46 protein-coding genes and 2 pseudogenes (1 of these 48 cut by a window edge) are annotated in these 57,671 nt (G+C 67.9%); 23 read left to right on the plus strand and 25 right to left on the minus strand.

Going from position 1 to position 57,671, the window contains the following annotated elements:
- Window positions 1-210: 210 nt before the first annotated feature.
- Complete coding sequence (locus NBG84_RS01955; RefSeq protein WP_250917721.1) at window positions 211-996, plus strand: DUF3152 domain-containing protein; 786 nt, start codon at window positions 211-213, stop codon at window positions 994-996.
- 234 nt (window positions 997-1,230) lie between these two features.
- On the opposite strand, the gene acnA is transcribed toward NBG84_RS01955, so the two are convergent.
- Window positions 1,231-3,945, minus strand: a complete 2,715-nt coding sequence (acnA, locus tag NBG84_RS01960; RefSeq protein WP_308311991.1) for an aconitate hydratase AcnA — start codon at window positions 3,943-3,945, stop codon at window positions 1,231-1,233.
- 754 nt (window positions 3,946-4,699) lie between these two features.
- Between acnA and NBG84_RS01965 the strand changes: the two genes are divergently transcribed.
- Window positions 4,700-6,229, plus strand: a complete 1,530-nt coding sequence (locus tag NBG84_RS01965; RefSeq protein WP_250917448.1) for a helix-turn-helix domain-containing protein — start codon at window positions 4,700-4,702, stop codon at window positions 6,227-6,229.
- A 122-nt stretch (window positions 6,230-6,351) separates the two neighbouring features.
- On the opposite strand, the gene NBG84_RS01970 is transcribed toward NBG84_RS01965, so the two are convergent.
- From NBG84_RS01970 to NBG84_RS01980, 3 genes and pseudogenes are all read right to left on the minus strand, one after another.
- Complete coding sequence (locus NBG84_RS01970) at window positions 6,352-6,594, minus strand: site-specific integrase (RefSeq protein ID WP_250917449.1); 243 nt, start codon at window positions 6,592-6,594, stop codon at window positions 6,352-6,354.
- An 11-nt stretch (window positions 6,595-6,605) separates the two neighbouring features.
- A complete protein-coding gene (locus tag NBG84_RS01975; RefSeq protein ID WP_250917450.1) occupies window positions 6,606-6,923 on the minus strand; it encodes a site-specific integrase in 318 nt (105 codons plus the stop codon).
- Window positions 6,924-7,035: 112 nt separating this feature from the next.
- Window positions 7,036-7,469, minus strand: a pseudogene (locus NBG84_RS01980) (transposase); the annotation flags it as partial.
- Window positions 7,470-7,721: 252 nt separating this feature from the next.
- On the opposite strand from NBG84_RS01980, the gene NBG84_RS01985 reads away from it, so the two are divergent.
- Window positions 7,722-8,153, plus strand: coding sequence for a DUF4145 domain-containing protein (locus NBG84_RS01985; RefSeq protein ID WP_285366248.1), 432 nt, complete (start codon window positions 7,722-7,724; stop codon window positions 8,151-8,153).
- Window positions 8,154-8,222: 69 nt separating this feature from the next.
- On the opposite strand, the gene NBG84_RS01990 is transcribed toward NBG84_RS01985, so the two are convergent.
- The gene (locus tag NBG84_RS01990) at window positions 8,223-10,364 is read right to left on the minus strand and encodes a hypothetical protein (protein WP_250917452.1); all 2,142 of its coding nucleotides are present in this window, start codon (window positions 10,362-10,364) and stop codon (window positions 8,223-8,225) included.
- Between the two features lie 503 nt (window positions 10,365-10,867).
- Between NBG84_RS01990 and NBG84_RS01995 the strand changes: the two genes are divergently transcribed.
- From NBG84_RS01995 to NBG84_RS02005, 3 genes are all read left to right on the plus strand, one after another.
- On the plus strand, window positions 10,868-11,284 hold the full coding sequence (locus tag NBG84_RS01995) for a helix-turn-helix domain-containing protein (RefSeq protein WP_250917453.1): 417 nt from the start codon (window positions 10,868-10,870) through the stop codon (window positions 11,282-11,284).
- On the plus strand, window positions 11,281-11,793 hold the full coding sequence (locus tag NBG84_RS02000) for a transposase (protein WP_250917454.1): 513 nt from the start codon (window positions 11,281-11,283) through the stop codon (window positions 11,791-11,793). Before NBG84_RS01995 ends, NBG84_RS02000 begins: the two co-directional genes overlap by 4 nt.
- Window positions 11,794-11,928: 135 nt before the next feature.
- Window positions 11,929-12,081 carry a hypothetical protein gene (locus tag NBG84_RS02005; protein ID WP_250917455.1) on the plus strand — a complete coding sequence of 51 codons (153 nt, stop codon included), beginning with the start codon at window positions 11,929-11,931 and terminating at the stop codon, window positions 12,079-12,081.
- A 214-nt stretch (window positions 12,082-12,295) separates the two neighbouring features.
- On the opposite strand, the gene NBG84_RS02010 is transcribed toward NBG84_RS02005, so the two are convergent.
- Together NBG84_RS02010 and NBG84_RS02015 are read right to left on the minus strand one after the other, a co-directional pair.
- The gene (locus tag NBG84_RS02010) at window positions 12,296-13,006 is read right to left on the minus strand and encodes a hypothetical protein (RefSeq protein WP_250917456.1); all 711 of its coding nucleotides are present in this window, start codon (window positions 13,004-13,006) and stop codon (window positions 12,296-12,298) included.
- Between the two features lie 361 nt (window positions 13,007-13,367).
- Complete coding sequence (locus tag NBG84_RS02015; RefSeq protein ID WP_250917457.1) at window positions 13,368-14,531, minus strand: agmatine deiminase family protein; 1,164 nt, start codon at window positions 14,529-14,531, stop codon at window positions 13,368-13,370.
- Between the two features lie 273 nt (window positions 14,532-14,804).
- Between NBG84_RS02015 and NBG84_RS02020 the strand changes: the two genes are divergently transcribed.
- On the plus strand, window positions 14,805-15,386 hold the full coding sequence (locus tag NBG84_RS02020) for a TetR/AcrR family transcriptional regulator (protein ID WP_250917458.1): 582 nt from the start codon (window positions 14,805-14,807) through the stop codon (window positions 15,384-15,386).
- 319 nt (window positions 15,387-15,705) lie between these two features.
- Here NBG84_RS02020 and NBG84_RS02025 read toward each other — a convergent pair whose 3' ends face one another.
- Entirely contained in the window at window positions 15,706-17,253 is a 1,548-nt protein-coding gene (locus tag NBG84_RS02025; RefSeq protein ID WP_250917459.1) for an MFS transporter, read from the minus strand.
- Window positions 17,254-17,483: 230 nt separating this feature from the next.
- Between NBG84_RS02025 and NBG84_RS02030 the strand changes: the two genes are divergently transcribed.
- Window positions 17,484-18,290, plus strand: a complete 807-nt coding sequence (locus tag NBG84_RS02030; RefSeq protein WP_250917460.1) for a PaaX family transcriptional regulator — start codon at window positions 17,484-17,486, stop codon at window positions 18,288-18,290.
- A gap of 190 nt (window positions 18,291-18,480) precedes the next feature.
- Here the strand turns inward: NBG84_RS02030 and NBG84_RS02035 are convergent, their stop codons facing one another.
- The 12 genes and pseudogenes from NBG84_RS02035 to NBG84_RS02090 form a co-directional block, all read right to left on the minus strand.
- Complete coding sequence (locus NBG84_RS02035; RefSeq protein ID WP_250917461.1) at window positions 18,481-18,969, minus strand: beta-class carbonic anhydrase; 489 nt, start codon at window positions 18,967-18,969, stop codon at window positions 18,481-18,483.
- A 709-nt stretch (window positions 18,970-19,678) separates the two neighbouring features.
- Window positions 19,679-20,698, minus strand: a complete 1,020-nt coding sequence (argF, locus tag NBG84_RS02040) for an ornithine carbamoyltransferase (RefSeq protein ID WP_250917462.1) — start codon at window positions 20,696-20,698, stop codon at window positions 19,679-19,681.
- Between the two features lie 162 nt (window positions 20,699-20,860).
- Entirely contained in the window at window positions 20,861-22,093 is a 1,233-nt protein-coding gene (locus tag NBG84_RS02045; protein ID WP_250917463.1) for an arginine deiminase, read from the minus strand.
- A gap of 125 nt (window positions 22,094-22,218) precedes the next feature.
- Window positions 22,219-24,801: a polynucleotide kinase-phosphatase gene (locus NBG84_RS02050; protein ID WP_250917464.1), complete on the minus strand. Its 2,583-nt coding sequence runs from the start codon at window positions 24,799-24,801 to the stop codon at window positions 22,219-22,221.
- The gene (locus tag NBG84_RS02055; RefSeq protein WP_250917465.1) at window positions 24,798-26,345 is read right to left on the minus strand and encodes a 3' terminal RNA ribose 2'-O-methyltransferase Hen1; all 1,548 of its coding nucleotides are present in this window, start codon (window positions 26,343-26,345) and stop codon (window positions 24,798-24,800) included. The genes NBG84_RS02050 and NBG84_RS02055 overlap by 4 nt, the downstream gene beginning before the upstream one ends.
- A gap of 408 nt (window positions 26,346-26,753) precedes the next feature.
- On the minus strand, window positions 26,754-27,662 hold the full coding sequence (gene mmuM, locus NBG84_RS02060) for a homocysteine S-methyltransferase (protein WP_250917466.1): 909 nt from the start codon (window positions 27,660-27,662) through the stop codon (window positions 26,754-26,756).
- Between the two features lie 4 nt (window positions 27,663-27,666).
- Window positions 27,667-28,590, minus strand: a complete 924-nt coding sequence (locus NBG84_RS02065; protein ID WP_250917467.1) for an LLM class F420-dependent oxidoreductase — start codon at window positions 28,588-28,590, stop codon at window positions 27,667-27,669.
- Between the two features lie 699 nt (window positions 28,591-29,289).
- Window positions 29,290-29,781, minus strand: a pseudogene (locus NBG84_RS02070) (DUF6099 family protein); the annotation flags it as partial.
- Between the two features lie 199 nt (window positions 29,782-29,980).
- Window positions 29,981-30,340 carry a nucleotide pyrophosphohydrolase gene (locus tag NBG84_RS02075; RefSeq protein WP_250917722.1) on the minus strand — a complete coding sequence of 120 codons (360 nt, stop codon included), beginning with the start codon at window positions 30,338-30,340 and terminating at the stop codon, window positions 29,981-29,983.
- Window positions 30,341-30,366: 26 nt separating this feature from the next.
- Window positions 30,367-31,512: an AAA family ATPase gene (locus NBG84_RS02080; RefSeq protein WP_250917468.1), complete on the minus strand. Its 1,146-nt coding sequence runs from the start codon at window positions 31,510-31,512 to the stop codon at window positions 30,367-30,369.
- A gap of 56 nt (window positions 31,513-31,568) precedes the next feature.
- Window positions 31,569-31,982 carry a cell division protein SepF gene (locus tag NBG84_RS02085; RefSeq protein WP_250917469.1) on the minus strand — a complete coding sequence of 138 codons (414 nt, stop codon included), beginning with the start codon at window positions 31,980-31,982 and terminating at the stop codon, window positions 31,569-31,571.
- A gap of 258 nt (window positions 31,983-32,240) precedes the next feature.
- Window positions 32,241-35,696: an AfsR/SARP family transcriptional regulator gene (locus tag NBG84_RS02090; protein WP_250917470.1), complete on the minus strand. Its 3,456-nt coding sequence runs from the start codon at window positions 35,694-35,696 to the stop codon at window positions 32,241-32,243.
- A 189-nt stretch (window positions 35,697-35,885) separates the two neighbouring features.
- On the opposite strand from NBG84_RS02090, the gene NBG84_RS02095 reads away from it, so the two are divergent.
- Together NBG84_RS02095 and NBG84_RS02100 are read left to right on the plus strand one after the other, a co-directional pair.
- Entirely contained in the window at window positions 35,886-36,770 is an 885-nt protein-coding gene (locus NBG84_RS02095) for a ParB/RepB/Spo0J family partition protein (RefSeq protein WP_250917471.1), read from the plus strand.
- A 1,014-nt stretch (window positions 36,771-37,784) separates the two neighbouring features.
- Window positions 37,785-38,510: a gamma-glutamyl-gamma-aminobutyrate hydrolase family protein gene (locus NBG84_RS02100; RefSeq protein ID WP_250917472.1), complete on the plus strand. Its 726-nt coding sequence runs from the start codon at window positions 37,785-37,787 to the stop codon at window positions 38,508-38,510.
- A 256-nt stretch (window positions 38,511-38,766) separates the two neighbouring features.
- Here the strand turns inward: NBG84_RS02100 and sepH are convergent, their stop codons facing one another.
- Window positions 38,767-39,822, minus strand: coding sequence for a septation protein SepH (gene sepH, locus NBG84_RS02105; protein ID WP_250917473.1), 1,056 nt, complete (start codon window positions 39,820-39,822; stop codon window positions 38,767-38,769).
- Window positions 39,823-40,306: 484 nt separating this feature from the next.
- Between sepH and NBG84_RS02110 the strand changes: the two genes are divergently transcribed.
- A complete protein-coding gene (locus NBG84_RS02110; RefSeq protein ID WP_250917474.1) occupies window positions 40,307-41,185 on the plus strand; it encodes a hypothetical protein in 879 nt (292 codons plus the stop codon).
- A 43-nt stretch (window positions 41,186-41,228) separates the two neighbouring features.
- Here NBG84_RS02110 and NBG84_RS02115 read toward each other — a convergent pair whose 3' ends face one another.
- Both NBG84_RS02115 and NBG84_RS02120 read right to left on the minus strand, forming a co-directional pair.
- On the minus strand, window positions 41,229-42,551 hold the full coding sequence (locus tag NBG84_RS02115) for a D-arabinono-1,4-lactone oxidase (protein ID WP_250917475.1): 1,323 nt from the start codon (window positions 42,549-42,551) through the stop codon (window positions 41,229-41,231).
- Window positions 42,508-43,758: an MFS transporter gene (locus NBG84_RS02120; RefSeq protein WP_250917476.1), complete on the minus strand. Its 1,251-nt coding sequence runs from the start codon at window positions 43,756-43,758 to the stop codon at window positions 42,508-42,510. Before NBG84_RS02120 ends, NBG84_RS02115 begins: the two co-directional genes overlap by 44 nt.
- Before the next feature lie 358 nt (window positions 43,759-44,116).
- On the opposite strand from NBG84_RS02120, the gene NBG84_RS02125 reads away from it, so the two are divergent.
- Both NBG84_RS02125 and NBG84_RS02130 read left to right on the plus strand, forming a co-directional pair.
- On the plus strand, window positions 44,117-45,244 hold the full coding sequence (locus NBG84_RS02125; protein ID WP_250917477.1) for a ferrochelatase: 1,128 nt from the start codon (window positions 44,117-44,119) through the stop codon (window positions 45,242-45,244).
- Between the two features lie 201 nt (window positions 45,245-45,445).
- Complete coding sequence (locus NBG84_RS02130; RefSeq protein WP_250917478.1) at window positions 45,446-46,291, plus strand: inositol monophosphatase family protein; 846 nt, start codon at window positions 45,446-45,448, stop codon at window positions 46,289-46,291.
- Window positions 46,292-46,496: 205 nt separating this feature from the next.
- On the opposite strand, the gene NBG84_RS02135 is transcribed toward NBG84_RS02130, so the two are convergent.
- Window positions 46,497-46,664, minus strand: a complete 168-nt coding sequence (locus NBG84_RS02135; RefSeq protein ID WP_250917479.1) for a hypothetical protein — start codon at window positions 46,662-46,664, stop codon at window positions 46,497-46,499.
- Window positions 46,665-47,028: 364 nt separating this feature from the next.
- Here NBG84_RS02135 and NBG84_RS02140 point away from each other — a divergent pair, with 364 nt between their 5' ends.
- The 4 genes from NBG84_RS02140 (at window position 47,029) to NBG84_RS02155 (ending at window position 50,577) form a co-directional block, all read left to right on the plus strand.
- Window positions 47,029-47,682, plus strand: a complete 654-nt coding sequence (locus NBG84_RS02140; RefSeq protein WP_250917480.1) for a response regulator transcription factor — start codon at window positions 47,029-47,031, stop codon at window positions 47,680-47,682.
- A gap of 6 nt (window positions 47,683-47,688) precedes the next feature.
- Window positions 47,689-48,927: a sensor histidine kinase gene (locus NBG84_RS02145; RefSeq protein ID WP_250917481.1), complete on the plus strand. Its 1,239-nt coding sequence runs from the start codon at window positions 47,689-47,691 to the stop codon at window positions 48,925-48,927.
- Between the two features lie 395 nt (window positions 48,928-49,322).
- Complete coding sequence (locus NBG84_RS02150; RefSeq protein ID WP_005310959.1) at window positions 49,323-49,619, plus strand: DUF4193 domain-containing protein; 297 nt, start codon at window positions 49,323-49,325, stop codon at window positions 49,617-49,619.
- A 13-nt stretch (window positions 49,620-49,632) separates the two neighbouring features.
- On the plus strand, window positions 49,633-50,577 hold the full coding sequence (locus NBG84_RS02155; protein WP_250917482.1) for a hypothetical protein: 945 nt from the start codon (window positions 49,633-49,635) through the stop codon (window positions 50,575-50,577).
- Between the two features lie 294 nt (window positions 50,578-50,871).
- Here NBG84_RS02155 and NBG84_RS02160 read toward each other — a convergent pair whose 3' ends face one another.
- Entirely contained in the window at window positions 50,872-51,336 is a 465-nt protein-coding gene (locus NBG84_RS02160; RefSeq protein ID WP_250917483.1) for a DUF3093 domain-containing protein, read from the minus strand.
- 58 nt (window positions 51,337-51,394) lie between these two features.
- On the opposite strand from NBG84_RS02160, the gene NBG84_RS02165 reads away from it, so the two are divergent.
- The 6 genes from NBG84_RS02165 to NBG84_RS02190 all read left to right on the plus strand — a co-directional run.
- Window positions 51,395-52,003, plus strand: coding sequence for a PaaI family thioesterase (locus tag NBG84_RS02165; RefSeq protein WP_250917484.1), 609 nt, complete (start codon window positions 51,395-51,397; stop codon window positions 52,001-52,003).
- Window positions 52,003-52,533 (plus strand): dUTP diphosphatase, encoded by a 531-nt coding sequence (gene dut, locus NBG84_RS02170; RefSeq protein WP_250917485.1) that lies wholly within the window; start codon window positions 52,003-52,005, stop codon window positions 52,531-52,533. The genes NBG84_RS02165 and dut overlap by 1 nt, the downstream gene beginning before the upstream one ends.
- A 1-nt stretch (window position 52,534) precedes the next feature.
- On the plus strand, window positions 52,535-53,323 hold the full coding sequence (locus tag NBG84_RS02175; RefSeq protein ID WP_250917486.1) for a DUF3710 domain-containing protein: 789 nt from the start codon (window positions 52,535-52,537) through the stop codon (window positions 53,321-53,323).
- A gap of 116 nt (window positions 53,324-53,439) precedes the next feature.
- Window positions 53,440-54,171: an ABC transporter ATP-binding protein gene (locus NBG84_RS02180; protein ID WP_250917487.1), complete on the plus strand. Its 732-nt coding sequence runs from the start codon at window positions 53,440-53,442 to the stop codon at window positions 54,169-54,171.
- Between the two features lie 485 nt (window positions 54,172-54,656).
- A complete protein-coding gene (locus NBG84_RS02185) occupies window positions 54,657-57,200 on the plus strand; it encodes an ATP-binding protein (RefSeq protein ID WP_250917488.1) in 2,544 nt (847 codons plus the stop codon).
- Window positions 57,201-57,324: 124 nt separating this feature from the next.
- Window positions 57,325-57,671, plus strand: partial view of a response regulator gene (locus tag NBG84_RS02190; protein ID WP_250917489.1) — the 5' portion only. The gene runs 343 nt beyond the window's last position; the window shows 347 of its 690 coding nt (coding positions 1-347); the start codon lies at window positions 57,325-57,327; the stop codon falls past the right edge of the window.

Raw genomic sequence — 57,671 nt, forward strand, 5'->3', positions numbered from 1 at the left:
TCCCTTGAGTGCCGTCATCCGCTCCTTTCCCAAGGCTGGATACCCCCTATGTCACCGACCAGGCTTCCCGCCAAGCCACCCCGGCGGTGCGCCACGCCCGTCAGGCTGACAAGTCGGGTGGATACCGCCGGCACCCGTACCCCCCGTCGCCGGTGGCCGCGCACGCCACTGCGTGGGGGCCACTCGCGCGGCAGGCTGCTCCTGTTGGGTGTGGCGCTGCTGATGGCCGCCGGTGTCATGGTCTGGGTGGTCAACGCCGTGCTACCCGCCTCCCCCACTCCGCCCACGACCGCTTCGGATGGAGCGCACTCCGCGCCCGAAGCAGGCACCGGGCAAGAGCCCCCGACTTCACCCGCCCCCACCGACGCACGGGGCTCCCCTGCTCCCCAGGCCGCTGGTTCTTCGGCTCCGGCTCCCCGCGCCAAGTACGTGGAGAACGGCCCCGGCACCTACCGCTGGGCCGAAGGCACCAGCAGTCGCGCGGGCACGGGTGGACGGCTGGTCCGCTACGGAGTGAAGCTGGAGGACGGCACCGGCCTGAACGTCCATCAGATCGCCACCGAGATCGATGGCATCCTCCGTGACCGGCGCGGCTGGATCAACAGCGGTGAGGCGTCCTTCCAGCGGGTCGACTCACCGCCGTACGACATGGTGGTGCATGTGGTGTCGCCTGGGACCACGGACAAGCTGTGCGGGGCCTGGGGACTGGACACCCGTGGGCAGGTCAACTGCGCCAGCCGACCGGATCTCGTCGTCAATGTGCGGCGCTGGATCGAGTTGAGCGATCAGTACCCCGATCGGCCGGCGGACTACCACGCCCTGATCATCAATCATGAGGTGGGCCATGTCCTCGGCCATGGGCACCGCGGTTGCCCGGGACGCGGAAAGCCCGCGCCCGCGATGATGCAGCAGATCAAGGGACTCAAGGGCTGTTCGGCCAACCCCTGGGTGTACGACGAGGAGGGGCGGCTCATCGACGGCCCGCCGAAACCCTGACCCTCAAAGGCACTCATCGCCCCGGACCTGGAACCTCTGAACCCGTCTGCCCGTCTGCCCGTCTGCCCGTCTGCCCGTCTGCCCGTCTGCCCGTCTGCCCGTCTGCCCGTCTGCCCGTCTGCCCGTCTGCCCGTCTGCCCGTCTGCCCGTCTGCCCGCGAGTGTGTACGCGGACACGGCCGAGGGCCGCAACCCCGCGGGGATGCGGCCCATGGGCGTGGGACCGTACGGTCTGCTAGCCGCGGATCAGGTTCCGCAGGACGTACTGCATGATGCCGCCGTTGCGGTAGTAGTCCGCCTCGCCGGGAGTGTCGATGCGGACGACCGCGTCGAACTCCACTCCGGTGTCGGTGGTGACCTTCACCGTGCGCGGCGTGGTGCCGTTGTTGAGTTCGGTCACACCGGTGAAGGAGAAGGACTCCTCACCGGTGAGGCCGAGCGCCTCGGCGGACGCGCCCTCCGGGTACTGGAGCGGAAGGACGCCCATGCCGATCAGGTTCGAGCGGTGGATGCGCTCGTACGACTCGGCGATGACCGCCTTGACGCCGAGCAGCGCGGTGCCCTTGGCGGCCCAGTCGCGGGACGAACCGGAGCCGTACTCCTTGCCCGCGAGGATCACCAGCGGGATGCCCTGCTCGATGTAGTTGCGAGAGGCGTCGTAGATGAACGACACCGGGGCATCGGTCTGGGTGAAGTCCCGGGTGAAGCCGCCCTCGGTGCCGGGGGCGATCTGGTTGCGCAGCCGGATGTTGGCGAACGTACCGCGGATCATGACCTCGTGGTTGCCTCGGCGTGAGCCGTAGGAGTTGAAGTCACGACGCTCGACCTTGTGCTCGGTGAGGTACTTACCGGCGGGGGTGTCGGCCTTGATGGCACCGGCCGGGGAGATGTGGTCGGTGGTGACCGAGTCGCCCAGCTTGGCCAGGACGCGCGCGTCGGTGATGTCCTGGACCGGGGTGGTCTCCATCTGCATGCCCTCGAAGTACGGGGGCTTACGGACGTAGGTGGACTCGGTGTCCCACTCGAAGGTGTTGCCGGTGGGGATCGACAGCGCCTGCCACTGGGCGTCACCCGCGAAGACGTCCTGGTAGGACTTGTTGAACATGTCCTCGCCGATCGAGTTGGCGACGACGTCGTTGACCTCGGCCTCGGTCGGCCAGATGTCCTGGAGGTAGACCGGCTTGCCCTCGGTGTCGATGCCGAGCGCCTCGCGGGTGATGTCGACCTTCATGGAGCCCGCGAGGGCGTAGGCGACGACCAGCGGCGGGGAGGCCAGGTAGTTCATCTTGACGTCGGGGTTGATCCGGCCCTCGAAGTTACGGTTGCCGGAGAGCACCGAGGTCACGGCCAGGTCGTGCTCGTTGACGGCCTTGGAGACCTCGTCGGGCAGCGGGCCGGAGTTACCGATACAGGTGGTGCAGCCGTAGCCGACGAGGTTGAAGCCGACCTTGTCGAGGTAGGGGGTGAGCCCCGCCTTGTCGAAGTAGTCGGTGACGACCTTCGAGCCGGGCGCCAGGGTCGTCTTCACCCACGGCTTGCGGGTGAGGCCCTTCTCGACCGCCTTCTTGGCCACCAGGGCGGCGGCGACCATGACATAGGGGTTCGAGGTGTTGGTGCAGGAGGTGATCGCGGCGACGGTCACGGCGCCGTGGTCGATCTCGTACGTCGAACCGTCGGGGGCGGTGACGGTGGTCGGACGCGAGGGCACACCGTTGGTGGAGGCCGGGGCGTCGGACGCGGGGAAGGACTCCTTGCCCGCCTCCTCGTCGTCCTCCACGTAGTTGCGTACGTCCAGCGCGAACTGCTGGGCGGCGTTGGCGAGGACGATCCGGTCCTGCGGACGCTTGGGCCCGGCGATGGAGGGGACGACCGTGGCGAGGTCCAACTCAAGCTTCTCGGAGAAGTCGGGCTCGGCGGCCGGGTCGAGCCAGAGGCCCTGCTCCTTGGCGTACGCCTCGACGAGTGCGACCTGCTGCTCGGAGCGGCCGGTCAGCTTGAGGTACTTCAGCGTCTCGCCGTCGATCGGGAAGATGGCGGCGGTGGAACCGAACTCCGGCGACATATTGCCGATGGTGGCGCGGTTGGCCAGCGAGGTGGCGGCGACGCCCTCACCGTAGAACTCGACGAACTTGCCGACGACACCGTGCTTGCGCAGCATCTCGGTGATGGTCAGCACCAGGTCGGTCGCGGTGGTGCCGGGGGTCAGCTCGCCGGTCAGCTTGAAGCCGACGACACGCGGGATCAGCATGGAGACCGGCTGGCCGAGCATCGCGGCCTCGGCCTCGATGCCACCGACGCCCCAGCCGAGCACACCGAGGCCGTTGACCATGGTGGTGTGGGAGTCAGTGCCCACGAGGGTGTCGGGGTACGCCTGGCCGTTGCGGACCATGACCGTACGGGCGAGGTGCTCGATGTTCACCTGGTGGACGATGCCGGTGCCGGGCGGGACGACCTTGAACTCGTCGAACGCGGTCTGGCCCCAGCGCAGGAACTGGTAGCGCTCCCGGTTGCGGCCGTACTCCAGCTCCACGTTCTGCGCGAACGCCTCGTTGGTCCCGAACTTGTCGGCGATGACGGAGTGATCGATGACCAGCTCAGCCGGAGCGAGCGGGTTGATCTTCGCCGGATCGCCGCCCAGCTCCTTCACGGCCTCACGCATGGTCGCGAGGTCCACGACGCAGGGCACACCGGTGAAGTCCTGCATGATCACGCGAGCCGGCGTGAACTGGATCTCCTGGCTGGGCTGCGCCTGGGAGTCCCAGCCACCGAGCGCCCGAATGTGGTCGGCGGTGATGTTCGCGCCGTCCTCGGTGCGGAGCAGGTTCTCCAGCAGCACCTTCAGGCTGTACGGGAGGCGTGCTGAGCCCTCGACCTTGTCCAGCTTGAAGATCTCGTACGACTCGTCGCCCACGCGCAGTGTGCTGCGGGCGTCGAAGCTGTTCGCCGACACGACAGTCTCCTTCATCAATGTGCGCGTACTACGTCCATGCTGCCGCCACGGCTCCTCGCCGATCCGCTAAGGTAGGGCTTAGTTAGGTAACCCTTATCGAGCGGGCGGCCCTGGCACGTCTTCGGCAGATATCTCGATGTCGAGATAACTCTAGTACATGGGTGCGGCTCGGTCATGCCCGGGCGGCGGGTGAGTGTGGTGTGCTCTATCACGCATGCCCCGGCGCAGGCGATCCGCGCCCCCGACGCCAAGCCCGAACCCAGCGGGCGGCACCCGTCCGGAACGCGAGGTCAGGGCAGCCCAGCCGAGCACGTCGGCCCCACGGCGGAGCCCATCATGACCGCCTCCGGCCTCGACGATGAGACGCACCACTCACCACCGGCGGGTCGGGCACCCGTGCGCCCCGACTCCGACCGCGGCGAACACCGCACCAGGGCACCCGCCTCGACCCGGCCTACAGGGCTGACCGTACGACGTACTCGGGCGGCGACCCGGGCGGGTCGGACCGATGGACCATCGAAGAGCGAGCCGCCAGCAAATGGGACCTATCTGGACCAACAACCCGAACTCGCCACCACCCATCGCCCACCGACTTCCGCGCAACACCCTCCCCAACACCCGAACAGACCTTCCCCGCTTGACTCACACCGGGTTCCGACGGACCGTCAAACCACCGGTCGATATCGGCACAAGGCTCACCCGAACGCCAACCCCAGCGCGCGCCTCATCTCATATCTGAGATAACCTCCCCCCTATGGCAGACGACTACCTCGTACGCATCGGCAAGCTCATCCGTGACGCTCGGCAGCATCGCGGCTGGACGCAGACTCAACTAGCGGACGCTCTCGGCACCAGCCAGAGCGCGGTCAACCGTATCGAGCGTGGCAACCAGAACATCAGCCTTGAGATGATCGCCCGCATTGGCGAGGCACTCGACAGCGAAATCGTGTCCCTGGGATATGCCGGCCCCATGCATCTGCGCGTCGTGGGTGGGCGTCGTCTCTCCGGGGCCATCGACGTCAAGACGAGCAAGAACGCCTGTGTGGCGCTGCTCTGCGGCTCACTGCTCAACAAAGGCCGTACGGTGCTGCGCCGGGTGGCGCGCATCGAGGAGGTCTTCCGACTGCTGGAGGTCCTCAACTCCATCGGTGTGCGCACCCGCTGGATCAACGACGGCGTGGACCTGGAAATCGTGCCGCCGGCTCAACTGGACCTGGACGCCATCGACGCGGACGCGGCCCGCCGCACCCGCTCGATCATCATGTTCCTCGGCCCGCTGCTGCATCGCGTGGATTCCTTCCGACTGCCGTACGCGGGCGGTTGCGACCTCGGCACCCGAACGATCGAGCCGCATATGATCGCTTTGCGGCGATTCGGGCTGGACATCACGGCGACCGAGGGCCTCTACCACGCACAGGTCGAGCGGACGACCGTACCGGACCGGCCGATCGTGCTGACCGAACGCGGCGACACGGTGACCGAGAACGCCCTACTGGCGGCTGCCCGCTATGACGGCGTGACGATGATTCGCAACGCGTCCTCCAACTACATGGTCCAGGACCTGTGCTTCTTCCTTGAGGCCCTGGGCGTACGCGTCGAGGGTGTCGGCACGACAACACTGACCGTGCACGGTGTCCCCACGATCGATGTCGATGTCGACTACTCGCCTTCCGAGGACCCGGTCGAGGCGATGAGCCTGCTGGCCGCGGCCGTGGTCACCGAGTCCGAGTTGACGATCCGTCGCGTGCCGATCGAGTTCCTGGAGATCGAACTCGCGGTGTTGGAGGAGATGGGCCTGGACCACGACCGTTCCAGCGAGTACACCGCGGACAACGGCCGTACCCGACTGGTCGATCTGACGGTACGCCCCTCCAAGTTGGAAGCCCCCATCGACAAGATCCACCCCATGCCCTTCCCGGGCCTGAACATCGACAACGTACCGTTCTTCGCCGCCATCGCCGCGGTCGCTCAGGGCCAGACCCTGATCCACGACTGGGTCTATGACAACCGGGCCATCTACCTCACGGACCTCAATCGACTCGGCGGCCGGCTACAGCTACTCGACCCCCATCGTGTGCTGGTGGAGGGACCCACCCGCTGGCGCGCGGCCGAGATGATGTGCCCGCCCGCCCTCCGGCCCGCGGTGGTGGTGCTGCTGGCGATGATGGCGGCCGAGGGCACCTCCGTACTGCGGAACGTGTATGTCATCAACCGGGGGTACGAGGAGCTGGCGGAGCGGCTCAACTCGGTGGGCGCGCAGATCGAGATCTTCCGCGACATCTGACGTACGGACGCCGCCGCACCCCGTCTGACCTGCTGAAACGTAGGTCGAGTGGGGGTGCGGCGGCGTCTGTGGGACTTCTCTGGGACTTTGGGCCCGGGAGCGCTCCCGGGCCGCCCTCTCGGTTAGCCGAACAGGGCGTCGATGGAAGCGGTGCCGCGAGTGCCCGCGCGGGGCAGGAAGTGCGCGTACTTCCTCAGGGTGAACCCCGGGTCGGAGTGTCCCAGCCACTGGGCGAGCGAGACGACCGACTCACCGGCCTCCAGCTGCTCCGAGGCGTAGAAGTGGCGCAGCGCGTGGAAGCCGTGTTCGCGGGAGGGTTCCCAGACGCGCTGTCCGTCGGCGCGCTGCTCCAGGCCGCCGATCACGCCGGCTTTGGTCAGCGCGGGTTTCCAGAGGGCCGGCGGTGCTTGGCCTCCACCGGTGTCTCCGGTGGGCGGGGGTCGTTCCAGGCCATGGTGACCGGCACGGACGGGAACACGTCCGCGTACCGTCGTGCTGCTTCTCCAATGCTGGAGGGCAGGGCCACGTCGCGGACCTTGCGGCCTTTGGGGAGCGCGAAGCACAGGCTCGCCCGCACCATCTTGATCTGGCGGCGGATGTGGACGACGCCCTCGTCGAAGTCGAAGTCGAAGTCCTCCAGGCTGAGCCCGAACGCCTCGCCCTGGCGCAGACCGAGACCGGCGCCAGTCTCCACGAGGATCCGATAGCGGTCCGGGAGGGCGGCGCGGACTGTCAGTACGTGTTCCTGCGGCCACGCCTCCAGCCTGCCCGGAGCAGCGGCCGGACGGTCTTACGTAGACGTCGTTTCAGTTGGTGAGTCTGTGGTCGCAGATGAGGGCTACGGCTATACCGACGAAGGCGAGGAAGTGCTCGGGTTTGCGTTCGTAGCGGCGGTGGAGTCGTCGGCAGCCGGCCAGCCGCGAAACCGTGCGCTCGACCACCCAGCGGTGGCGGCCCAGCCGCTGTGGGGACTCGGCGCCCTTGCGGGCGATGCGGTGGCGGATGCCTCTACCGCTGAGCCATCTGCGCAGGTGGGCGTATTCGCAGCCCTTGTCGCCGGGCGGCGGCGCGGTCCGCGGCAGGAGCGGATGGGCGGGATGCCGCGTACGAGGGGTTGAAGGCCAAGGCTGTCGTGCATGTTCGCGGCCGAGATGCCCAGCGACAGGGGCAATCCGTTCCGGTCGGCGATCAGATCTTCGACCCGCTCTTGCCGCGAACGGTCGGATCCAGATAGGTAACCTCAGCGCAAGCCACTGCATCTAGATGGTCATCGGACTACGCTCAGCGCATGCCATGGAATGATAAACACACCTTCCGTGATTGCCCTTGGTGTGGACTCACGAACACTCGACTAAACGTCGCAGAGTCAAACCAGGAATTCACGACCAGGACTGGATCTAGTCGCTACTGGGCCACGCTCGGGTGCCCAAGTTGCGGGGGCGCAGTCCTATTGGAGCACAGTTCTCCGGCTGGGATCGACGAGTCAGTTTTCATGGTCGTACCGAGGGATTCGGACGGCGGAAACAGGATCAACCACCTTCCGCAAGATGTAAGTCGCTATCATTCGGATGCAATCCGGGTGCTACACGCTGGAGTGCCTGATGCTGCGGCCGTGCAACTGCGGCGAACTCTGGAAGCTGCCGCAGCGCACTTCGGGATCAAAGAAAAAGTTCTCGTTAAAAGCATCGAGAAACTGATCTCCGCTGGGCACGTGACACAGAGCTTCGGTCCGCTCCTGCATCACATTCGGGCGGTAGGTAACGTTGGCGCCCATGCAAGCGACGAGTACGTCGACCAAAAGACGGCGGAAGGGGCTCTACGTTTCACGACACTCTTGCTTCGCAACCTTTTCGAAGTACCTGGAGAACTCGGCTCCTTGGCCGACAAGTCGGTTGATGAGAAATCAGACAATCGACCTGAATGATCAATGACTCCCGGGGTGCCCCCATTGCCGGCACCCCGGGTTTCACCCCCGCTCCAGTCTCCCGTTTTTCTATTTCTTTGAAAACTTCAGAAGATCCACAGAGACCATCATGGCAGAATTCGTCATTTCGAGATCACGCAGCTGCGACCTCGAAATTCCAAGAGCAGCAAATTTCGCGAAATCCAGAAGATACATACTCCTAAAGAGACTCACGCAGCCGATCTCCTGGAGGTAATCAAGCACCTTCCGAGCCCTTTCATTTCCGCCGATCACAAGGTTATCCATGAACGGCTGATAGACAGCCGCCTCGCCATCCTTGGCATCCTTGAAGCGCAATACGATTCGACGCAACTCCAAATAAAGCGCACGCTTCTCTCGGGAATCCGCAGCAAGGCCGCCCAAGTCGATTCGGCGTTGATATTTCGACCACGGAAACGAAAGTTCCTCTTCACATAGAACCATGAATTTTGGCGCATCTGCTTGAATCTTGAGACTATCACTGGTAAGCGTTTTCGCCGTCAGCAGAACAGGCGTTTCTTCACTCCCGACGTAAACTTGGATTTCACTCGAAGAAAAGAGCAGATCGGCGGAGGAGATGTAGACCCCGGGGCCAAACTTGAACGAAGATTGATCTCCGCCAAGAATAACCTCCGGAATCTCCCAGATGTTTGCGTAGCTCAACTCGCGCGGAAACGTAACGCTTGTGGTGCCCTCGTGCGTAAAGAAATGGAGCGGTCCGACACTCTCCTCGTTTCCGCGGTCGATGGAGAACGTAGCGACGAGCCTGCTAGCAACTCGTCCGACTGCAGTAAGCAGCTGATCATCTGTCTCGCAAATCGACTTGAAGGATTCGTAGAGGGCTCCAACGTCCTCCGAATGGCAGGAAGAGCTTCGACCAGATGAATCCTTACCCAAGGCGTGGGAGAAGAAGGCATACATAGGTGAATGCTTCCAGCCAGATGAAAGCAAGTTTCGCCTAATCGTTTTCGCTGCAGTCTCGGAAGTCTGCGGTGCTCGTTGCGCCCGCGCCGTGACATAGTCTCGAAAAATGACGTTGAACCATCCATCGCCTCGCAAGAATGGGTGGTTCGATAGCTGTGTATCTGCAGCCGTCTCGTAGCCTTCTCGGAGGGCGATCGGCAAACCTGCCGGAAGCTCGAGAGGGAGACTCATGTTTTCCACATAGTCGAGCAGTCGGGCACACTGCTCTTCAGGGGAATAGAGAATCGGATGCAGTGACGGGTTTCCGTGTTGTTGAAATATATTCATTAGCATGAACTGGGTGACAAATTTCGACTGTTCTCGCAAAAGCAGCTGATCAATCACCGTCGCGACGAGGCCCCACTGATCGAAGCCCGATCCTTGAGAGAATCCAATGGGGCTCCCGAGGGTGGCGAAGTTGTCAACCGCGAGGTATTCGGCAGCGACGTCGAGGACTGGGGCGTATCCGAGGAAATCGCGTACGTCAGACTCGCTCCAGAAATCATCGACCTTGGAGTCAATCGCTGACGCCAATACTCGAAAAAGAATGTTGCGAGCTTCGGCGAATGGACCCGCATGCCTAAGGTGCAGAAATTCTTTTCCTCTGGTTCGATAGACGTCGCTAACCCGCCGCTCAAGGTACCGCTGCGCCTGCTCTTTCCCGAATGGCCTGATCTCAAAATGGGCGTACTGCAAACGTCTCTCATCGAATACTTCTTGAAGAAGTCGTGAACTTTCGGCACGCGAAAAGATGACGATTGCCGCACGGTCACCAGAAACTTGCGAGGCGGTGTCTGCCAAGCCGCGTACGAATGCCCTGAAGTTCGCCTGCCCCGACCGCACCTCAGCCTCATCCAGAGCGTCGACAATAAGAGTCGCCTGACTTTCCATCAGAGACTCTGAAAACTCGGCGTTCTTCCTAATTCCGAACGACTTCGCGAGCGCACCCTCCAGCGTCCCGTCACCCACTTGGAGAAAAGACAGGTCGAGAATCGGGCATTTGAGAAAGTTACTCATGAAATCTGCTGCAGTGCTCTTCCCTACTGCCGCCGGCGCAGTGATGAGAATCAATGAGGGTGTGAGCGGCTCGCAGGTACGCACTTCGCGCACCTCTGGGACTTCATAGCTTGGATTCTCCTGCTTGGATTCGCGCACCCCGTACTGATCGCTCTGAAGTCCGTACCAGTCAATCGGCCCACGCAGCGAGCGGCAGAGATCTGAGAGCAACACGCATGTCTCCTAAGTAGCAAGGTGGTGAGACATCCGTAGCATGCGAGGCAGGCCCGCCACGCCAAGAATAGTGAAATAGGCGCTTTGAGATTAATTTTCCATTTTGTACAGAATAGGCGGAGTCGGATGTTTTGGAACTTGTCTAGATGCAACGGCTGGACGGGTCCAGCGGAATGCACGCGGAGTCAGAAGCCAGACAGGGCACGGCTTAGGAGGAGTGAAAGCGACACTGGCCTCCTGCATGCGCCCGTTGATCCTGCAAGGGGGACCTAGTAGTGCTTTGTTCCTCAAACGGTGGGTATGTATCCGGGTGGCGGATCGGTGGTTGGGGTGGGGTGTTGGACGATGGTCTTACGTGCACGGCAGGACGGTCGGACAGGTGAGTGGGACTGGTTCTGCGTCTGGCGAGATTGAGGAAGGCTCCGAGGGACCTGGCGATGCGGGCGCGGATGGTCGAGCTGAGCTGGGGCCGGGGAGACCCTGCCGACGATCGCGTTTGAGCTGTGCTGCACCGGTTCAACCAGTCCGGTCTGGAGGGTCTGGAGGACCTCGGTGGCCAGGGCCGGAAGCGGCGGATTGCCGAGAGGGAACGGTCGAAGGTCATCAGGTTGGTGAAATCGCCGCCTCCGGGGCGGCTGATGGTGCGACCGGGCGGGGACCTGGAGGCGGCGGACGAGTCGGGGCTGCCAGAGTGGACGCTTGACGCCCTCGCCGCGGTCGCCCGTCAGGAGGGGATCAAAGTGAGCCGGTCCCAGGTCAGACGGATCCTGCTCGCCGAGGGTGTGCGCTGGCGCCGCACGAGGTCCTGGACCTGTTCGGAGGATCCGGACTTCGAGGGAAAAGGACGCGGATCATCGGCCTCTACACCAGCCCGCCCGAAGATGCGACCGTCGTCTGCGTCGACGAGCTCGGGCCGGTGATCCCGCGTACATTCCCGCCGGCACCGGGCTGGTCACCGGACGGACACTGCATCAAAGCAGAACTCGACTACGGCCACGGACCAGAGAAGACCTGGGTCTACGGCGGCCTCCGCGTCCGAGACGGGCAACAGGTCACCATGATCGCATCCTCCCGCAACAGCGTCTTCTACCAGCAGTTCCTGCAGAAGCTCAAGCAGGCGAACCCGGTCGGCAACATCTACGTAGTCACCGACAACCTGTCCTCGCACAACAGCCTCTCCACCCGGACCTGGATCGAGGACCACCCCCGCATCCTGCACGTCTTCATACCCGTCGGCGCATGCCGGCTCAACCTTCAGGAAGGCTGGTGGCGCATCTTCCGCAAAGCCGCCCTCGCCGGCCAGTCCTTCGCAGGCCCACCAGAAATCAATCAGGCCACCCACCTCGCAACAACCCAGCTCAATGACCGTGCTCAACCCTGGATATGGGGCAGGCCACCACCACCTGCCCGTCGACTACGACGCCGCTAGGTGTACACCGTTTGAGGAACCGAGCACCTAGCGAGGGCTGCGGTGCGTTCGGTGTCGGTGGCCGGTGCGGGGCCGGGTGGAAGTCGGCGACCGCTGCGGTCTCGGTGTCGTAGACGCCCGTGATCTGCACCGGAGATGATCCTCACCGTGGAGGTGGAGATGGCGGCCGTCCTGGTGGGTGCCGACGGCGACGGTGGTGTGTCCGCCGTGGGCGTGCAGGTGTTCTTCGCGGTGTGGCTGTCTCACGGGACAAGAGGCAGCGGCCGTCGACTTCACCGGAGCGGGTGAGCCAGCCAGGACCCCGGCAAAGTTACGTTTTGCCCGTTTCCTCGCGTCAACGAGGCGCTCCTGCGGGGAGGGGGGAACTCCTGCCTGACGGTGACAGTGTAGGCGAAGCCGTCGACGACCACGGCCACTACGCCTTCGCGCCGCGAATAGTATGACCGCCCTTCCCTCACCTCGTACCCACGCCGTACCGCCTCGACAGCCAGAGCCTGCAACATCAGAAGTGACTACGGCGGAGCGCTGACGGAATCACCATTTGCCCTCTATGATTCCTGATCGCAGTAACGGCTCGATGAGGTGAACTCAGCCGCGCAGGGACGGGCACGGCCGCGATGTCCGCCTTCGGCCGCTGGCTCCGCGAATTGAGGTGTGGGCCTTCGGCAAGGAACATCTCCAGCCCACGAGCGCCGAAGCTCAACTTCTCGATGCGCTTGCCCGGCGGTTCCAGGCCGTGCCGTTTCGCGTAATTGACGACACGCCACTGTCTCGCGACCTCGTCGTCATCAGGGGCAACAAAGCGGAAACGCGCCTCGGCAACCAAACGCTCGACCAGTTCTTGCGCCTGCGCCCTCCGAGCCCGGGCTACGGGCCGCTCGCTGTAAGGCGTCGGGCTGCGCTTTCGCTTCGTTGCATGGCGCGGCCCACCGCTGTCCGTCGATGCCGGAGCACCGGCGGACGGCACCTGGAGCACTCCGTCCGCAAACGCCGCGTCGTCGGGATGATGGCCATGGTGAAGGTAGAACCGGCCAGCCTCGGTGACCTCCGTATGCACGTCACCACCAACTCGGCTGATCTTCAGGAGGCCACGGTCGCGCAGGGCATACGCCGAGGGCCATTCACCCGGCGCCCAGGCATGGGGTTCCTCTCCGTCCGCGAGGCTTTCGAGCAGGACACGTTGCCGATCGTTCAGAGCAGACCACCGATGCACACGGACCAGCCCACACCGCACCCCCACCCTCTGCATAGAGCCGAAAGAGTGACGACAGGCAGTGGGATTTCCCTGGGACTTTTCTGGGACTTCCGGGTGCATCAATGGGCACGGCCGTGAAACCGAAAGGCTATTTGCGCAGGTCAGCAGCCTGAAACCGACAAACGCAGCAGGTCACAGACCTGGCTGGTCTCTTCCGCGACATTTGACGTACGGACGCCGCCGTACCCTGTCTGGCCTGCCGGAACGCGGGTCTGACAGGGGCGCGGCGGCCGTGGTGCTTCACCGGGGCCCGGGCTCGCGGATCGCCTCAGGAGCCCGGGGCTCGACCCGGGCGCGGTCTCGCCTCCGGACACCGGCACTACGCGGCGGGTTCGCCGGGCTGGTCATGGGTGGCGCAGTGGATGCCGCCGCCGCCCGAGGCGACCGTGTCGATCTCGATCGGCACGATGTCCCGCTTGGGGAAGTGTTCCTGCAGGATGGCGCGGGCGCGCTTGTCGGCCTTGCGGTCGCCGAACCTGGGCATGAGGACGGCGTCGTTGGCGATGTAGAAGTTGGCGTAGGTCGCCAGGAAGTCAGCTCCTTCGCCGGTGGTCTTCCTCAGGTCGGGCTGGGGCAGGTCGATGACCTCGAAGCGACGTCCACGGGCGTCCGTGGCCTTCGACAGGACGGACTTCGCCTGGTCGGCGGAGCGCGACCAGGAGTCCGGCGGGGTGCCGGGGTACGCGCGGTCCAGCAGGACCACACCGGGCTCGGTGAAGCGCACCAGGCTGTCCACATGGGCGTCGGTGATGTCCTCGCCGCGTACGCCGGCCAACCAGATCACCTTCTCGACGCCCAGGGTCCGCTTCAGCTCCGCCTCGATCGTGTCCCGGCTCTTGCCCGGATTGCGGTTGACGTTGACGATCGAGCTCTCGGTGATCAGCAGGGTGCCCTCGCCGTCGGGCTCGAAGGAACCGCCCTCGGAGATCAGCGGGGCCTGGTCCCGCGGGATCCCGTACCGCTCCAGCACCTCGCGTCCGACCAGGGCGTCGTTCTTGTGCTCCTGCTTGTCACCCCAGCCGTTGAAGTTGAAATCAACACCGACCACCTGGCCGCCCTCCTCGACGAAGACGGGGACGGTGTCGCGTGCCCAGAGGTCGTCCACGGCCAGCGGGATCACCTCGACCTGGGAGCCGCACGCCCGCTGGGCGGCTTTCACCTGGGAGGGCCGGGCCATCATGACGACCGCCTCGTACTCTCCGATGGCGCGGGCGATCCGCGCGATGTCCTCGCGCACATAGGGCAGGTCCTCCTCCCAGACCGAGGTCAGGGCTGGCCAGGACATCAACGTACGGGTGTGGCTCTCCCACTCGGCGCCGAGGCGGCGCTTCGCCCCCGCAGCTGCCGGGCGGGGGGAACCGCTGGTCCCGGCGGCCCGCAGGGCGCCATCGGATCGACCGCAGGCGGCCGCGCCGAAGATGACGGCACCGAACCCGGCAAGGGAGCGGAGGACGGTCCGGCGGGTGGGGGGACGGTTCAACACGGGGAACTCCGATCGTGGGACTGGCGGGGCGGGTGCGTCCGGCCAGGGCGAGCGCGAAAGGCCTGGCGCGAGCGAACGGCCCCGGGCTCCTGCTCCTGCTCCCGCTCCTGGGACAAGGGTGCGCGGCCGACCAAGAAAATGACCGTTATGCCGGAAAGGCCGCATGGCCATATGTCGCCACTCTGACACTGACTGGAATTTCAGTCAACTTTCGGCGAGAAGGGATTCCGTCCGCGCACCAGTCGTTCCGGAAGCCCGGGTAAAGTGCCGGTCATGGCGTCTCGCAGCACCCAGATCCTCGAAGCGGCCGCCCGGGTGATCGCCCGGCGCGGGGTCCGAGGGCTGCGCGTGGAGGAACTAGCGGCCGAGGCCGGCGTCTCCACCGCGCTGATCTACTACCACTTCAAGGACCGCACGGGCGTTCTGCGCCAGACCCTCGCATTCATCAGCGACCGCGCCGAGCGCTACACCACCGACCGGGACCCGGACGACTCACCGCTCACCCCTCGACAGGAGCTGGAGGAGTCCCTCCTACTCGAACTCCAGGACACCGCCCAGGTGCGGGAGAACAGCGCGGCCTGGGGTGAACTGCGGGCGAGCGCCGTCTTCGACGAGGTGCTGCGCGAAGATCTCGCCAGGGCAACCCTCGACTGGATCCAGGAGGTCGCCGCACTGCTGGGCCGGGTCCTGCCGATGACGCCGGCCTCGCTGCTCGCCGCAGCCGCCGAACGGCTCACCGCCCTGCTGGAGGGACTCAGCATGCGCTGGCTCAGCGGCGGTACCGGGATCGGTCACGCTCGGGACCTGATGCGCGGCGCCATCGACGCCGAACTCGCTGGACTGCGACAGAACTGACGCACCACGGCGGCTCCACCGGACCGGCTCCACCGGTCGCATCCTGTGATGACCCCTGGCTGCGCCCGCCGCGTATCCACGGAACGATCTTCTCCCTCCTTCATTACTGACTAAATTTTCAGTCAATTTCCAGAGCGGTGGAAGCACTCAAGGCGCACTACCGACACACCTGCACAGCCCCACCCACTCCTGTAGAAGGCCGAGTGGCTGCGGACCGTGGGAGGGTGCGGAACTTCCCACCGCATCCAAGGGCTGACCGGCCGAACGGCCATATGACCAGGTCAGTAGCCCTGTCCGCAGAGGCGACCGGGCTGATCGCTCACCCGCCAGGTGTCACTCCGCCCTTGAGGCGTTCCAGGTCGGACGCTCTGACCTGGATCACCAACAGGGCGATCACCGCTGCCACCGCCGTAAAGATCGCCGCCATCACAAAGGCGGCGGAGATCCCGGAGGCCAGTACCTGGTTGGCCCATGACTGAGGAAGCTGACCGGATCGTTGGAAGGTCAGCCGTTCGGCCGGGGTCGCCTCCTTCAGGAACTGAGGCACAAGCTCCTCAGTCCTGTTGCGGCTCGCGGTGCCGAACACCGTCACCAAGATGGAGAGCCCCAGCGAACCACCCACCTGCTGCATCGCGTTCAACAGCCCGGACGCTGCGCCCGTCTCCTCCCGGGACACCCCGGAGACGGCCATCAGGGTGAGCGATACGAACTGCATGCCCATGCCCAAGCTGAAGATGAGCATGGGACCGAGGACGCTACCGAGATAGGTGGAGTGGACATCCACCTGCGTCAACCAGCCCAGACCCAGGGCCGCGAGAATCGCGCCGGTCACCATGAAGGGCTTTGGGCCGTACTTCGGCAACAGCTGCGAGGTCACCCCGGCGCCGATCGCGATCACCGCGCTGACGGGGAGAAAGGCAAGGCCGGCCCGGAGCGGGCTGAAGCCCAGTACGTCCTGCACGAAGAGGGTGAGGAAGAAGAACATGCCGAAGATCGCGGCGGCCAGGCTGAGCATGATGCCGTAGGTACCGGCACGGTTGCGGTCGGCGAACATGTGCAGCGGGGTGATCGGTTGCCGGGAGCGTGCCTCCACCATGATGAAGACGGTGAGCAGGACGACGGCGGCAACGAATGACCCAATGGTGAGCCCGTTGCTCCACCCTTCCTGAGCAGCCCGGATGAAGCCGTAGACGAGGGCGACCATACCAAGGGTGGAGGTCAGCGCGCCGGCCACGTCGAAGTGTCCCGCATGGCGCTCGGACTCCCGGATATAGCGAGGGGTCACCGCGAGGATGAGCAGGGCGATCGGTACGTTCACAAAGAACACCCAGCGCCAGTCGAGCCATTCGACGAGCATTCCGCCCGCCAGCAGCCCAATCGCACCGCCTCCGGCGGAAACCGCCGCGAACACGCCGAAAGCTCGGTTCCGTTCCGGTCCTTCGCGGAAGGTGGTGGTGATCAGTGCGAGCGCGGTCGGGGAGGCGACGGCGCCGCCCACTCCTTGCAGAGCGCGGGAGGCCAGCAGTTGCCCGGAGTTCTGGGAGAGTCCGCCGAGCAGAGACGCGATCGCGAACAGCGCCACACCGAACATGAAGACGCGGCGGCGGCCCAGGATGTCGCCCACCCGCCCGCCGAGGAGCAGTAGCCCGCCGAAGGTGAGGGTGTAGGCGTTGACGACCCAGGACAGGCTGGTGGTGGAGAAGTTCAGCGAGTTCTGGATGTGTGGAAGCGCGATGTTCACGATGGTGATGTCGAGGACCACCATCAGCTGGCACGAGGCGATGACGAGAAGCGCAATACCCTGGCCGCCGCCCTTCGCGGGGGCGGTGGCCTTGGCGGTGGTGGGTACCGGTTGGGGGGTCGTCATGGCGCATCGGGCCCTCACGGAAGGGTGAGCGAACGGGGCCGTCCGCCAATCCACCCACTGACCGTAAACCGGGCCCCGGCAGCCCACCAGTCGATCAAGATCTGTTGCTGCGGACAGCGCTATCCGCTGGTGGCAGGCCCGGAACAGTGCTCACCACACGTGTCGACGCGCCCGGGCACCGCGTGTCGACAAGCCCCGGCGACACCGGCGGCCGGCTCTAGAGTGATCATGTGGCCGACCAGCGCACCCCCCGCTCACTGCTCGTCACCCTCTACGCGGCGTATGGACGCGAAGGGCCGAATCCCTTCCCCCTCGCCGAGCTGATCCGGCTACTCGCGGCTCTTGACGTGGATGCGCGGTCGGTGCGCTCCGCCGTGTCCGCACTGGAACAGCGCGGACTGTTGATCCTCGAACCGGATGCGCGGGGCGCCACGGCCTATGCGCTCTCCGCGGACGCTCGCCAGCTCCTCGACGACAGCGACCGACGTATCTATGACCGGCACACCCCGAGGCTGGCGGACGGTTGGGTGCTGGCGGTCTTCTGCGTACCGGACGCGGAGGACCGCAAGCACCAGTTGCTCCGCTCACAGCTCGCACGGCTCGGCTTCGGCACGGCGGCCCCTGAGGTGTGGATCGCTCCGGCGCGACTGTACGAGGAGACCCGCCACACGCTGCGCCGGCTCCAGCTCGACCCCTACGTCGAGCTCTTCCGCGGTGAGCACCTGGGATTCGCCGCCACCGGGGAGGCGGTGGCCAGCTGGTGGGACCTGGGCGCGATCGCCAAACAGCACGAGGCCTTCTTGGACGAGCAGGAGCCGGTTCTACGGGAGCGGTCGCTGGGGCGTGCGACAGTGCCGGAGGGGGCTTTTCGCGACTACCTCCTGGCCCTGGACTCCTGGCGGAGACTGCCGTACGTCGACCCTGAACTGCCGATCGAGTTGCTACCGGACGGCTGGCCCGGAGGTCGCTCGGCGGAGGTGTTCGCGGCACTGCATGAGCTCCTGCGGGACGCGGGAGCGCTCTTTGTCGAGGAGTGAGGACCGGGAGGGACCGCGAATGAGGGCCCGCGGAGACCCCGGAGAGGGGGCACTCCCGCAATCCTTGGCGGGGATGCGACAGGCAGCCGGCGCCGGTGGAATCCGGCACCGGCTTGAGAGCGGCCGCGCTGGCCACCGCCGGCGCACTCCCGCGGAAAAGGGGGCGCCTTCATGGCAGCGCTACTGCGCGCTACTTCACTTCTTTGAGAAGTCCGGTCTTCACATTGAACACAAATCCACGAATCGCTTCGGTGTACGGCACGAAGGGGTCGACTTCAATTCGCCGAATCGACTGCCGGACATCGTCCTCAAGATCCCGAAAAGCTTCCGGCGCCCAGTGGGGGCGGATCCCCTCTTCCTTCTCGATCTCCCGCTTGAACTGATCATCGGTGAACGTGAGCATTCCGCAGTCGGTGTGGTGGATCAGCATGATCTTCCGGGTGCCGAGCAGGCGCTGGCTGATGACGACCGAGCGGATGGTGTCCTGGGTGACCACGCCCCCGGCGTTCCGGATGACATGCGCGTCACCCTCTTTGAGCCCCAGCATGGCAAAGATGTTCAATCGCGCGTCCATACAGGCGACGACCGCCAACCGGCGGGCCGGAGGCAGTGCGTGCGGGCCCGCGAAGGAAGCCGCATACGCCTCGTTGCTCACCAGGCATTCATCGGTCACTGACATTTGTTCCCTCACATTCCGGAGTCCCCCGAGAGCATTTCAACCCCCGGCGCCCGGTAGCGTAACGAGCGGGAATTCGAACAGGGAAGTGGCTTTCACTTCTTCCGCACTCTCGAAATGCGAAAGAAATAATCAGGCCGTCCGCGATCAGGCGCATGCAGATATCAGTGCGAAACGATCGCCACTTTAACTATCATCTCTTTATACAAATCTGAATGCGGCACGTCCTGCGTCGGCTGGTGGTCGTGACACCGCTCCTGCCGAGCACGGTCCCGAGCCCGACGAACACATCGGGGATTTCTGTATGCGGAGTCGAACGATCGGCAGATGCCGGCCTCGTCGGTCGACCCACCCTCGCCCGCGAACGGCGGCGCCGTGCCCGCAACGTCCGACCCGGCCTCTCGGCGTTGCCGCCCCGCGGCGCACCGCGGCGGCTGTCACCAGGGCACGGGCGCTGATCCCTACGGCGCTCACGAAGCCCATGGCGTCGGCGAAGTTCGCCACGGCGGCGGGCGGCGGCATCGCGGCACTGCTCGACGTCTCACCGGAGACCAGCGCCATGGAGCGCAGCCGAAGGGAACGCCCCATCGCTCCCCCGCCCAGGGCGGGCCCGAAAACAGTCATCGCGAGCGCCGCGGAGCCAGGCAGTCGGGCAGTCGGTCGGCCAGACAGACGGGCGAGCGGAGTGTCAGACGGGCAGTCGGTCGGAGTGTCAGTCGGGCAGCGCGCCGGGCGATGCCAGGGTGGCGACCAGCACCGCCTTGATCGTATGCATCCGGTTCTCCGCCTCGTCGAAGACGACCGAGTGGTCCGATTCGAAGACCTCGTTGGTGACCTCGAGCTCGGTCAGCCCGTAGCGCTCGTGGATCTCCCGCGCGACCGTGGTGTCGAGGTCATGGAACGCCGGCAGGCAGTGCAGGAACTTCACCTCCGGATTGCCGGACGCCCGTAGGACGTCCATGGTCACGGCGTAGGGGCGAAGCGCCTTGATCCGTACGTCCCAGATCTCCTTGGGCTCACCCATGGAGACCCAGACATCGGTGGCGATGAAGTCCGCACCGCGGGCCCCTTCGTCGATGTCTTCGGTGAGGGTCAGCCGTGCGCCACTGGCCTCGGCGATCGATCGGGCGCGGGCCACGATCTCCTCGGTCGGCCAGAAGGATCTCGGGGCGACGATCCGTACGTCCATCCCGAGCAGCGCCCCGGTGACCAGATAGGAGTTGCCCATATTGAACCGGGCGTCACCGAAGTAGGCGAAGGCCATCTCATCGAGGGGCTTGGCACAGTGCTCGGTCATCGTCAGCACTTCAGCGAGCATCTGGGTGGGGTGCCAGACATCGGTGAGCCCGTTGTAGACGGGGACGCCCGCGAACTCGGCCAGCTGCTCGACCGTGGCCTGGGCATCACCGCGGAACTCGATCGCGTCGAACATCCGCCCGAGGACCCGTGCGGTGTCCTTGGCGGACTCCTTGCGTCCGATATGGGAGCCCGCGGGGTCGATGTAGGTCGTGGCGGCGCCTTGATCCGCGGCTGCCACCTCGAAGGCACAACGGGTTCGGGTCGAGGCCTTCTCAAAGATCAGCGCGATGTTCTTGCCACTCAGCAGTCGCACCTCGGCCCCCGCCCGCTTGGCGGCCTTGAGCCGGGCTGCCAGCTCGATGAGACCGCGAAACTCCTCAGCCGTGAAATCCAGCTCCTTGAGGAAGTGGCGGCCTTCGAGATGTATCGCCATGGTGGCTACTCCTGCGTCGCGAATGCGGTGACCATGGAAGTGTATACGAAAGCTTGTATTGCTATACAGGCCCCCGGGGGGCTCATCCGGCGGCAAGGAGCTGTCGACGGCGCGACCGCGCCCCCATCCGCCCTGGGCGCACCCCGGGGCACCGAACCACGGTCACACCGCATCCCTCTGGACGGGACAGCTCATACAGCGCGGACCGCCCCGTCCTCGCCCCAGCTCACTCCCGGGGATCTCAATGACCTCGATGCCCTGTTTGCGTAGATGAGTATTGGTGGTGACATTACGCTCATATGCCACCACCACCCCGGGTTCGACCGCCAGTACGTTGCAGCCGTCGTCCCACTGCTCACGCTCGGCCGAGTGCACGTCCTGGGTCGGGGTCAGCACGCGGATCCCGGTGAGACCGAGCGCGGCGGCAATCGCACTGTGCATCTGCTCGGGCGGATGGTCACTCACCTTGAGCCCCTGCGGCCCCTCGGCCGGTTCGATGGTGTACGAGCGGAGGTTGCCGAGGCCCGCGTACTGCGTGAACGTATCCGCGTCGACCATGGTCATCACGGTGTCGAGATGCATGAACGCCCGCTTCTTCGGCATGTCCAGCGCCACGATGGTGCGAGCCGAGCCTGCCGCGAACAGTCCGCGCGCCAGCATCTCCACCGCCTGTGGCGTGGTGCGCTCGCTCATGCCGATCAGTACCGCGCCGTTGCCGATGACCAGCACGTCGCCGCCCTCGATGGTGGACGGGTAGTCGTCCTGCCCCTCCGACCAGTGGTGGAAGGTCCCGGCCTGCGATCCGGTGAAGAGCGGGTGGTACTTGTAGATGGCCTCGAAGTGCACCGTCTCACGCTGTCGGGCGGGCCAGCGCATGGCGTTGATGGAGACACCGTCATAGATCCAGGCGGAGGTGTCACGGGTGAACAGGTGGTTGGGCAGCGGGTCGAGCAGGAAGTCGTCCAGGTCCATCGCGTGGAAACGGACGGAGGTCGGCTCGGGGTGGCCGGCGAGGAACTCCCGCTTGGTCATCCCGCCGACCAGTGCCTCCACCAGGTCGGCCGTCGGCAGCTCGTCGAACGCGGATCTGAGGTGGTCGGTCGCGAGCGGACCGTACTCCTTTTCGTTGAAGACCCGATCCAGGACGAGCTTTCTGGGCTCGGGGATCTCCAGCGCCTCCCGGAGGAGATCGCCGAAGAGATGGACCTCGACCCCACGGTCTCGCAGTATGTCCGCGAAACCGTCGTGCTCCTGACGGGCGCGGCGCACCCAGAGCACATCGTCGAAGAGCAGCGCGTCCTTGTTGCTGGGCGTCAGACGCTTCAGCTCCAGATCGGGCCGGTGCAGAATGACCCGGCGCAGCCGCCCGGCCTCGGAGTCGACATGGAATCCCATGTCCTCATCCTCACCGCGCGACGCTCACTTCACTCGGAGAACTGCCGGTAGGTCCGCCCTCAGCGGCCGTGGGTCCACCGTGGTGGGTCCGGGAGGCCGACGAAACGACGTCCCGGACCCTTCGGTTACAGCCGGGGGTCAACCGGTTCCGACTCCAGGGCCAGTACGGCGAAGACCGCCTCATGGATGCGCCACAACGGCTCGTCGGCAGCCAGCCGTTCCAGGGCCTCCAGACCCAGTGCGTACTCCCGTAGCGCGAGGGAGCGCTTGTGGTTCAGGAACCGGTGGCGAAGTCGCTCCAGGTTCTGGGGGCGGGTGTACTCGGGGCCGTAGATGATGCGCAGGTACTCCCGGCCGCGGACCTTGATCCCCGGCTGGACGAGCCGGTCCTTCTCGTCGCGGGCCAGTGCCTGGAGCGGCTTGACGACCATTCCCTCGCCACCGCGACCGGTCATCTCCAACCACCAGTCGACACCCGCCTGCACCGACGCCTGATCACCGGTGTCCACCACCAGCCGCCGGGTGACCTGGAGCAGCCCGCTGGGGTCGTGCTCCACCAGCCGGTCCAGCCAACCGAGTTGGACATCGTGGGGCTCGGCCGCGAGGGAGCGCCCCCGCACGGCGAGAATCTGGAACGGCGCGAGATGCACTCCCGCCAGCCCTTCGGTGGGCCAGCAGTAGCGCCGGTACGCCTCGGTGAACGCGGCCGCGTCGGTGGCCCGCTCGCGCTGCGCCGCCAGTAGTCCATCCACCCCGACCCCGCGGGCCACCGCCGCCCGCAAAGCCTCCGTCGCACCGGGGAAGACCGCGGCCGACGCGGCACCGACCGCCGCGTACTGCGAGCGCAGCAGCCCGGACGCCTTCAGGGACCACGGCATCAGTTCGGCATCGAGGAGCAGCCAGTCCGTGTCCAGTTCGGCCCAGAGTCCGGCCTCGGTCACGGCGGTGCGGAGCCGGTCAAGGATCTCTTCGGTGACGCTCTCATCGTCGAAGAACGGCCGCCCGGTGCGGGTGTAGATCGTTCCCGTGGGCCCGTCGACCCCGAACCTCTCCCTGGCCGCCTCGGCGTCCTGGCACACCAGGGCGACGGCGCGCGAGCCCATGTGCTTCTCCTCGCACACGACCCGGGCGACACCGTCCGCCTGGTACTGGGCGAACGCCTCGACGGGGTGCTCCAGATACCCCTCTGTCCTGGAGGTCGCGGTCGGAGCCATCGTCGGCGGTAGATAGGGCAGCAACCGGGGGTCGACGGCGAAGCGGCTCATGACCTCCAGGGCCGCCGCGGCGTTCTCCTCCCGGACGCCGACCCGGGCGAGATGGCGGGTCTCCACGACCCGCCGCCCCTGGACGTCGGCCAGGTCCAGCGGGCGGCCTTCCCGGCTGCCGGGGGCCTCGGTGAGCAGCGGACGCGTCGGCTCGTACCAGACCTTCTCGGCCGGTACGTCGACGAGTTCGCGCTCGGGCCAGCGCAGTGCGGTCATCTTTCCGCCGAAGACCGCCCCGGTGTCCAGACAGATGGTGTTGTTGATCCAGGAGGTGTTGGGGACCGGGGTGTGGCCATAGACGACGGCGGCGCGTCCGCGGTAGTCCTCCGCCCAGGGGTAGCGCACGGGCAGACCGAACTCATCGGTCTCGCCGGTGGTGTCCCCGTACAGGGCGTGGGAGCGCACCCGGCCGGAGGTACGGCCGTGGTACTTCTCGGGCAGGCCCGCATGGCAGACGACCAGCTTGCCCTCGTCCAGCACATAGTGGCTGACCAGTCCGTCGATGAACTCCGCAACCTGTCCGCGGAAGGCGGGGTCCCTGGCGTCCTCCTGTTCCAGCTGCTCGATGGTCTCGGCGAGACCGTGGGTGTGCTGGACCTTGCGGCCCTTGAGATAGCGGCCGAGCTTGTTCTCGTGGTTTCCCGGCACGCACAGGGCGTTCCGGGACTCGACCATGGACATCACCCGGCGTAGCACGCCGGGGCTGTCCGGGCCGCGGTCCACCAGGTCTCCCACGAAGACGGCGGTGCGCCCCTCGGGGTGTACGCCGTCGCGGTAGCCCAACCTGCCGAGCAGGGTCTCCAACTCGGAGCTGCACCCGTGGATGTCGCCGATGATGTCGAACGGGCCGGTGAGATGACGGAGGTCGTTGTAGCGGCGCTCCAGGACGATCTCCGCCGCGGCCACCTCGTCGGCGCTGCGCAGGACATGCACCTTGCGGAAGCCCTCCCGCTCCAAGCCGCGCAGGGAGCGCCGCAGTTCGCGCGTGTGGCGTCGAACGACCCGGGGGTCCATGCCGGCCCGCTCGGGGCGTAGCGCGTTGCGCTCGGCGCACACGGCTTCGGGGAGGTCGAGGACGATGGCGATCGGCAGTACGTCGTGCTGGCGGGCCAGTTGTACCAACTGCCGACGGCTTTCGGCCTGCACGCTGGTGGCGTCGACGACGGTGAGCCGTCCTGCGGCGAGTCGCTTGCCCGCGATGTAGTGCAGTACGTCGAAGGCGTCACCGCTGACGCTCTGGTCGTTCTCGTCGTCGGCCACCAGTCCTCGGCAGAAGTCGGACGAGATGATCTCGGTGGGCTTGAAGTGCTGACGGGCGAAGGTGGATTTTCCCGAGCCGGTGGCGCCGATCAGGACGACAAGGGAGAGGTCGGTTACCGCAAGGACCCGTTTTCCGGGCGTCGCGGTGGTGCTGGTCTGCGGGGTGGGCACAGGGGATGTCATGCGGCCTTCGCCTCCTTCTCGGCACTGGTGTCGTCGGCGGAGCGCGGTGCGTCCGGGGTGGCCGCACGGCTGGTACCGCTGTCTCGGTCGGACCGGTCGGGCAGGTCGATACGAGTGAACACGGCCATCTGGGTGGGTGGCCCCACCTCCGGGTCATCGGGTCCGACCGGGACGAACGCGACCTCATAGCCGTCGCGTTCGGCGATGCGCGCGGCCCAGGAGCGAAACTCGGCCCGTGTCCACTCGAAGCGGTGGTCGCGGTGGCGCACATGCCCCGCTGGCAGGGTCTCCCAGCGAACGTTGTACTCCACGTTCGGCGTGGTCACGATGACGGTCGCCGGACGCGCGGTGCCGAACACCGCGTACTCCAGCGCGGGTAGCCTCGGGAGGTCGAGATGTTCGATGACCTCGCTGAGGACGGCCGCGTCATAGCCGGTGAGCCGCTTGTCGGTGTAAGTGAGCGCGCCCTGGACGAGCTTCACCCGGGCGGCCTGACGCTCACTCATCCGGTCGAGCTTCAGGCGTCGTTCGGCGATCGTCAGGGCACGGACCGAGACATCCACGCCGACGATCTCGGTGAAGCGCACGTCCTTGTGCAGGGCCTGCACCAGCTGCCCCTGGCCGCAGCCGAGGTCGAGGACCCTGGCCGCCCCGGCGGTGTGCAGCGCAGCGAGAATGGCGTCCCGCCGCTGCAGGGCGAGCGGTACCGGCTTCTCCTCCGTGTCGGTGGTCTCGTCCACGGCGTTGTCGACGTCCTCGATCACCAGGTCGTCGGCCTCAGCCAGCCGCACCAGTTCGAGCCGCTCCATCGCCTGTCGAGTCAGTCCCCAACGGCGGGAGAGATAGCGGCTGGTGATCAGCTTCTGTTCGGGGTGGTCGGCGAGCCAGCCGTCGCCCGCTCGCAGTAGTTTGTCGACCTCGTCCGGTGCGACCCAGTAGTGCTTGGCGTCATCGAGGACCGGCAACAGCACATAGAGCTGCCGCAGGGCGTCGGCGAGCCGCAGCTCACCTTCCAGGACGAGTTGGACATAGCGCGAGTCGCCCCACTCGGGGAACTTCTCGTCCAGTTGGACCGGCTGGACTTGGATCGAGGTCCAGCCGAGCGGGCCGAACAGCTGGTTGACCAGCTCCGCCCCACCGCGGGCGGGCAGGGCCGGCACCTCGATACGCAGCGGCAGGGGGACCTGGACCCGCTCGGGTAGCGCCGCACACACCCCCCGTAGCGCACTCCTGAACACCGTGCTCAGGGCGACGGCGAGCAGCGAGGATGCCGCGTAGGGACGGTCGTTCACATACTGGGCGAGCGCCGCGTCGGGAGTGCCGCCCCGGCCCTTGCCCTTTCCGCGCCTGACCAGTGCCACCGAATCCACCTCCAGCAGCAGCGCGGCCGTGCACCGCTCGACGGATGCCTCGGGGTAGAAGACATGTGCCGTGCCATGCGAGGTGGAGAACGCCTGCGCCTTGTCGGGATGCTTGTGCAGCAGAAACCCGAGATCGGTGGCGGGACGCTCTGGAGTGCCGGTTGTACTGATTGTCAGGAACACCCGCCCGATTATCGTGCATTCCGGCCCGCGGTGGACAGTTATTTCTCTGCCGTGGCAGTGCCGCTGTCCCCTGCTTCCTGTCCCCCTGTCCCGTCCCCCTGCCCTCTGCCTCCTGCCTCCTGCCTCCTGGACTGTGCCGCCGAATCCGGCTCTCGGCGGTTCGAGGGAGGGCGGGGAGCTGAGCGAGGCGTTGGACGGCCCGGCGGCCGGTGCCCCTCGGAAGGGCGATACCGCTGCGGTCCGGACCGTGCCCTCGGTCCGGGCGACTCCAGGTCTCAGGTCACCGATCGGGTCCGAGGGTGCTGAGACGCCTGGGTAGTTCGCACCAAGGCTGCCGGTGGGTGACTCGATCCGGCGCTCAAGTCCGCGGCCCCGCGCGGAGACACCGGTCGCGGGAGTCCACCCGGCCTAGGGGGCTCCCGCGAGCACCGCCGCCAGTTCGGCGATGGCCGCCGGCCCGACCCGGCAGCAGCCGCCGATCAGTCGGGCGCCCGCGTCCTGCCAGGCCAACGCCTGTTGTGGGGCAAAGGTGGGCCCGCCCTGCCAGTTGCCCTGCTCCGGATCCCATCCCTCACCGCTGTTGGGGTAGGCCACCACCGGCTTGCCCGTCACCGCCGCGGCCGACTCCACAGCTGGGCCGATCTCGTCCGGGTCACAGCAGTTCACTCCGACCGCGATCACCTGATCCCGCTCGGCCGCCAACTCCCACCCCTCGGAGAGCCGCTGCCCCGCTCTGGTCCGACCCCCGGAGATCGTGTACGAGAGCCATAGCGGTATCGCGCACCCATCGGCCGCGCTGAGCAGGGCCTCGGCCTCATCGAGGTCGGGGACGGTCTCCAGGGCCAGGACATCGGGGCCTGCCGCGGCCAGCGCCTCGATGCGAGGGCGGTGGAACCGTTCCAGCTCCCGTACCGACAGGCCATACCGCCCTCGATACTCGCTACCGTCCGCGAGCATCGCACCATACGGTCCCACCGAGGCCGCCACCCACACCTCCTGTGCGCTGCCCTCGCCGGCCCTTCGGGCGCGTTCGACGCTGCGGGCGAAGAGCCGCCCGGCCTCCCCCGGCCCGATGCCTCGCCGCGCGAAGGCCTCGAAGGACGCCTGATAGCTGGCGGTGATCAGGACCTGCGCACCCGCCCGTACATACGCCGTATGGGCTGCTTCGAGCTGACGCGGGTCATCCACGAGCAGTGCGGCCGACCACAGGGCGTCGCTGAGATCGCAGCCCTGTGCTACCAGCTGATTCGAAAGACCCCCGTCGAGGACGACGGTTCCCTGAGCCAGCGCGGTGGCGAGCGTACGGGCGGGGCGCAACGGATCAGCCCAACTGGGACTGGACCTGGGCCGAGATCAGCTCCAGATGGGCCAGATCATGGAGGTCAAGGACCTGGAGATAGATCCGGGACGCCCCGATCGCCCCGTACCTGCCGATTCTGTCAACGACCTCGGCGGGGGAACCTGCCAACCCGTTGGCCTTCAACTCGTCCACCTCGCGTCCGATGGCGGCGGCACGGCGGGCCACCTCGGCGTCGTCCTTGCCGACACAGACGACCAGCGCATTGGAGTACACCAGATCATCGGGCTGGCGTCCGGCGGCTTCCGCCGCGGCCTTCACCCGGCCGAACTGCCGTTCACTGTCCTCGATCGAAGCGAACGGAATGTTGAACTCATCGGCATACCGCGCGGCCAGCCGGGGTGTACGGATCGCGCCATGGCCTCCGACCAGCACCGGCACCTTGCCGAGGACCGGCTTGGGCAGGGCGGGCGAATCGGTCAACTGGTAGTGGGTGCCGTCGTACGAGAAGGTCTTGCCGACCTCCGTCGCCCAGAGACCGGTCACAATGGCCAGCTGCTCCTCCAGCCTGGCGAACTTCTCCTTCGGGAAGGGGATGCCGTAGGCACGGTGCTCCTCCTCGAACCAGCCGGCGCCCAGACCGAGCTCAACCCGGCCAGCGGACATCTGGTCGACCTGGGCCACCTGGATCGCCAGGACGCCCGGCAGCCGGAAGGTACCGGCGGTCATCAGGGTGCCGAGCCGGATGCGCTTGGTCTCCCGGGCGAGACCTGCCAGGGTGATCCAGGCATCGGTCGGCCCGGGCAGGCCATCGGCGGAGCCCATGGCCACATAGTGGTCGGAACGGAAGAAGGCGTCGAAGCCGAGGTCCTCAGTGGCCTTGGCGACGGTCAGCAAGGTGTCGTAGCTCGCCCCCTGCTGGGGCTCGGTGAAGATTCGCAGATCCATGCGTCCATCCTGCACCTTTGCGCTCGAACTACTGTCAGCCCCCGCCCAAACGCGCTCACCCGGGCTCGGTAATCCATCCGCCCACCGCGGCGCGTACCGCTCCCGGAAGGCACCTGGTCGCGGTGGCCACGGGTCGGGCCGACCGCCAGTCTGGTGCGGGCGCCCGGCGGGCCGGCGCGAGCGAGTCGGTCTCCGCACTCCACCGCGGAACCCCAACGCTGCCGCCCTGCCAGTAGCGCCGAAGAGTGCCCACCTCGCTGGCGCCACCTTGCCTTGTCCGGCTCCGAGGTACGGCGCTCTTGCCGACTCACCACACCAGGGGCCCACTCCCCATCCCCATCGCCATCGCCATCGCCATCGCCATCGCCATCGCCAGGGTGATGGTCACCATGAACCCGCCGCCGAGTTCACCGTGCCCGGCCCGCATCGACTGGCTCCGGACCCGAGCGAACCCCGGGCACCCGGCGCGCCGCCGCGGCTGCCAGGGCAGCTGCCGCCGGATGAGCCCCCTGAGCCGGCGGGCCAAGCCGGGCCGGCCCTCGGCGATCGATCGGCAGGCGCTGCGGGCTCCGCTTGATGACCGGAGCCGCCCAACGACCAGGAGACATCGAGCCGGTCCGGCCGTTCCACCGGCGCCGACGATCGCTCGGGGCTCGGCGGATCGGACGAGCACCGCCATTCGGCTGCGGTCCACCCCGCCCCCGCACTGGGGCCAGCCCTGCCGCGGCTGGTATCAGGGGGTCTGCCGATGTCCCGATCCGCCAGTATCCGCAGCATCCCCACTACCCGGTCGGTCGACTCATCGGCCGCGTCCACCGCCTCTATGCACTGCCAGTACAACCCGTCCTCCCCCGTGGCACAGGCGACGCCCACCAGGGCGATGCCCACATCAACCAGCAAGCCCGCCAGACCGGTCAGGGACGCATGAGTGTCCCGCACGCCCGTCAGTTGCGCCGCCCTGATACCACCGCTGCGCACATCGGGTTGGTCCAGTGCGCCGACCCCGCGCGCGCCGGTCTCGCAGAGCCCTCGCGCCTCACCTCGCAGTTCAGTCGGCCCGTAGACCGCAAGCCAGGCGCCGATCGCCTGCGCGAGTGCCTGGGCCTGCCACGCCTCCGCCACCACATCCCGCACCACCCGGCTCTGGGCCAGGGTGTTTCGGCTCACCGTCACGAGCCGCTCCGCATCCATGCACGCTGCCCCCGTTCGTGTGACTACTGCCCACTCAGTTCATTACCCAGAGTGAGGCGTATTGAGCCCAAACGCCAGAGGAAATCGGAAATCTATGGACAGCTGGCCGGTTGTGGATGCCTCGATGACTCCATAGAGTGATATTTCCTTGATCGAAATCCTTCGCCGCTCATGCGAGGGGCGGGATCGGGCGTCCAACTCACTTCGCCGGGAAGCGCAGTTCATTGCGATCGATCTTCTCGGCGAGCGCCGTCAGCGCGTCCACTCCCAGCACTTCGCAGAACTGGAGCAGATACGCCAGCACATCCGCGACCTCGTCGCGCACCCGATGAGCCGACTCCTCGTCATCCATCACCCGGGCCGACTCCTCGGGTGTCAGCCACTGGAATACCTCCACCAGTTCCGACGCCTCCACGCTCAGCGCCACCGCCAGGTTCTTCGGGGTGTGGTACGGCTCCCATCCGCGAGCCTCGGCGAACCGGGCAAGCCGGTGCTGCAACACGGCCACATCCAACCCATCGACGCGCCCGCCCTGGTCCCCCGAGGGACCATCCGACATATTGGCCTGGGGTCCTTCATCTCTCATCACGGCTCAAGATCTACCACCGTCACCCCCGCCACCCCGCGGGCGAAGGCCGCATCGGCCACCGCCCCCACCAGTCGGACATGGCCCCGAGCAGCCATTTCGACTGCTAGAGCGACCAGTTCACGCGCCTGTCCGCGATCCAGACAGCGGTCAAACCCATCGGCCAACACGGTCATCGACTGATAGGCGGCCGGGATCTCCACCGACTGGTCCATGGCGAGCACTCCAGGGCCGGTGAGCAGCACCAGCGCCAGCGCCAGGTAGCGCAACTCGCCATCGCCGAGCCGTGCCACCGGGGTGGCCGGGCGCGCGCCGCGGGCCAGGAGCGCCCGCACGGTCCCATCGGACAACTCCTCCACGGTCAGCGCGGCCACCTCCCCCGCACAGCCCGCGCGGGCGGCCGCGGCCAGCCGGGCGTGCCGCTTGCCACACTGCTGACGGGTCCGGTGCAGCACTTCGGCGAGGTTCTCGCAGCCTTGGCGCAACCGGCCTTCCCCGGCGGGAACGGGTCGGCGCATGCGCGGGGGCTGGGGATCACAGGCGAAGACCGAGCGCAGGGCGACCACCGTCTGCTCCGCCGCCGCCAGTACGCGTAACTGCCCCTCGGTCTTGCCGGCCACGCAGAGCGGCAGCAGCGCCGTGCCGAGTCGATCGTCCGGCAGCGGGGCCCTGGTGACCACGGTCAGCCCCGCCGTGTACCAGGCGGCTTCCACCGATGGTCTGCGTGGATCACGCAGTGCGGTGGAGAGCAGGGTCTGTCCTCCACAGCTCAATCGCTCCCCGACGATGCGCAGTTCGGGCTCGACCTGCACCGCGAGATCGAGACACACGGGCCCCTCGGGACCGTCGACCGTACAGCCGATACGGAACCCACGCCTGCCCTGTCCATCACGTCCCGCCCACTCGGGCACACAGCTGGCCGGGTCCGGAAACACATGGTGGAGGCCGTCGCCGGCCGCCAGTCGGGCCAGCGCCTCATAAGCCTGGAGAACGCTCGATTTCCCGCTGCCGCTCGCCCCCGCGAGGAGAGTGAGTGAGGTGAGCGGCAGGGTGACGGCACGGTGTGCCCTAAAGGCGGAGAGTCGTAGTTCGGTGACCGTGGGCCGGATGTCGTTGTCGCTGCTGGGGGGTGTTTCCGTGGCCATGAGCGGGACGGTACGCAGTGCGCGACACGCCGAACCGTTCCGTCTCAGCGGCCTTCCTACGAACGGGGGATGGAGCGCGAGAAAGTGTCCGTGGCCTCCACGATTCCCTCGACTTCGATGCCTTCGGGCGTGAGCAGAAAGACATTGCGGTCGACGCGGTGCATTCCGCTACCGAGGCCGAAGACGACCCCGCTGGTGAAGTCCAGGATGCGCTTGGCCACATCGGCATCCGCGCTGGTGAGGTCGAGCAACACGGGAGTCTTCGCCATGAGGTACTCGGAGACCTCGCGCGCGTCGGCGAAGATCTGCACCCTCAGCACAATGAAACGGCGCTGCTCCGCCGCGTACTCCTGGTGGTCGGCTCGGTGGTCGGCTCTCGACGACCACTCCTCGCGCCCGCGCAGCGGGACGACCTGGGCCAGCCCCGCCCACTGCTCGTCGGTAACGTCGTACCTCTCGTACCTACTCATATCCGTATCCTCGTACCCCTCACTCGTTCGGACCAACACCGACACGGATGAGCGACACATACATCGAAAAGGTCCCGCCGGTCACTGATGCGCGGGTGACAGACGAGGCGGCTGGTGAGTCAACCGTCACTGCGGGTACGAGACCGGGCCCAGGGCGGCCACTCTTCTGAGCGCCATCCGACTTCCGGACCGACATTCGGTCGCCGGGCCAGGGAGCCAGGGGCACGACCACGATCAGCACTGACGGTATGTCAAAGTCTATGCCCTACCACCCGCGTCCGGTGCCGCCGGACAGGAACCGACCGCCTCGCCGTAGGGAGAGCGCACCGGCCGGTACCCCGATACCCGGTAGATGCCCTCCGCCTGTTCCCTGGCGCGTCCGGCCGCCGACGGATGGCCGGACGCCGACTGCGCCAGCGCGATCACCGACTGCGCCTGTCCTTCCAGAAGCCTGAGCTGGGACGCCTGGGCGAGCGCGAGGGCGCCCGCCGCATAGCCGAGCCCCTCGTGCGGACGCTGGGCACGGACGGCGCAGGCGCCGAGACCGAGCAGGGCCATGGTGCGGCCCTTGAGATAGCCCATCTCCTCCGCGGTCTTGCGAGCGACCCGGAAGTGCTCGAACGCCCGTGAGTACTCACGGCGCTGGTAGCGGGCGTGGCCCAGCGCCAGCATGGCGTCGAGCTTGATGCGCGGACGCCCGGACCTACGACTCAGCCGGTAGGCGGCCAGCCCGTAGCGCAGCGCCCCGAGTTCATCGCCGCCTTCCGCGGCGACGAGCGCGAGGGCGCTGAAGGCATCGCCCTCGCCCGAGAGGTTTCCGATGGCTTGGAAACCCTGGAGGGATTCCCTCGCCAGTGTCTCCGCGGCCTCCAGTTCGCCGAGGTCCAGCGAGATCATCGCCAGGGTGGTGCTGATCCGGGCGATGCTGTCCGGTGCCGCGATCTGCTGGGAGAGCACGAGAGCCCGTCGGCACAGCCGTTCGGCTTCCGCCAGACGGCCCATGCCGTACAGCACTTCGCTCAGACCCTGGAGCGGCTGGTGCGGAGTCCGTCGCAGACCCCGATCGATGCCGATGGACTGTGCGTAGAACTCCGCGGCATGGCTGAGGTGTCCGAGATCGGCGGAGACTCCGGCCAGGTTGGAGAGTGCGACCGACTCGCACTCGCTCCAGCCGGATCGCCGGGCGAGTTCGATGGCCTGCTCGAAGTGGGTTCGGCTGAGTTCCAGGCCGCCCAGGGTGAAGGTGACGAGTCCCAGGCTCTGCTGCGCCGCCGCCTGCCCGCGCAGATCGCCCGCCTGCTGGGCGGCCCGGAGCGCCGCGGTGGCCACCGCGGTCCAGGTCTCGGCGTCCCTGCGGAGCCAGAAGTATCCCCGCAGGGTGTCGGCGAGGACCCAGACCGCTGGATGGGGCTCACCCGCGGCTTCCCTTTCGATCAGCCGCACCAGACCGGCCTGCTCGGCGTCGAACCAGTCGGCCGCGGTCTGCGGGTCGGGGAAGCTCTCCGGGCGGGCCTCGGCGTCCACCGGCTCGATGTCCAGGCGCAGGATCTGGGGGTAGAGGCTACGGGCCGCCGCGTCCGCGGAGGCCGTGTACCAGCGCAGCAGCCTGCGGCGCGCCTCACGATGCGCCGGTGCCGGCTCCTGCGCGTCCGCGAGGAGCCGTGCGTACCACCAGATCAGATCGTGCAGGCGGATCCGGTCCTGGCTGCCTCGCTCCACCAGGTGTTCGGCGAAGAGCCGGTCGATCACACAGTGCGCGACGTTGACCGGGCGGTCCAGGAGCGCTGCGACGGCCGCCACGGTGGTCGCGGGGCACGGCAGCAGCCCGAGTACCCGAAACGCCTCCTTCGCCTGCTTGTCCAGCCGGCGGTAGGAGTGCTCGAACGCCCTGCGCACGGCCGAGTCGGGATCGCCCACGACGGCCAGGCTCTCCAAGGGATTGCCGGACCGCATCTCGGCGACATGGTCGGCGATCCGACCGTCGGGGCGTAGCGCGAGGTTGGCGGCGGCGATCCGCAGGGCGAGCGGGGTGCGGTCGCAGAGCGCGACCAGATCGGCGAGTGCCTCGGGCTCGGCGGCGGCTCGCGCCGTGCCGATGACGCTGCGGACGAGTTCCTCGGCCTCGTCCAGGGCCAGGGGGCTGAGCGGAAGCATCGGAGCGCCATGGCTCACGATCAGCCCGCCGAGCCGATTGCGGCTGGTGACCAGCGCCAGACAGCCCGCCTCGTAGGGCAGCAACTGCTTGACCTGGGAGGCTGTTTCGGCATTGTCCAGGACGATGAGGACGCGCCGTCCGGTCAGGGTGCGCTGATAGAGCTCCGCCAGCGCCGGCACATCGTGCGGAAGCTGTTGGTAGGAGACACCGAGGGCCCGAAGCAGGCCGGACAGTGCCTCCTTGTGGGTCATGGGGCTCTCGTCCCCGTGTCCGCGGAGGTTGAGGAATATCTGGCCGTCGGGGAAGGCGTCCGTGCTGCCTCGACACCATTGGAGGGCGAGGGCGGTCTTTCCACTGCCGGCGGACCCCACGATCATCACGACCCCTGAGCCACCGCGAGCACCCATGGCAAGGCGCGTCAGCCGCTCCAGCTCCAGGGCCCGACCGATGAAGGCGCCGGTCCGGGAGCGCTGCTGCACGGATTCGGCGACCGGGCGAGCGGGTACCGGTGTCGTGGCGGAGGAACCATACGGCCGATTCGTAGCAGACCCATGCACATCGGAATGGCTGGTTTCCGGGCGGTGGCTTCCCTCCGTTTCCGTGGGGTGTGCCTTGGCGTGATGCGTCTCGCCACCGGCCGCGGCCGTGGACGCTGACGCATCGTCCGATACCCGACGGGGGTTGCGCCCGCGGGCCTGCTGCCCGCCTTCGGTATCCACCTCGCCGGCCGTGCGGGCGTGGTGCGCGGGAACGGGAAGCCCCGGGGCGGTCCGCGCGAGTGTGTACCCCTGCTGCCCGGCGCGTGCCGGGTCGGGGAGGATCGGCCCGTCGAGCAGCTCCGGATCGGCGCGCAGGATCATGCCCTGTACGCGGTTGAGATCCGTGCCCGGATCAAGGCCGAGGTCCCCGGCGAGCCGGGCCCTGGTCTCGTTGTAGACCTCCAGCGCCTCACCGCGGTGGTCAGCCCGATAGAGAGCGATCATGCGGAGCATGGCAAGCCGCTCGTGATGCGGATACTCCGCGGTGGCGCGGGCCAACTCCTCCAGGAGAAGCCCGCGATGGCCCAGTGCGAGCCTTGCCTCGGCCCGCTGGGTAACGGCGGAGAGATATAAGGCGTCGAAGCCCGTTCCCAACCGACGTACAAGGCCATCCGAAGCAGTGCCGGCAAGAACCGGGCCGCCCCAGTCGTCGAGCGCTAGATTCAGCAGCCGAAGCCGCTCCGATATGTCTTGCTCCCGCTCCGCGCGCTGCCACAGTTGACGCACCCGGTGCAGATCCACCGACTCGGGGTCACCGTCGACGAGATATCCGTCATTGCCCCGGGAAAGGGCGAACCCGTGCTGCTCCGCGTGGGCCGCGGTGAAGCGACCGCGTAGCCGGGAGACATGGACCTGGAGGCTGCCACGGGCACTGGATGGGGGAGCTTCCTCGTCCCAGAGCAGGTCGATGAGCCGGTGGGCGGGGACGACGCGCCCGATGTCGAGAAGGAGCAGTCCAAGGAGCAGTCTTTCGCGGCGCCGTCCGATCGGTAGCGGAACGCCCTGGGAAAGCCACTCCATCCCTCCCAGGATGCTGAATTGCATTCCCCCGTTTGTCATGTGATGCATCTTCTGCAATCGCTTGCCGTGTGGCAAGCGATTGGCAAGGCCATGGCCAGACGGTGGCCGGTGAACCCTGTCATCTTGCCAATCTGCCCGGGCTTGAACGCGGGGGGCTTGGGCGGCAGGCAAGAGAAGGGTTCCCTCTGTATGTCCTCCAAGATGTTCGCCATGACCGCCCCTGGGCAGGCCCCCTCCGACGCCACCGTCAACCAACCGTCGGAACTGCCGCTGACCCACATCAGCCAGAATCCCGATAACCCACGTGAGGCCCTGCGGGATTTGGACTCGTTGACCACCAGTGTGCGCGAGGTCGGTCTGGTCAACGCCATTACGGTCGCCTCGGTTCAGGCCTATCTGCGGGAACGACCCGCCCGCGCCACTGAACTCGACCCGAGCGCCCGGTACATCGTGATCGACGGCCACCGCAGGCTGGAGGCGGCCCGCAGGGCGGGCCTCACCCATGTCCGGGTGAGTGTCGACGACGCCCTGGTTTCCACTGATCGCTCACTGCTGGAGGCGGCGTTCGTCGCCAATGTCCATCGCGACGACATGAATCCGCTGGAGCAGGCCCATGCGCTGAAGAAGCTCGTCGAGTTCTACGGCTCCCAGAGCAAGGCAGCCAAGCGTCTGGGCATTGCGCAGTCGACGATCTCCTCGAAGCTGTCCGTTCTCGAACTCGGTCCGGAACTCCAGGCCGATCTGCTTGCCGGGCGGCGCAAGGTCGTCCATGTCCGCAATCTCTCCCGCCTCACCCCCCAGCAGCAGAAGCAGCGCGCCGATGCCCGGGCGGCTGCCACCGAGGCCCGGTCCACCGAGCCTCGCCAACTGCCGGTGCAGGACCAGGGAGCGCCGACCACGATCCCTCGGCAGCGCGCGACGATGACCATGCCGTGGGGGGACGGCGTCGCCTGTGCGGAGATCGCCATCTCCCGTATGCGTCCGGCGGAGCGGGCCCGCATGCTGAGGCGGCTGTGGCAGGAGGCGGAGAAGGAGTCCCGCAGCGCCCGGCTGGTCACCCAGCGGCGCGCCTGAGCGGGGTTCATGACCAGGCAGGGGCCGCCTTGGTGAACCAGACGGGGTTTGGCTCAGCACGGCGAGCAGCGCGCGGGCGGCCCCTGTCTGGTCACCGTTCCTGGCCGACGCGTACCGAGAGCGGCGACTCTGACCCGAGCGCATGGCACGGAGGCGATCCAACCTCTCCTGGCGGATGACGGCCGGAGCCGCTCGGCGCGACACTGACCGGGGAGGAAGCCCTGCCCGGGCACCGAATCACCTCGGCCGGGATGGGGCGCCTGCTCCGGGTCTGCTGACCCCGGTGGGCATCCCCTGTGAGCCGCACATGAAGAGCCCCGGGGACCGGAGTTGGAGACTGCCCCAAGGGCTTGGTTCCCCGAGTCCGGGCGTACGCCGCTTGGCCCCGCGCCCGGTTCATCGACTCCTGCGGGTCGCCGCTGGGCCGGGGGATGGTGGTGCGGTCCGGCGCGACACCCGGAAGTGCCGGGTTGGGCGGCGAGTCCCCTGTCTCGGGGCGACCCCGGTTGCGGTCAACACCCCCGGTGAAGGTAGTCGCCCCACTCCGATGGCGTCCTTGGACCGCTGCTCCCTGCACTTCCTTCCCGCAGGGCCCTTGCCGACACCTGGTTCGCGCCCCTACCATCCGCTTGTCGTTTGACCTCACACCGGGAAGAGGGACGACGCCTCACCCAAGCGCCGGGGCGGAGACCGTCCGGGTGAGCAGACGAGCAGGGCGAACTGTCCATGCCACAGCTCGGGATGGAAGAGCGTGGCAGCGAAGTCGGGTTTGGGTACCGGAGTCGTCAAAGGACGCGGGGACGGGCGGCGCAGGGCGCCAACCGGCGCTCGCCCGCATGGCACGGCCAGCCATGCTCCTACCCCCACCCGCCGACCGACCCGCACGGACCGACCAGCCCTGAACCGACCGCGCAACCCCCTGACGGAAGCAGATCACGCAACGTCACGCCGGCTGCGAACGACTGATGCCTACCCCAGCAGCCTGACGCCGCCTCTAGCCGACCTGGACCCGACGTGACCCTTCCCCGACCACTGATCGCCATCCCCGCTCGCTTCGCCGCCTCCGCCTCCGCGCTCCGGTACGGCGCCGAAGTCAGCGCCCGCGCACTGGTCGAGGCCGTCTGGCGGGCGGGCGGCGAGCCGGTGACGATCCACCCGTACGCCCCGGGGGGCTTCGCCTACGCGGCCGATGTGGCGGCCCGGCTGACCCGGTTCGACGGTGTACTGCTGCCGGGCGGCGATGACCTCCCTCCGCACCTGTACGAGAAGGAGCACGACTGGCGGACGCGCGCGCCCGGGATGGACGACGAGCAGGACGGTTTCGACCTGGAAGTCGCCCGCCAGGCACTGCGCCTGGGCCGACCGCTGCTCGCGGTCTGCCGAGGGCTCCAGATCGTCAACACCGTGCTCGGCGGCACCCTGCGCCACGGGGTGGACGGCCCCGAACGGGAGCACCGCCATCTGGTGCACCCGGTGACGCTGCGTCCTGGTTCCCGTATCGCTCGGATCACCGGCGGGGAGAAGGCTGAAGTCTCCTGCTACCACCGGCTGCGGGTGGACCGGCTGGGTGAGGGACTCCGGATCACCGCGAGGGCGGCGGACGGCACGCCCGAGGCGTTGGAACTGGTGGGCGCGAAGGGCTGGCTGACAGCGGTCCAGTGGCACCCCGAGGACACCGCGCACGAGGACCCCACCCAGCAGCGCATCTTCGACGCCCTGATCAAAGTCGCGACGCCCTGACGCTCACCCCGATAGTGCGCAGGGTCAGAAGACTCCCTCATCCGCACGCCGATGTGCGCGGTCAACACCAGGAGTGGGGCACCTCGGCGATCCGGACCTGCTCGGGCCCAGAGCCCACCCTGCCTTGGCCAATGAGGCCACGGGTAAGCGGACCGGGCCGACCGCTGGCCGGCAGCGACGGTACGGCCGGGGTCCTCCGGCCGCACTCGTCGTCCCGGCCGGAAGCCCAACCGCCGGCAGGTTCTCGCGGGAAGCGCTACTCCTGCTTCTTCCGTCGGGTACCGAAGACGATTTCATCCCAACTGGGAACTGCGGCACGTCGGCCTGGACGGACGCCATCCGCTTCCGCTTGGCGGTCGGTGGTTCCCGTGAGCCGATCACGATGGCCCGCGACCGTACGGGGCATCAGCACATCCGCGTACGCCGAACCGGCACCGGCCGAGGCCGCAGGAGCGGGTGGCTCCTCCACTTCGGGCTCCTGCATCGGCTCTGCTGGTGGCTCGGGCTGAACAGGGCGCTCCGGTACGACCATGTCACCGCGGAAGCTGGGCACCGCCTCCAGAAGACTGGTGAGTGAGTCGCGTTCGCCGATGCTGGGATCCTCCGCGCTGGCCGCCGGACCACCGGCGCCCGGGCGTTCACCCGGGCGATCCAAGGTGCGATCCAGCGGTCTGTCGCGGGGCAGCCGAGCGATCCGAGGCACAAACGGGAAGCTGGGCTCCTGCGCTGTGGCGATGGTGTCGTCGGTCTCACCGATCAGCGCGCGCGCTTCATCATCCACGGCCTGGACCAGCCGCCTTGGCGGGTCATAGGTCCAGCTCGCGGCGTGCGGTTCCCCCGCCACCCGGTAGACGAGCAGGACTTCCCAGGTGCCGTCATCGCGGCGCCAGGAGTCCCAGAGCGCGGTGTCCTTCTCCGCACCACGCAGGGTCAATCGTTCTTGGACTGCATCACCCAGCTGGGGTCCGGAGTTCTCACCGGGGCGGCGTACGGGAGTCTTCCGAGCGCGCTCAGCCATGAACGCGCGCTCCGCGAGCACCGGCCCCTCGAAGCGGCGCACCCGCTCGACCGGAATACCGGCGAACTGGGCGACCTCTTCGGCCGAGGCTCCTGCGCGTATCCGCGCCTGGATGTCTCGGGGGCGGAGATGGCTCTCGACCTCGATCTCGATCTGCCCGAGGCGGGCGCGATCATTGCGCACCGCGGCACGCAGCCGCTCATCGATGGGAAGCGTGTATTCCGTACTGTCCGCAGCTTTGAGCACCAGTCGTGTGCCGTCGTTGGAGACGGCCACGACACGCAGTTCGGGCATGGGGACCTCCCGGGTGGTGCCTGCCGACGTCACCTGTGCGTCGCTGCTTCCGCTAGTCGAGTGTGGCCTGCCCGGGTGCAGCCTGCCACAACCTTGCCGAGTTGCCCGGCGTGTCGGGCACAGGCCCTAGATCGCCGTTATGGCACGGTTACCTGTTAACCACGCAGCGTCACTCTTCGTCACGCTGCGTGCAGATTCCCACGCGATATCGCGGCGTCGCCGGATCGAGCGCCACTTTCGGCCCCCTCCTTGGAGTCGGGACACCCGCAAGGGAGACCCTGCCCAAGGCTCGCCACAGTACTCCATTCGGGCCATCTGAGTGGACTGCCGCGCCGTTGAACTTCACCCCGCATTCGGCCCCTCACCGCCGGTGCATAGCTGACGGGTGTTCTGATTCACAGAATCTCCCCAAAGGGAACTAATTAACTCGCCCATTTGTCCCTCAGAGGTACAGAAACGACAGAAGGGAAAGCAGGGACTGAGGATGCATCAGAAGGCGGACACCGAAACAGACCGGACGCAGGAGCCCCAGCGACGGCTGGATCTCAGCGTCCCCCAAGTCGCCGGAAGTGCCCTCGCCGCGGTGGCGGCGGCGGTGCTCGCGTCCAGACTCGGTGTCTACGGCACCATCATCGGAGCAGGGGTCGTCAGTGTGGTGGCCACCTGTGGTGGCTCGGTCTTCCAGCATCTCTTCAGCCGTACCGGCGAGCAGATCCGCGAGGCGACGGTCCAAGGCCGGCCGGCGGGCGGACAGCCCTCGGGGGTGATCGGCCCGGGACCGGACCGGACGCAGCGGTTGCCCTCGTACACCGGGGAATTCACCACGGCCACCACCCATGGCACCCGGGTCCGCGGTTGGAGGCGCCCGTTGATCGCGGCGGCCGTGGTCTTCGGCGTGTCCATGGGCGGTGTGACGGCGTACGAGTTGGCCTCGGGCTCCGAACTCAGCGGCGGCAAGGGCACCACATTCGGTTCCGTGGTCCGCGGGGACGACGCCGGCGGCCGGTCGGGGCCGGCCGATGCGCCTTCCACCTCCCCGGACGAACGCGATGACGAACAGTCACGCGATCCCGGACAGCGGCAGAGCCCGCACCCTGGCGGAACCGGGTCGCCGAACGCCGACGCGGATGAACCGCCGTCAGGTTCGAAGACCCCGAGCAACCCGGATCCCGATGAGGGCGGGGCGAGCGGGGCGGGCGAGGCGGGCCAAGGGAGCGGAGAGGAGAAGCCGGAAGGGGGCACGACCGGTGGCAGCACCGCGCCCGACGGCCCGGCCGACTCGCCGGAGCCGCCCCCGGCCGATGGCCAGGCGCCGGCACCCGCGCCGAGCCCGCCCGCGCCCAGGACCAACGGGGCGGAGTGAGCGAAGCAGACCCGGGCCCTCGTCGCCCCCGGGAGCACCCGGCTCACTCCCCGAGTACGCGGCGCAGATAGTCGTTGCCGAACAGCCGCCCCGGATCGAGCCGGTCGCGTACCGCGGTGAACTCGGCGAACCGCGGATAGACCTCGGCGAGATACGCCGCGTCCCGCGTATGGACCTTGCCCCAGTGCGGCCGGCCGCCGTGGGCGGTCATGATGCGTTCCACCGCCGTGAAGTAGGAGCGGTGGGGCGTGCCGCGGTAGAGATGGACCGCGAGGTAGGCGCTCTCCCGGTCCGCCGCAGTCGACAGCGCGATGTCATCGGCCGGCGCCGTCCGCACCTCCACCGGAAAGCTGATCTTCAGCGGCGAACGCTCCACCATCGCCTTCACCTCGCGCAGCGCCGCCAGGGCGGCCTCACGCGGCAGCGCGTACTCCATCTCCACAAAGCGGACCCGGCGGGGCGAGGTGAAGACCTTGTACGGAATGTCCGTGTAGGTGCGGGCGGAGAGCGCCCGGCTGCAGAGCTTGGAGATGGTGGGGATCGTCGCCGGTACGGCCCGCCCGAGCGAGTTGACCACCTGGAAGAGACCGTTGGACAGCAGTTCGTCATCGATCCAGCTACCGACCGCACCGGGTGGGTCGGACGGTCCCGCACTGCGGTTGTTGCGCTTGGTGACGCAGTTGTCGGTGTGCGGGAACCAGTAGAACTCGAAGTGCTCGTTCTCGGCGTGGAGCTCATCGAACTCCGCGAGCACCCGGTCGAAGGCCATCGGCTCCTCGCGCGCCCGCAGCAGGAAGAGGGGCTCCACGGCGAGGGTGATCGTGGTCACCACACCGAGCGCGCCGAGTCCGAGCCGCGACACCGCGAAGACGTCGGGGTTCCGGGTGGCGGAGCAGTTCAGTACCGTGCCGTCGGCGGTGACCAGTTCCAGCGCGGTGATCTGCGCGGCTATCGACGCGGAGTCCCGGCCGGTGCCATGGGTGCCGGTGCTGGTGGCGCCGGCGATCGTCTGGTCCATGATGTCGCCCATGTTGGCGAGGGAGAGTCCCTCACGGGCTAGGGCCACGTTCAGTCGCTTCAGCGGCGTACCCGATGCGACGGTCACGGTCATGGCGACCCGGTCGATGGATCGGATGCCCGTCAGGAGATCAGGGCGAATCAGTAGCCCGTCGGTCGCGGCGATCGCCGTGAAGGAGTGGCCGGCGCCCGCGGTCTTCACCCGCAGGCCGTCCTCGGCCGCCCGTCGGATCGCCTCGGCGACTTCCTCGGTCGAGGCGGGGGACGCCTCCCGGGTCGGCCGCACCGAGACGGTGCCCGCCCAGTTACGCCAGGGTCGTATCGCGCCTCTCCGGCTGACCGTGCTCATCGCCCCGCTGCTCCTCCCCTGCCGGAACCGGCCTGTTCAGCCGGCGGTACCCCAGAACCGCCACCACGATCGCGGCGGCTCCCGCGATCCCCGCCACCGCGTACGCGGCCTCCGCCCCCGCGGCGTCCACCGCCCAGCCCGCCCCCGACGAGCCGAGCGCCACACCGACGGCGAGACCGGTGCTCACCCAGGTCATGCCCTCGGTGAGCTTGCTGCGCGGCACATGTACCTCGACGAGGGCCATGGTGGTCACCATGGTGGGAGCGACGGCCAGGCCCGCGATGAAGAGTGCAACGGCCAGCGAAGTGAGGTTTCCGACCAGTTGGAGGGGGATCATACTCACGGCCATTCCGGCGACTCCCACCAGCCACCGGCGTTCGGGCGAGCCTTTGAGGTGGAGCACCCCGAAGACGAGTCCGGCGAGGCAGGAACCGAGCGCGTAGACCGCGAGCACCAGACTGGCCGCGGACTTGTGTCCCTCCTCGTCGGCGAAGGCCACGGTGACCACGTCCACCGCCCCGAAGATGGCGCCCGTCGCCACAAAGGTCAGTACGAGGACCTGTAGTCCGGGGGCGCGGAGCGCGGAGGCTCTGGTGTGCTGCTCGCGAGGGTGCGGCACGGGTTCGGTGGCGCGCTGGGCGGTCAGCCAGACGACACCGAGCACCAGGAACACCGTGGCGACCAACGGGCCGGCGGCCGGGAACCACGCGGTGGAGAGACCGATGGAGATGATCGGACCGAAGATGAAGCACAGCTCATCGACGATCGACTCCCAGGTGTAGGCGGTGTGCAGCTCACGCGGGGAGTACCGGTAGATCGCGGCCCACCGGGCCCGGATCATCGAGCCGACGCTCGGTACGCAACCGGCTCCGGCGGCGAAGACGAAGAGGGTCCAGTCCGGAGCGCCGTTCTGGGCGCAGATCAGCAGTCCCGTCACCGCCGCCACCGCCACGAGCGTGGCAGGGCGCAGCACCCGGGCCTGACCGTGGCGGTCCACCAGTCGGGAGATCTGCGGCCCCACGACGGCGGCGGACATCGCGAGGGTGGCGGCGAGTGCCCCCGCCAGGCCGTAGCGGCCGGTGAGCTGGGAGACCATGGTGACGACGCCGATGCCCATCATGGACAGCGGCATGCGGCCGAAGAAGCCGGCGGCGGAGAACCACTTGCTGCCGGGGGCGGCGAAGATGGCGCGGTACGGACTGGGCAAGTGAGGCTCCGGTAAGGCGTATGGGCGGCGTTGGTAGGTTACGCCTGGATATATGGCCCGTACATCGTCATTTTGGGCACATCATCCCTGTCCGGTGCCGCGCCGCTTACGGCGGGCCCCGCCTTCGCCCGGCGACGGCTCGCGGTGACCCCGCTCGCCGACGGCCCCGGGGCGATGCCAAGGGCCGCGCGCCCGCCCCAGCCCCGCTGCCGTCCCTCGCTCCACGGTGATGACCTGTGCCGAAGCCTTGGCCCCGGCCGGATCCCGCGGCCGTGGGCCGATGGTGCGGCACACCGTCGCACGGGCGCGTCCCGGGGCATGTCCACCGCGCGAAGGGAAGGGTGGCAGGATCGGAGTCATGTCCGATGAGTGCGCCCCCTCCCCCTACGACGCCCTGCTCCTGCTCTCCTACGGCGGCCCTGAGGGCCCGGACGACGTCGTCCCGTTCCTGGAGAACGCGACCCGCGGCCGAGGCATCCCCAGGGAGCGGCTCAAGGAGGTGGGGCAGCACTACTTTCTGTTCGGTGGTGTCAGCCCGATCAACGAGCAGAACCGCACCCTGATGGACGCGTTGCGCAAGGACTTCGCCGATCACGGCTTGAACCTGCCCGTCCATTGGGGCAACCGGAACTGGGCGCCGTATCTGACCGACACCCTGAGGGAGATGGCACGGGAGGGCCACCGCCGGATTGCCGTGCTGGTGACCAGCGCATACGCCTCATACTCGGGTTGCCGCCAGTATCGGGAGGATCTGGCCGGCGCACTGTCGACGCTGGAAGCGGAAGGATTCCCGGCGCTTCGCGTCGATAAGCTCCGGCACTACTTCAACCATCCGGGCTTTGTCCGTCCCATGATCGACGGGGTGCTGAAGTCGCTCGGGGAGCTACCCGCCGAGGTACGGGCGGGGGCCCATCTCGCCTTCACCACCCACTCCATCCCCCTCACGGCGGCCGACACCTCGGGTCCGGTCGAGGGGCACGGCGACGGCGGGGCCTATCTCCGTCAGCATCTGGAGGTGGCGGGGCTCATCGCCGACGCCGTGCGCGAGGAGACGGGGGTCGAGCACCCCTGGCGGCTGGTCTACCAGTCCCGCAGCGGCGCGCCGCACATCCCCTGGCTGGAGCCGGACATCTGCGATCACCTGGAGGAGTTGAAGGGCTCGGGGGCCCCGGCGGCGGTGATGGTCCCGATCGGCTTTGTCTCGGACCATATGGAGGTCCTTTACGACCTCGACACGGAGGCGGTGGCGAAGGCGGCGGAGTTGGGGCTGCCGGTGCGGCGGTCGGCGACCGTCGGGGCCGATCCCCGGTTCGCCGCCGCGGTGCGCGAGCTGGTCCTTGAGCGGGCCGCGGCGGAGCGGGGTGCGCGGGTTCCCCGCTGTGCGCTGGGGTCGCTGGGGCCCTCGCACGACCTGTGTCCGATCGGCTGCTGCCCGGGGCGCTCGCCCCGACCGGCGGCGGCGGGTACGGGCGAGCGCCCCAGCTGACCACCCGTACCCTCGCCGGCTCGCCCCCGCGGCTATCACCAGGCCCGGGGCCTGTCGCCGCGCGGTGGCCGACACCGGTCCGGGCCCCGGCCCCGAGTCAGGGGCCGGGCACCTCGGGTGTCGGTCGACGCACAGAACTCACCGTCCGTACGACAGTGCGAACGCATACCGTCCGAGCCACCCGTTCATCGGTGCGCGAGGATGAGAAGGATCATCCGACCGGGTAAAGGAATCGCCGTGACCGACGTCAGGGACCCCCTCCTGTCCGAACTGCTGGATCTCGCGCTGGAGGCCGCCGGACGGGCGGGAGAGTTGCTGCGCGATGGCCGACCCGCCGATCTCGGGGTCGCCGCGACCAAGTCCAGTCCCATCGACGTCGTCACCGAGATGGACATCGCGGCCGAGAAACTGATCACCGGTTTTCTGCTGGAGCACCGGCCCGACGACGGGATCCTCGGCGAGGAGGGTGCCTCGACCACGGGCACCAGCGGTGTGCGCTGGGTCATCGACCCGCTCGACGGCACGGTCAACTACCTCTACGGCTTGCCGACCTGGGCGGTCTCCATCGCCGCCGAGGCGAACGGGGAGACCGTCGTCGGAGTGGTCGAGGTGCCCCAGCGCAGGGAGACCTGCCGGGCGGTGCTCGGCGGGGGCGCCTACCTCAACGACAAGCCGGTGCGGTGCCGCCCCGCCGCCCCGCTGGATCAGTCCCTGGTGTCCACCGGCTTCAACTACGTCCAGTCCGTACGAGCCCATCAGGCCGATGTCGCCCAGCGGTTGATCCCCCGGCTCCGGGACATCCGCCGCAGCGGCTCCGCCGCCGTGGACCTCTGCGATGTCGCGGCGGGCCGGCTGAACGGCTACTACGAGCGCGGGCTCAGCCCCTGGGATCTCGCGGCCGGCGATCTGATCGCCCGCGAAGCGGGGGCCCTGACGGGCGGACGTCCCGGCCAGCGGGCCTCCTATGACCTCACGGTGGCGGCGGGCCCGGGGGTGTTCGAACCTCTCCAAGAGCTCCTGGAGGAGTTCGGCGCCTGGCACGACTGATCGGGCTTGCTGATCTCAGGGTGGCCGGGCGCCCCGGCGGGCGAACAGCCGAGGCAGGCGATGGCCCCAGCACGCCCACCACGGGCCACAACAGCCCCAGGGGCCTCCGCTGCCGACCGGGGGGCAGCCGTACGCCCCTCGGGCGCTCAGGACGGCGCAGGGCCCCCGCCAGCATCGGCGGGGGCCCTGCGCTTGAGGGTGGGGGCTACGCTGCCCCTACTTCCACACCGTGCTCGGCGGCCAGACGGTGGAGATCGTCCAACTCTTCCTGCTCGACATCGGCCAGGAACTCATCGCCCGTCGCACGAGCAAGTGTGAGATCCGTCTCCGCTGCCTTGATGCGCTGTACCAGTCCTGCGGTAAATGCGTCCATGTGCGCCCCCTCGTCGTGGGTCGGTGGCACGGGGGTGTGCCTCGGGGTCCCCCTGCCGCAGCAGGGGACGGGGTGATCGATCACCCATGGCCGCAGTGGGCCGGGGTTGTGGCGTCGCCACGTAGGACGTCGCTGCCACTAGCAGGGCGTGATCTCAGGATGTCTAAGCGTCCTCCCCCAGCCGCTCACGGGCAAAACCTCAACTGGCCCGAGAATCCGGTCAATTCCCTCGGACCGATTCCTGGCCCCCGGGGCCCATCTCGCCTTACCGCCGGTTTACGCGCGTAACGGGCAGGATGGAGGCGCACAGCGAGTGCAAAAACGCCCTGATCATGGCTGATGGGCCCAAAGGAAGGAACGCGACGTGCGCGTACTCGTCGTCGAGGACGAGCAGCTGCTCGCCGATGCGGTGGCCACCGGACTGCGCCGAGAGGCAATGGCCGTGGACGTCGTGTACGACGGCGCGGCGGCTCTGGAGCGCATCGGCGTCAACGACTACGACGTGGTCGTCCTGGACCGCGACCTCCCTCTGGTCCACGGCGATGACGTCTGCCGAAAGATCGTCGAGCTCGGTATGCCCACCCGCGTCCTGATGCTGACCGCTTCGGGCGATGTCAGCGACCGGGTCGAGGGGCTGGAGCTCGGCGCGGACGACTATCTGCCCAAGCCGTTCGCCTTCACCGAGCTGACCGCCCGGGTGCGCGCGCTGGGCCGGCGCACCACAGTGCCCCTGCCGCCCGTTCTGGAGCGCGCGGGGATCAAGCTGGACCCCAACCGCCGGGAGATCTTCCGGGACGGTCGGGAGATCCAGCTCGCGCCCAAGGAGTTCGCGGTGCTGGAAGTGCTGATGCGCAGCGAGGGTGCCGTCGTCTCGGCCGAGCAGCTGCTGGAGAAGGCGTGGGACGAGAACACCGATCCCTTTACCAATGTGGTGCGGGTGACGGTGATGACCCTGCGTCGCAAGCTGGGAGAGCCGCCGGTGATCGTCACCGTCCCCGGCTCGGGATATCGGATCTGATCTGCGGTGGCCGCGACTCCGCCGCATCCGTCGGCGCCTCCGAAACCGACCTGGGACCCACGGGACCCGGTCCGCCCCCTGCTGCGTCCGACGATCCGGATACGGCTGACCCTGCTGTACGGCGGAATGTTCCTGATCGCCGGCGTACTCCTGCTGTCGATCATCTATCTGCTCGCGGCACAGGCGCTGCACTCGGGGAACGCCCTGCCGTTCAAGCTGCTCCCCCAGAGCACCATCGAGCTCACCGACAACTCCTGCCCGGCACCCAGCCAGAACCTCTCGGCCGACCAGGCCAACGCGGTGCTGAAGGACTGCTTCGCGCGCCAGCGCGAGGTGGCGCTCGACGATCTGCTGCGCCGGTCGCTGTTCGCGCTGCTCGGGCTGAGCATCATCGCCTTCGCCTTCGGTTACGCGATGGCGGGCCGGGTGCTGTCGCCGCTGGGCCGCATCACTCGCACCGCCCGTCAGGTGGCCGGTTCGGACCTCACCCGGCGGATCGAGCTCGATGGCCCGGACGACGAGCTCAAGGAGCTGTCGGACACCTTCGACGAGATGCTGGACCGGCTGGAGCGGGCCTTCACCGCTCAGCAGCGGTTCGTCGCCAACGCCTCGCACGAGTTGCGCACCCCCCTGGCCATCAACCGCACGCTGCTGGAGGTCCACCTCTCCGACCCCGGCGCACCCATGGAGCTCCAGCAGCTCGGCAAGACCCTGCTGGCCACCAATGAGCGCAGCGAGCAGCTGGTGGAGGGCCTTCTGCTGCTGGCCCGTAGCGACAACCAGACCTTTGAGCGCAAGCCGGTGGACCTGGCCGAGGTGGCGACCCGGGCGATCGACCAGACCCGCGCGGAGGCTGAGGCGAAGGGGGTGGAGATCCGAGGGGAGTGCGCGCCGGCGGCCGTGCAGGGCAATGGTGTGCTGCTGGAGCGGATCGCACTGAACCTGGTGCAGAACGCCGTGCGGTACAACATCACGGAGGACGGCTGGGTCGAGGTGACCACCGAGACGCGGTCGGGCCAGGCGATCATGGTCGTCTCGAACACGGGGCCCGTGGTTCCCGCCTATGAGATCGACAATCTGTGGGAGCCGTTTCGCAGGCTCCGCCAGGAGCGCACGGGGAGCGACAAGGGGGTGGGACTCGGGTTGTCGATCGCTCGATCGGTCGCGAGGGCCCACGGGGGACGTATCATCGCGGAGCCCCGCGAGGGCGGAGGGCTCGTGATGCGCGTCACACTTCCGACCTAGACCGTAATTGAAACCAGATGACTTCGTTCGCTTTACGCGGAATTTTCAGGACCCATTCCGGGCTTGAACATGTGGGATCGATCACAGGGGTGGCTTTCAGGCCATCTACTCTCCGTGATCAAGGAAGCTACCGGAAAGCCGGGAAAAGTCCTGGTTTCCTGGGGTCGAGATCACGGGAAGTACACGGGGTGGCGCCCGTGAGCTGCGAGATTTGGATCGTGTACGGTCCCCTTCGCCATCCAAGCCGATCACCTCTCACGGGGTCCGGCTGGGTGTCGATTGAGTAACAGACCTTGATGTGAGGCAAAATCTCCGCCTCAGGTCGGGCACAAGTCCGGCCTCTCACGCGTTACGTGCGCTGGAGACACCGCAACCACCCAGAGGGGGAGAGCGACATGGCAACGGATTACGACACCCCACGCAAGACCGACGACGACGTCGATTCCGACAGCCTTGAAGAGCTGAAGGCACGACGGAACGACAAGTCGACCTCGACTGTCGATGTCGACGAGTTCGAAGCGGCAGAGGGCATGGAACTGCCCGGCGCGGACCTTTCCAATGAGGAACTGGCCGTCCGGGTCCTGCCCAAGCAGGCCGATGAGTTCACCTGCATGAGCTGCTTCCTTGTGCACCACCGCAGCCAGCTGGCCCGTGAGAAGAACGGCCAGCCGATCTGCCGCGACTGCGACTGAGGTCCGGTCGGCCGTGGCAGGTGAGACACCGTCCAAGAAGCGACGCTTCCGACGTCAGAAGCCGTCGGAGGCGTCTAACGAGACGTATCCAGGCGGTACGGGACCCGAAGAGGGCAGCACGCCCTCTGACGCGTACTCGTCCGCCCTCCTGCCCTACGGTGCGGGAGAGGGCGAGCGAGGCACCTCAGCCTCGCTCGAAGCGCTCCCGCGCGATCCGGCTGACCGGCCCGACGGGTCGGCCCGGCCGGGGCGGCTGGCCTCCATGCGCCATGGCGTACGGAGGACAGGCGAGAGCGCCAAGGCGGCCGTGGGTTACGTCGCCGACCGGATCATCGAGAACGCGCCGCGCGTGCCGGTGCGTGATCTCGCGACCCTTCGAGCGCAGTTCCCGGGTCTCAGTACCGAGCAGCTCGCCGACAAGCTGGTGGCGGGCGCGTCCAACGCGACCGCGACCGTGGGCGCGGGTGTGGGAGCCGCCGCGATGCTTCCCGTACCTCCGGCGATGCCCGCGGAGCTAGCCGCGGAGATCACCGGCGTGGCCGCGATCGAGCTCAAGCTCATCGCAGAACTACATGAGGTCTATGGCCTGAGGCCTCCGGGCAATCTCAAGGAACGCAGCACCGCCTATCTGGCCGCCTGGTCGGACGAGCGCGGTGTGGACGTGACAAAGCCCTCGACGTACAAGAACGCCGCCGTGAGCGGCGGACTCAAGCGCGAGCTACGTCAACAGATCATGAAACGCATGATCCGCAATCTGCCGAACCTGATTCCGTTCATGGTCGGCGCGGCGGTCGGAGCCGTGATGAACCGTCGGGATACCCGACATCTCGCGGACCGGGTCCGCAAGGACCTGCGCACTCGGCAGGTTCCCTGGGACGCCCTGCCCTCGCTCCCGCCCCTGGAGCAGCCCGCACAGCCACTGGCTCATCTCGACAAGCCACACGAGCTGGAGGGCTGACACCCGGCCCTTGGGGAGAAGGGCCGGACTGTTTGGAGTGGACGCCCGGCGAGGTGCCCTTGCCCGACCTACCCAGCTTCTCGTGCACCGTGTGTGCCCGAGTCGTTGCGCGGGCCCGGCACGGTCATCTCGTAAGGCTGCCGCCCGGGCGATCGGCATCCTCCAGCCGCGCCAGGCCACCGGGGATCGAGGCGTCTCCATACATCGAAGTTCAGCCAATCACGGCAAGCGTCTCCGGCCGTGGAGCGAGCGCGGACGACAGCGCGTGCCGGGTTGCCCGCACCGGCGAATCGGCTACTCGGCCGAGAGCGCCGCCGCGAGTTCCTCCGGGTTGCGAGTCGAGAGGTAGACGTACGGCGTGGGGTCGGCCGGGTCCGTGATCTCCACCCGCAGGGCCGTGGGGACATAGCTGCGCAGCAGCATGAACGCGCGCGGGTCCGCCTTGTACGAGCGCCAGGCGCGGGCCTGCTCGGCGTCCAGCACCTCGGGCTCGCCCAGCGCGCTGAGTGGAATGCGGGCGTCACCCACGACCAGTGAACCCGCGACGACCCGGATCCGGGCCGACCCGTAGGAACTCACCAGGACCGCGGCGAGGGCCGCCGCGCCGATCAGTCCGACCAGCAGTGGCAGGGTGCCGAGCGGCAGGGTGATCAGTCCCCCCGAGATGCCGGCCAGCAGGATCAGGGCCCACCAAGCGGGCGGAGCGGTCAGGCGTTCTTCGTAGCGCACGGCCGTGGCGCCGGGGGCGGAGGGCTGCATGGCGTCAAGCTTGGCACGGTGGGGCCGCTGCCATTCCACGCGGGTAAGGTCTGCGCCTGTGAGCACTGAGAATCCCCGGGGGCCGAGCCCCGGCCATCCGGCACTGATCCCGCCGGCCGATGCCTTGAGGCCGGTACGGCACCCCGATGCCCCCGCCCCCGGTGAACTGCTCGGCACGCACTATGACCACTGCTTCGGCTGCGGCGGCGCCCAACCGCACGGTCTCCACCTCCAGGCGCGGGCGGGCGACGGCGTGAGCATCACCGCCGAGTTCACCGTGCAGGCCGCCCACCAGGGCGCCCCTGGCCTGGCCCACGGCGGGGTGCTCACCTCCGCGCTGGACGAGACCCTGGGCTCGCTGAACTGGCTGCTGCGGACCATCGCCGTGACGGGCCGGCTGGAGACCGACTTCGTCAGGCCGGTTCCGGTGGACACCCAGCTCTTCCTGCAGGCCGAAGTGACCGCCGTTGCCGGGCGAAAGATCTACTCCACCGCGGTGGGCCGCATCGGCGGCCCCGCCGGCCCCGTAGCCGTGCGCGCCAACGCCCTCTTCATCGAGGTCAAGGTCGACCACTTCATCGACAACGGCCGCCAGGTGGAGATTCAGGCCGCCATGGCCGACCCCGACCAGATCCGGCGCGTACGCGCTTTCGAGGTGAATCCCTGATGTCCCAGCCGTCCGGCCACTTGAGCCCCGTAGACCTTCTGATCCATCGAGTGGACCCGGAGGTCCCGCTCCCCACGTATGCCCATCCCGGGGACGCGGGGGCGGATCTGGTCACCTGCGAGAGTGCCGAGCTCGCTCCCGGTGAGCGTGCCGTGCTGCCCACCGGGGTGGCCATCGCCCTGCCCGACGGGTACGCCGCGTTCGTGCATCCGCGCTCCGGTCTCGCGGCCCGCTGCGGCGTAGCACTCGTGAATGCCCCGGGGACGATTGATGCCGGGTACCGTGGGGAGATCAAGGTGATCGTGGTCAATCTCGACCCGCACGAGACGGTGCGGTTCGAGCGATTTGACCGGATTGCCCAACTGGTTGTCCAGCAGGTCGAGAAGGTGCGCTTCCACGAGGTGGCGGAGCTTCCCGGCTCGGCGCGGGCCGAGGGGGGCTTCGGGTCCACCGGCGGCCATGCCGCCGTGGACGGCTCATCGGGTGGGAATCGATACGCTTCCGTCGTATCCGACCGGGAAGGACAGTGACGTGTTCGGACGTCGCAAGAAGAGTGGTTCCGCGGGGGACGCGGACGCAGCGGCCGAGGCCGAGCAGGTCGCCGAGCTCGACTCGGAAGAAGCTGACAGCTCTGAGAGCAGTGAGGGCGGCAAGGGCTCCCGCCGGGCGAACCTCCCGCCAGCGCCACGCCCCGACGGCCCCTGGGATGTAGTCGAGGTCTCCAAGCCCGACGAGGGTCGGGTCGACCTGGGCGGGCTCTTCGTGCCCGGGGTCGAGGGCATGGAGCTGCGGGTCGAGGTCGCCGGCGACGCCATCGTCGCGGCGACGGTCGTGCTGCGCGACAGCGCCGTACAGCTCCAGGCGTTCGCGGCGCCGAAGAAGGAAGGTATCTGGGGCGAGGTCCGCGAGGAGATCGCCTCCGGTATCACCCAGCAGGGCGGCATCATCGACGAGGTCGAGGGTCCGCTGGGCTGGGAGCTGCGGGCGCAGGTGCCGGTACAGCTGCCGGACGGCACCGGCGGTGTGCAGCTCGTGCGCTTCATCGGTGTGGACGGGCCGCGGTGGTTCCTGCGTGGAGTGATCTCCGGGCAGGGCGCGGTACAGCCCGAGGCCGCCGGCCTTCTGGAGCAGATCTTCAAGGACACCGTCGTCGTCCGTGGCGAAGGCCCCATGGCGCCTCGGGACCCGATCGTTCTGAAGCTGCCCGAGGACGCCCAGATGGTGCCCGAGGGCGTTCAGCAGGAGGACCAGGAAGGCTCCCGGTTCTCCGGTGGCATGGGTCAGCTCCAGCGTGGTCCGGAGATCACCGAAGTGCGCTGACACCTGTCTGATCAGCACTGACCGGTGGGTCGCGCTCCCCTGAGGGAGTGCGGCCCACCGGTCTTTTCTCGTACTGTGCCGGGATCGGACCAGGACTCCCCTACGAAGGGCGCTTTATGACCGAGAGCACAGGGGCCCGTGCCAGCACGGCGCTCGTAGACGACCCGGCATCGGGGCCGATGGTGCGGGTGGAGGATCTGCACCGTTCCTATGGCTCGGGCGCTTCGGCCGTACATGCGTTGAGAGGCGTCTCCTTCGAGATAGCCCGGGGGGAGCTGATCGCGCTCAAGGGCAGGTCGGGCTCGGGGAAGACGACCCTGCTCAATCTGGTCGGCGGGTTGGACTCCCCCGACGAAGGGCGGATCACCGTCGACGGCACCGAGCTGGCGGGACTGGGCGAGAAGCAGCTCCTTGAACTGCGACGGGATCGGATCGGATTTGTCTTCCAGGCATTCGGGCTGATCCCGATCCTGTCGGCGGCCGAGAACGTGGGCGTACCGATGCGGTTGCGGAAGACCCGCTCTCGCGAGCGCGAGGAACGCGTTCAGCTGCTGCTGTCGCTGGTGGGCCTCGCGGACCATGCCTCGCAGCGGCCCGGGGAGCTCTCCGGTGGCCAACAGCAGCGCGTGGCCATCGCCCGCGCGCTGGCCAACCGCCCTGCCCTGCTGATCGCCGATGAGCCGACGGGTCAGCTGGACGCGGAGACCGGGCTGGCGGTGATGGAGCTGCTGCGGGCGGTGGTGCGGGGCGAGGGCGTGACCGCTCTGGTGGCCACGCATGACGCTCAGCTGCTGGGGCTGGCGGATCGGGTGATCGAACTCAGCGACGGGGAGATCACCGAGCACTGATCGCGGTCCGGCGGGGACAGAGAGGCGAGGGCGTGGCGGGCGTCAGCCCGCTGGCCGGGCTCGCACCTGGCGGCTGGCCGGGCGCCCCTCTCCGCGTCAGCCGTACGAGGCGCTTCCCGGGCGGGGCACGACGGGGCACGAACCCGGCCCCTGACCCGCCCGGCTGCCTGGGTACGGACCCACTGGCGGGGGCATGGGTAGGGGGCCTGCGGCCTTTCGCCCGGCCCGCTGCGAACGTCGAGTAGGCGCCCGCGCTGGCAGGGACGCCGGGGTGGGCTCCCGCGCCGGAAGGGAGCCCCGCAGCCCGGGGAACATCGGTTCACCAGGCAACCATCACATCGGCTCGGCGGGGTCGCCACCGTCCCGCGTGGCATCAGAATCACGTCAAAGACGCCGCTCAGACACGCCCTGCGCCCGATATGCCCGATTCCCCCGCCGTATGGTCGTCGCAGCGCACACAGCTGTTTCTGAAAGACAATGAGGCCATGGGACGCGGCAAGCTACGGATCTATCTCGGCGCGGCGCCGGGCGTCGGCAAGACCTACGCCATGCTGTCCGAGGCCCATCGGCGGGTGGAACGTGGCACGGACTGCGTCGTGGCCTTCGTGGAGCACCACAACCGTCCCCGTACGGAGGTGATGCTGCACGGTCTGGAGCAGATCCAGCGCCGCGAGATCGAGTACCGCGGCTCCGGTTTCACCGAGATGGATGTCGACGCCGTACTGGAACGCTCCCCCGCGGTCGCGCTGGTGGATGAGCTGGCGCACACCAATGTGCCGGGCTCACGGAACGCCAAACGCTGGCAGGACGTCGAAGAGCTGCTGGTCGCGGGGATCGATGTGATCACCACGGTGAACATCCAGCACTTCGAGTCACTCGGCGATGTCGTCGAGTCGATAACGGGCGTGCGCCAGCGCGAGACCGTGCCCGACGAGGTGGTGCGCCGGGCGGAGCAGATAGAGCTGGTGGACATGACGCCCCAGGCGCTCCGGCGCCGGATGGCGCACGGCAACATCTACACCTCGGACAAGGTCGACGCGGCCCTCTCCAACTACTTCCGCCCGGGCAATCTGACCGCTCTGCGTGAGCTGGCGCTCCTGTGGGTGGCGGACCGGGTCGACGAGTACCTCCAGCAGTACCGCGGGGAGCACAACATCCGCTCCACCTGGCAGGCCCGCGAGCGCATCGTGGTGGGGCTCACGGGCGGGCCGGAGGGGCGCACCCTGATCCGCCGGGCGGCTCGGATGGCCGCCAAGGGCTCGGGAAGCGAGATCCTCGCCCTCTACATAGCCCGCAGCGATGGACTGACCTCGGCCTCGCCCAAGGAGTTGGCCGTCCAGCGGACCCTTGTCGAGGACCTCGGCGGAACGTTCCACCATGTCATCGGCGACGACATACCGGTGTCCCTGCTGGAGTTCGCCCGAGGGGTGAACGGCACCCAGATCGTGTTGGGGTCCAGCCGCCGCAAGGCCTGGCAGTACATCTTCGGTCCGGGTGTCGGTGCCACCGTCGCCCGCGACTCGGGCCCCGATCTCGATGTCCACATCGTCACCCACGACGAAGCGGGCAAGGGGCGCGGGCTGCCCGTGGCCCGCGGGGCGCGGCTCGGTCGCACCAGGATCATCGCGGGCTGGCTGGTCGGCGTGGTCGCCCCGATACTGCTGTCGCTGCTGCTCACAGGGATCGAAGACTCACTGGGGCTGGCCAATGACGTGCTGCTCTTCCTCTTTCTGACCGTTCTGTCGGCACTGCTGGGTGGGCTGCTGCCCGCGCTGGCATCGGCCGCGGTGGGCTCCCTGCTCCTGAACTTCTACTTCACTCCACCCGTACGCACGCTGACCGTCTACGACCCCCAGAACATCGTCGCCATCGTGATCTTCTTCGCGGTGGCGGTCGCCGTGGCTTCCGTGGTCGATCTCGCTGCTCGTCGCACCCATCAAGCGGCCAGACTGCGTGCCGAGTCGGAGATCCTGTCGTTCCTCGCCGGCAGTGTGCTGCGTGGCGAGACCACCCTGGACGCCCTGCTCCAGCGGGTCCGGGAGACCTTCGGGATGGAGTCGGTCGCGCTGCTTGAGCGTAAGAGCGACGTCGACCCCTGGACGACCGCGGGCAGTGTGGGGCCGCGCTGTGTGGTGCGTCCCGAGGACGCGGATGTGGACATGCCGGTCGGCGACCACATGGCCCTGGCGCTCTCCGGCCGGGTGCTGCCCGCTGAGGACCGTCGCGTACTGGCCGCGTTCGCCGCCCAGGCGGCTGTGGTGCTGGATCGGGAGCGGCTGGTCGGCCAGGCGGAGCAGGCGCGGGCACTGGCCGAGGGCAATCGCATCCGTACGGCGCTGCTCGCCGCGGTGAGCCACGATCTGCGCACCCCGCTGGCGGCGATCAAGGCGGCCGTCAGCTCCTTGCGCTCGGACGACGTGGCCTGGTCCGACGAGGATGAGGCCGAGCTCCTGGAGGGAATCGAGGACGGCGCCGACCGGCTGGACCACCTCGTGGGCAATCTGCTGGACATGTCCCGTCTCCAGACCGGCACCGTGACTCCGCTGATCCGGGTGACCGACCTTGACGAGGTGGTACCGATGGCGCTGGTGTCGGTACCCGTCGAGAGTGTGGAATTGGACATTCCCGAGTCGCTGCCGATGGTGGCCGTCGACCGGGGACTACTGGAGCGGGCGGTGGCCAACATCGTCGAGAACGCGGTCAAGTACAGCCCGGAGGGCGTTCCCGTCAGTGTGGCGGCGAGCGCGCTGGGCGACCGGGTGGAGGTGCGGGTGGCCGATCGGGGACCCGGGGTTCCCGACGACGAGAAGGAGCGGATCTTCGAGCCGTTCCAGCGGTACGGGGACGCCCCGCGCGGCGCCGGGGTGGGCCTTGGCCTCGCGGTGGCCCGCGGCTTCACGGAGGCGATGGGCGGCACCCTCAGTGCCGAGGACACCCCGGGCGGCGGAATGACCATGGTCCTCACCCTGAAGGCCGCGCCCGGCCTCGACCCGGTGAGCCCTGATCTTCCCGCCCAGGTCACCTCATGACGCACTCGCCGAGCGCAACCACACCGCGTACGGCGTGTGCCACGGCCGGGAGGTCGGGGCAAACGGCCCCGACCGGGTTTGAACGACAGTCGCTCAGTCGACGGTGCAGAAAGGCAGGCCCGCTATGACCAGGGTGCTGGTGGTCGACGATGAGCCGCAGATCGTACGAGCCCTCGTGATCAATCTCAAGGCGCGCAAGTACGAGGTGGACGCCGCGGCGGACGGTGCCACCGCGCTGGAACTGGCAGCGGCGCGGCACCCCGATGTCGTCGTGCTCGACCTGGGCCTGCCGGACATGGACGGCGTCGAGGTGATCAGGGGCCTGCGCGGCTGGACCCGCGTACCGATCCTGGTGCTCTCCGCGCGGCACACGTCCGACGAGAAGGTGGAGGCGCTGGACGCCGGCGCCGATGACTATGTCACCAAACCGTTCGGCATGGATGAACTGCTGGCCCGGCTGCGGGCTGCGGT

Source organism: Streptomyces albipurpureus (assembly GCF_023701525.1).
Lineage (GTDB): Bacteria > Actinomycetota > Actinomycetes > Streptomycetales > Streptomycetaceae > Streptomyces > Streptomyces albipurpureus.

Coding starts and splice junctions, on each gene's coding strand:
- NBG84_RS01965 (WP_250917448.1), top strand. CDS start 4,700: ATGGCAGACGACTACCTCGTACGCATCGGCAAGCTCATCCGTGACGCT.
- NBG84_RS01985 (WP_285366248.1), top strand. CDS start 7,722: ATGGTCGTACCGAGGGATTCGGACGGCGGAAACAGGATCAACCACCTT.
- NBG84_RS02005 (WP_250917455.1), top strand. CDS start 11,929: ATGATCCTCACCGTGGAGGTGGAGATGGCGGCCGTCCTGGTGGGTGCC.
- NBG84_RS02020 (WP_250917458.1), top strand. CDS start 14,805: ATGGCGTCTCGCAGCACCCAGATCCTCGAAGCGGCCGCCCGGGTGATC.
- NBG84_RS02025 (WP_250917459.1), bottom strand. CDS start 17,253: ATGACGACCCCCCAACCGGTACCCACCACCGCCAAGGCCACCGCCCCC.
- NBG84_RS02035 (WP_250917461.1), bottom strand. CDS start 18,969: ATGTCAGTGACCGATGAATGCCTGGTGAGCAACGAGGCGTATGCGGCT.
- argF (WP_250917462.1), bottom strand. CDS start 20,698: ATGGCGATACATCTCGAAGGCCGCCACTTCCTCAAGGAGCTGGATTTC.
- NBG84_RS02045 (WP_250917463.1), bottom strand. CDS start 22,093: ATGGGATTCCATGTCGACTCCGAGGCCGGGCGGCTGCGCCGGGTCATT.
- NBG84_RS02050 (WP_250917464.1), bottom strand. CDS start 24,801: ATGACATCCCCTGTGCCCACCCCGCAGACCAGCACCACCGCGACGCCC.
- NBG84_RS02065 (WP_250917467.1), bottom strand. CDS start 28,590: ATGGATCTGCGAATCTTCACCGAGCCCCAGCAGGGGGCGAGCTACGAC.
- NBG84_RS02075 (WP_250917722.1), bottom strand. CDS start 30,340: ATGTCGGATGGTCCCTCGGGGGACCAGGGCGGGCGCGTCGATGGGTTG.
- NBG84_RS02080 (WP_250917468.1), bottom strand. CDS start 31,512: ATGGCCACGGAAACACCCCCCAGCAGCGACAACGACATCCGGCCCACG.
- NBG84_RS02085 (WP_250917469.1), bottom strand. CDS start 31,982: ATGAGTAGGTACGAGAGGTACGACGTTACCGACGAGCAGTGGGCGGGG.
- NBG84_RS02090 (WP_250917470.1), bottom strand. CDS start 35,696: ATGGAGTGGCTTTCCCAGGGCGTTCCGCTACCGATCGGACGGCGCCGC.
- NBG84_RS02095 (WP_250917471.1), top strand. CDS start 35,886: ATGTCCTCCAAGATGTTCGCCATGACCGCCCCTGGGCAGGCCCCCTCC.
- sepH (WP_250917473.1), bottom strand. CDS start 39,822: ATGCCCGAACTGCGTGTCGTGGCCGTCTCCAACGACGGCACACGACTG.
- NBG84_RS02110 (WP_250917474.1), top strand. CDS start 40,307: ATGCATCAGAAGGCGGACACCGAAACAGACCGGACGCAGGAGCCCCAG.
- NBG84_RS02115 (WP_250917475.1), bottom strand. CDS start 42,551: ATGAGCACGGTCAGCCGGAGAGGCGCGATACGACCCTGGCGTAACTGG.
- NBG84_RS02125 (WP_250917477.1), top strand. CDS start 44,117: ATGTCCGATGAGTGCGCCCCCTCCCCCTACGACGCCCTGCTCCTGCTC.
- NBG84_RS02130 (WP_250917478.1), top strand. CDS start 45,446: ATGAGAAGGATCATCCGACCGGGTAAAGGAATCGCCGTGACCGACGTC.
- NBG84_RS02135 (WP_250917479.1), bottom strand. CDS start 46,664: ATGGACGCATTTACCGCAGGACTGGTACAGCGCATCAAGGCAGCGGAG.
- NBG84_RS02150 (WP_005310959.1), top strand. CDS start 49,323: ATGGCAACGGATTACGACACCCCACGCAAGACCGACGACGACGTCGAT.
- NBG84_RS02160 (WP_250917483.1), bottom strand. CDS start 51,336: ATGCAGCCCTCCGCCCCCGGCGCCACGGCCGTGCGCTACGAAGAACGC.
- dut (WP_250917485.1), top strand. CDS start 52,003: ATGTCCCAGCCGTCCGGCCACTTGAGCCCCGTAGACCTTCTGATCCAT.
- NBG84_RS02180 (WP_250917487.1), top strand. CDS start 53,440: ATGACCGAGAGCACAGGGGCCCGTGCCAGCACGGCGCTCGTAGACGAC.
- NBG84_RS02185 (WP_250917488.1), top strand. CDS start 54,657: ATGGGACGCGGCAAGCTACGGATCTATCTCGGCGCGGCGCCGGGCGTC.